General features: G+C 66.4%; 43 protein-coding genes (1 of these 43 only partly in view). 20 read left to right on the top strand and 23 right to left on the bottom strand.

The window, feature by feature from the left end; genetic code table 11:
* Positions 1-85: 85 nt before the first annotated feature.
* Positions 86-1,465: an adenylosuccinate lyase gene (purB, locus tag CLU88_RS14510; protein ID WP_099657198.1), complete on the bottom strand. Its 1,380-nt coding sequence runs from the start codon at positions 1,463-1,465 to the stop codon at positions 86-88.
* A 125-nt stretch (positions 1,466-1,590) separates the two neighbouring features.
* Here purB and CLU88_RS14505 point away from each other — a divergent pair, with 125 nt between their 5' ends.
* From CLU88_RS14505 to aroQ, 6 genes are all read left to right on the top strand, one after another.
* Positions 1,591-2,208, top strand: coding sequence for a glutathione S-transferase N-terminal domain-containing protein (locus tag CLU88_RS14505; RefSeq protein ID WP_099657197.1), 618 nt, complete (start codon positions 1,591-1,593; stop codon positions 2,206-2,208).
* A 111-nt stretch (positions 2,209-2,319) separates the two neighbouring features.
* Positions 2,320-3,033: a TetR/AcrR family transcriptional regulator gene (locus tag CLU88_RS14500; protein WP_099657196.1), complete on the top strand. Its 714-nt coding sequence runs from the start codon at positions 2,320-2,322 to the stop codon at positions 3,031-3,033.
* 337 nt (positions 3,034-3,370) lie between these two features.
* Positions 3,371-3,988 (top strand): TRAP transporter small permease, encoded by a 618-nt coding sequence (locus CLU88_RS14495; RefSeq protein ID WP_099657195.1) that lies wholly within the window; start codon positions 3,371-3,373, stop codon positions 3,986-3,988.
* A 60-nt stretch (positions 3,989-4,048) separates the two neighbouring features.
* Entirely contained in the window at positions 4,049-5,329 is a 1,281-nt protein-coding gene (locus tag CLU88_RS14490; RefSeq protein WP_099657194.1) for a TRAP transporter large permease, read from the top strand.
* A 78-nt stretch (positions 5,330-5,407) separates the two neighbouring features.
* On the top strand, positions 5,408-6,412 hold the full coding sequence (locus CLU88_RS14485) for a TRAP transporter substrate-binding protein (protein ID WP_099657193.1): 1,005 nt from the start codon (positions 5,408-5,410) through the stop codon (positions 6,410-6,412).
* Positions 6,413-6,576: 164 nt separating this feature from the next.
* Positions 6,577-7,020: a type II 3-dehydroquinate dehydratase gene (aroQ, locus tag CLU88_RS14480; RefSeq protein ID WP_099657192.1), complete on the top strand. Its 444-nt coding sequence runs from the start codon at positions 6,577-6,579 to the stop codon at positions 7,018-7,020.
* Between the two features lie 198 nt (positions 7,021-7,218).
* Here the strand turns inward: aroQ and CLU88_RS14475 are convergent, their stop codons facing one another.
* The 14 genes from CLU88_RS14475 to CLU88_RS14410 all read right to left on the bottom strand — a co-directional run bounded on the left by CLU88_RS14475 (position 7,219) and on the right by CLU88_RS14410 (position 23,352).
* The gene (locus tag CLU88_RS14475; protein ID WP_099658893.1) at positions 7,219-7,692 is read right to left on the bottom strand and encodes a nuclear transport factor 2 family protein; all 474 of its coding nucleotides are present in this window, start codon (positions 7,690-7,692) and stop codon (positions 7,219-7,221) included.
* 23 nt (positions 7,693-7,715) lie between these two features.
* Entirely contained in the window at positions 7,716-8,522 is an 807-nt protein-coding gene (locus CLU88_RS14470; protein ID WP_099657191.1) for an SDR family oxidoreductase, read from the bottom strand.
* Entirely contained in the window at positions 8,519-9,064 is a 546-nt protein-coding gene (locus CLU88_RS14465) for a DUF3833 domain-containing protein (RefSeq protein WP_099657190.1), read from the bottom strand. Before CLU88_RS14465 ends, CLU88_RS14470 begins: the two co-directional genes overlap by 4 nt.
* Before the next feature lie 76 nt (positions 9,065-9,140).
* The gene (locus CLU88_RS14460; protein ID WP_099657189.1) at positions 9,141-10,418 is read right to left on the bottom strand and encodes an MFS transporter; all 1,278 of its coding nucleotides are present in this window, start codon (positions 10,416-10,418) and stop codon (positions 9,141-9,143) included.
* Entirely contained in the window at positions 10,415-10,966 is a 552-nt protein-coding gene (locus tag CLU88_RS14455) for a chalcone isomerase family protein (protein WP_099657188.1), read from the bottom strand. The genes CLU88_RS14460 and CLU88_RS14455 overlap by 4 nt, the downstream gene beginning before the upstream one ends.
* Positions 10,967-10,993: 27 nt before the next feature.
* The gene (locus tag CLU88_RS14450) at positions 10,994-12,226 is read right to left on the bottom strand and encodes a cyclopropane-fatty-acyl-phospholipid synthase family protein (RefSeq protein ID WP_099657187.1); all 1,233 of its coding nucleotides are present in this window, start codon (positions 12,224-12,226) and stop codon (positions 10,994-10,996) included.
* A gap of 42 nt (positions 12,227-12,268) precedes the next feature.
* A complete protein-coding gene (locus CLU88_RS14445) occupies positions 12,269-13,072 on the bottom strand; it encodes a DUF1365 domain-containing protein (protein ID WP_099657186.1) in 804 nt (267 codons plus the stop codon).
* Positions 13,069-14,388 (bottom strand): NAD(P)/FAD-dependent oxidoreductase, encoded by a 1,320-nt coding sequence (locus CLU88_RS14440; protein WP_099657185.1) that lies wholly within the window; start codon positions 14,386-14,388, stop codon positions 13,069-13,071. Before CLU88_RS14440 ends, CLU88_RS14445 begins: the two co-directional genes overlap by 4 nt.
* A 245-nt stretch (positions 14,389-14,633) precedes the next feature.
* Positions 14,634-15,251 (bottom strand): glutathione peroxidase, encoded by a 618-nt coding sequence (locus CLU88_RS14435; RefSeq protein WP_099657184.1) that lies wholly within the window; start codon positions 15,249-15,251, stop codon positions 14,634-14,636.
* Between the two features lie 307 nt (positions 15,252-15,558).
* Positions 15,559-16,770, bottom strand: a complete 1,212-nt coding sequence (locus CLU88_RS14430) for an HD-GYP domain-containing protein (protein ID WP_099657183.1) — start codon at positions 16,768-16,770, stop codon at positions 15,559-15,561.
* 77 nt (positions 16,771-16,847) lie between these two features.
* On the bottom strand, positions 16,848-19,946 hold the full coding sequence (locus tag CLU88_RS14425) for an efflux RND transporter permease subunit (RefSeq protein ID WP_099657182.1): 3,099 nt from the start codon (positions 19,944-19,946) through the stop codon (positions 16,848-16,850).
* Between the two features lie 11 nt (positions 19,947-19,957).
* The gene (locus CLU88_RS14420) at positions 19,958-21,127 is read right to left on the bottom strand and encodes an efflux RND transporter periplasmic adaptor subunit (RefSeq protein WP_099657181.1); all 1,170 of its coding nucleotides are present in this window, start codon (positions 21,125-21,127) and stop codon (positions 19,958-19,960) included.
* 51 nt (positions 21,128-21,178) lie between these two features.
* Complete coding sequence (locus tag CLU88_RS14415; protein WP_099658892.1) at positions 21,179-22,582, bottom strand: efflux transporter outer membrane subunit; 1,404 nt, start codon at positions 22,580-22,582, stop codon at positions 21,179-21,181.
* Positions 22,583-22,632: 50 nt separating this feature from the next.
* Entirely contained in the window at positions 22,633-23,352 is a 720-nt protein-coding gene (locus tag CLU88_RS14410; RefSeq protein ID WP_099657180.1) for a CerR family C-terminal domain-containing protein, read from the bottom strand.
* Between the two features lie 195 nt (positions 23,353-23,547).
* Here CLU88_RS14410 and CLU88_RS23290 point away from each other — a divergent pair, with 195 nt between their 5' ends.
* Positions 23,548-25,338 carry a methyl-accepting chemotaxis protein gene (locus CLU88_RS23290; RefSeq protein WP_099657179.1) on the top strand — a complete coding sequence of 597 codons (1,791 nt, stop codon included), beginning with the start codon at positions 23,548-23,550 and terminating at the stop codon, positions 25,336-25,338.
* 161 nt (positions 25,339-25,499) lie between these two features.
* Here CLU88_RS23290 and glnE read toward each other — a convergent pair whose 3' ends face one another.
* Positions 25,500-28,259 carry a bifunctional [glutamate--ammonia ligase]-adenylyl-L-tyrosine phosphorylase/[glutamate--ammonia-ligase] adenylyltransferase gene (gene glnE, locus CLU88_RS14400; protein WP_099657178.1) on the bottom strand — a complete coding sequence of 920 codons (2,760 nt, stop codon included), beginning with the start codon at positions 28,257-28,259 and terminating at the stop codon, positions 25,500-25,502.
* 282 nt (positions 28,260-28,541) lie between these two features.
* Here glnE and CLU88_RS14395 point away from each other — a divergent pair, with 282 nt between their 5' ends.
* Genes CLU88_RS14395 through CLU88_RS14380 form a run of 4 tightly spaced genes read left to right on the top strand, consistent with a single transcriptional unit; the run spans position 28,542 to position 36,218 of the window.
* Positions 28,542-32,717, top strand: a complete 4,176-nt coding sequence (locus CLU88_RS14395; protein WP_099657177.1) for a YhdP family protein — start codon at positions 28,542-28,544, stop codon at positions 32,715-32,717.
* Positions 32,717-33,535 (top strand): carbon-nitrogen hydrolase family protein, encoded by an 819-nt coding sequence (locus tag CLU88_RS14390; protein WP_121727707.1) that lies wholly within the window; start codon positions 32,717-32,719, stop codon positions 33,533-33,535. The genes CLU88_RS14395 and CLU88_RS14390 overlap by 1 nt, the downstream gene beginning before the upstream one ends.
* A gap of 5 nt (positions 33,536-33,540) precedes the next feature.
* Positions 33,541-35,583 (top strand): ATP-binding protein, encoded by a 2,043-nt coding sequence (locus CLU88_RS14385; RefSeq protein ID WP_199173532.1) that lies wholly within the window; start codon positions 33,541-33,543, stop codon positions 35,581-35,583.
* Between the two features lie 5 nt (positions 35,584-35,588).
* The gene (locus tag CLU88_RS14380) at positions 35,589-36,218 is read left to right on the top strand and encodes a response regulator transcription factor (protein WP_099657175.1); all 630 of its coding nucleotides are present in this window, start codon (positions 35,589-35,591) and stop codon (positions 36,216-36,218) included.
* A 13-nt stretch (positions 36,219-36,231) separates the two neighbouring features.
* Here the strand turns inward: CLU88_RS14380 and CLU88_RS14375 are convergent, their stop codons facing one another.
* Entirely contained in the window at positions 36,232-36,876 is a 645-nt protein-coding gene (locus tag CLU88_RS14375; RefSeq protein WP_099657174.1) for an OmpA family protein, read from the bottom strand.
* 154 nt (positions 36,877-37,030) lie between these two features.
* Positions 37,031-37,195 carry a hypothetical protein gene (locus tag CLU88_RS23115; protein ID WP_199173455.1) on the bottom strand — a complete coding sequence of 55 codons (165 nt, stop codon included), beginning with the start codon at positions 37,193-37,195 and terminating at the stop codon, positions 37,031-37,033.
* On the opposite strand from CLU88_RS23115, the gene CLU88_RS14370 reads away from it, so the two are divergent.
* Together CLU88_RS14370 and CLU88_RS14365 are read left to right on the top strand one after the other, a co-directional pair.
* Positions 37,128-38,351, top strand: a complete 1,224-nt coding sequence (locus CLU88_RS14370; protein WP_099658890.1) for a murein transglycosylase A — start codon at positions 37,128-37,130, stop codon at positions 38,349-38,351. The genes CLU88_RS23115 and CLU88_RS14370 overlap by 68 nt on opposite strands.
* Before the next feature lie 175 nt (positions 38,352-38,526).
* Complete coding sequence (locus CLU88_RS14365) at positions 38,527-40,482, top strand: phosphatase PAP2 family protein (RefSeq protein ID WP_099657173.1); 1,956 nt, start codon at positions 38,527-38,529, stop codon at positions 40,480-40,482.
* Positions 40,483-41,172: 690 nt separating this feature from the next.
* Here the strand turns inward: CLU88_RS14365 and CLU88_RS14360 are convergent.
* The 3 genes from CLU88_RS14360 to CLU88_RS14350 all read right to left on the bottom strand — a co-directional run bounded on the left by CLU88_RS14360 (position 41,173) and on the right by CLU88_RS14350 (position 44,189).
* Positions 41,173-41,619 (bottom strand): hypothetical protein, encoded by a 447-nt coding sequence (locus CLU88_RS14360; protein WP_099657172.1) that lies wholly within the window; start codon positions 41,617-41,619, stop codon positions 41,173-41,175.
* A 138-nt stretch (positions 41,620-41,757) separates the two neighbouring features.
* Positions 41,758-43,509, bottom strand: coding sequence for an MFS transporter (locus CLU88_RS14355; protein ID WP_099657171.1), 1,752 nt, complete (start codon positions 43,507-43,509; stop codon positions 41,758-41,760).
* A gap of 191 nt (positions 43,510-43,700) precedes the next feature.
* On the bottom strand, positions 43,701-44,189 hold the full coding sequence (locus CLU88_RS14350) for an Lrp/AsnC family transcriptional regulator (protein ID WP_099657170.1): 489 nt from the start codon (positions 44,187-44,189) through the stop codon (positions 43,701-43,703).
* Between the two features lie 168 nt (positions 44,190-44,357).
* Here CLU88_RS14350 and CLU88_RS14345 point away from each other — a divergent pair, with 168 nt between their 5' ends.
* The 5 genes from CLU88_RS14345 (at position 44,358) to CLU88_RS14325 (ending at position 53,932) form a co-directional block, all read left to right on the top strand.
* Positions 44,358-47,954: an indolepyruvate ferredoxin oxidoreductase family protein gene (locus tag CLU88_RS14345; RefSeq protein ID WP_099657169.1), complete on the top strand. Its 3,597-nt coding sequence runs from the start codon at positions 44,358-44,360 to the stop codon at positions 47,952-47,954.
* A gap of 269 nt (positions 47,955-48,223) precedes the next feature.
* A complete protein-coding gene (yajC, locus tag CLU88_RS14340) occupies positions 48,224-48,559 on the top strand; it encodes a preprotein translocase subunit YajC (protein WP_099657168.1) in 336 nt (111 codons plus the stop codon).
* A 109-nt stretch (positions 48,560-48,668) separates the two neighbouring features.
* Positions 48,669-50,555 carry a protein translocase subunit SecD gene (gene secD, locus CLU88_RS14335; protein ID WP_099657167.1) on the top strand — a complete coding sequence of 629 codons (1,887 nt, stop codon included), beginning with the start codon at positions 48,669-48,671 and terminating at the stop codon, positions 50,553-50,555.
* A 12-nt stretch (positions 50,556-50,567) separates the two neighbouring features.
* Entirely contained in the window at positions 50,568-51,521 is a 954-nt protein-coding gene (secF, locus tag CLU88_RS14330; protein ID WP_099657166.1) for a protein translocase subunit SecF, read from the top strand.
* Positions 51,522-51,538: 17 nt separating this feature from the next.
* A complete protein-coding gene (locus CLU88_RS14325) occupies positions 51,539-53,932 on the top strand; it encodes a DUF1631 family protein (protein WP_099657165.1) in 2,394 nt (797 codons plus the stop codon).
* A gap of 83 nt (positions 53,933-54,015) precedes the next feature.
* Here the strand turns inward: CLU88_RS14325 and dprA are convergent, their stop codons facing one another.
* Positions 54,016-55,176: a DNA-processing protein DprA gene (gene dprA / locus CLU88_RS14320; RefSeq protein WP_099657164.1), complete on the bottom strand. Its 1,161-nt coding sequence runs from the start codon at positions 55,174-55,176 to the stop codon at positions 54,016-54,018.
* 97 nt (positions 55,177-55,273) lie between these two features.
* On the bottom strand, positions 55,274-56,476 hold the full coding sequence (locus CLU88_RS14315; RefSeq protein ID WP_099657163.1) for a LysM peptidoglycan-binding domain-containing protein: 1,203 nt from the start codon (positions 56,474-56,476) through the stop codon (positions 55,274-55,276).
* Positions 56,477-56,675: 199 nt separating this feature from the next.
* On the opposite strand from CLU88_RS14315, the gene def reads away from it, so the two are divergent.
* Entirely contained in the window at positions 56,676-57,185 is a 510-nt protein-coding gene (gene def / locus CLU88_RS14310; protein ID WP_099657162.1) for a peptide deformylase, read from the top strand.
* Positions 57,182-57,671, top strand: partial view of a hypothetical protein gene (locus CLU88_RS14305; RefSeq protein ID WP_099657161.1) — the 5' portion only. Its footprint extends 77 nt past the window's final position; 490 of the gene's 567 nt are visible here — the first part of the coding sequence; the start codon lies at positions 57,182-57,184; its stop codon lies off the right edge, out of view. Before def ends, CLU88_RS14305 begins: the two co-directional genes overlap by 4 nt.

Genomic DNA, 57,671 nt, shown 5'->3' with positions numbered 1-57,671 from the left:
AGCTGCCAGCGCAAGTATTCACTTGCTTTGGCAGCTCTAGAGGTTTTAAAAGCCCGTGCTATCAGCGCAGGCCGCTATCATTTTTTTATACGCGGCGGGCCAGCTCTGCCGCCTTGCCCACGTAGCTGCCGGGCGTCATGGCCAGCAGGCGGTCTTTTTCGGCCTGGGGGATTTCCAGCGACTGGATCAGGCCGTGCAGGGCCTCGGCCGTCACGGTCTTGCCGCGCGTCACTTCCTTGAGCTTTTCGTAGGCGCCTTGCACGCCAAAACGGCGCATCACCGTCTGGATGGGCTCGGCCAGTACTTCCCACGAGGCGTCCAAGTCGGCGGCCAGGGCTTCCTCGTTGATTTCGAGCTTGTTCAGGCCAGTGAGCAGCGAGGTGTACGCCAGCGCCGCGTAGCCCAGTGCCACGCCGATGTTGCGCAGCACGGTGCTGTCGGTCAGGTCGCGCTGCCAACGGCTGATGGGCAGCTTCTCGGCCAGGTGCTTGAGCAGCGCGTTGGCCAGGCCCAGGTTGCCTTCGGCGTTTTCAAAGTCGATGGGGTTGACCTTGTGCGGCATGGTGCTCGAACCAATCTCGCCAGCTTTGAGGCGCTGCTTGAAGTAGCCCAGGCTCACATAGCCCCAGATGTCGCGCGAGAGGTCGATCAGGATGGTGTTGGCGCGGGCTACGGCATCGAACAGCTCGGCCATGTAGTCGTGCGGCTCGATCTGGATCGAGTAAGGCTGGAAGGTCAGGCCCAGGCCCAGGGGCTCGGGCGTTTCGATGACCTTCTTGCTGAAGGCTTCCCAGTCAAACTCAGGCCAGGCGGACAGGTGGGCGTTGTAGTTGCCCACGGCACCGTTCATCTTGCCCATGATCTTGACGGCGGCGATCTTGTCGCAGGCCGTCTGCAGGCGCATCACCACGTTGGCCATTTCCTTGCCCACGGTGGTGGGGCTGGCGGTCTGGCCGTGGGTGCGGCTGAGCATGGGCACATCGGCAAAGGCGTGCGACATTTCGCGCAGCTTGAGCATGATGCGGTCCAGGCCCGGCAGGATCACCTGGTCGCGGCCCGAGCGCAGTTGCAGCGCGTGGCTGGTGTTGTTGATGTCTTCGCTGGTGCAGGCGAAGTGCACGAATTCAGCGGCCTTTTCCAGCTCGGGGCGGGCTTCGAACTTGCTCTTGATCCAGTATTCCACGGCCTTCACGTCGTGGTTGGTGGTCTTCTCGATTTCCTTGATGGCGGCGGAATCGGCCTCGGAGAAGTTTTTCACCAAGCTGAGCAAGTAAGCGCGTGCTCCGGTAGTGAGGGGCTTGAATTCTGCAAAACCTGCATCAGACAGGGCGATGAACCACGCCACCTCGACCTGCACCCGGCGGTGCATGTAGCCGTGCTCGCTCATGATGGGGCGCAGCGCGGCAAGTTTGGGGGCGTAACGGCCGTCAAGCGGCGAGAGGGCGGTGATGGTGGACAGGCTCATGGCGCGCCATTGTAGGTGGATGGGCGGCGCAACGGCTGTCAGGCACGGGTGGGCGGGTGCCGATAGAATCGCCTGCCCAGCCAGCGTGCGCCGTTTGCGTGCGGGCATTCACTTCCTGCTGACCCATGAAACTGATCGGATCCACCACCAGCCCCTATGTGCGCAAAGTACGTATCGTGCTGGCCGAAAAAAAGCTCGACTACCAGTTCGTGCAGGACAACGTCTGGGGGGATGACACCACGGTGACCGCCTCCAACCCGCTGGGCAAGGTGCCCTGCCTGGTGATGGAGGGTGGCGAGGCCGTGTTTGATTCGCGGGTGATCGTGGAATACCTGGACACCCTCTCGCCCGTGGGCAAGCTCATCCCGGCCCAAGGCCGTGAGCGGGCCGAGGTCAAGACCTGGGAAGCCCTGGCCGACGGCGCCATGGACGCCGCCATCCTCGCCCGCATGGAATCCACCTGGGTGCACCGCCCGGATGACCAACGCTGCCAGGCCTGGACTGATCGGCAAATGGGCAAGGTGAATGCCGCGCTCAAGGCCATGAGCCAGGGCCTGGGCGACAAGCCGTATTGCAGCGGTATCCACCTGAGCCTGTCCGACATCGCTGTGGGCTGCGCCCTGGGCTGGCTGGAGTTCCGCTACCCAGAGCTGGCCTGGCGCGCCGAGTACCCCAACCTGGGCAAGCTGCTGGACAAGCTGATGCAGCGCCCCAGTTTTGCGGACACCAAGCCTGCCGTCTGAGACGGCTGCGGCAAAGGCCCGCAGCACGGCGCACCTGCCGCTGTGCAGGGGCTGATCCCCGGGTATCCAAGGAGGGGCGGCTGGCAGATATTGCCGTATGCTATATCTGCTATGAACGAACTGGTTAGAACCTCCCCTGCCGACGGGCCCACGTCTGCGCCTGTCCCCCGACGCAGGGCTGCGCGCGGAGCCTCGGTCGCAGAGCGCGGACGCGTCAACGACCCAGACCGCACGATGGCCAACATCCTGGAGGTGGCCACCTCCGAGTTTGCCGACAAGGGGCTGGCCGGAGCGCGCATCGACGAGATCGCTGAGCTGACCCACACCAGCAAGCGCATGATTTACTACTATTTTGGTAGCAAAGAGGGCTTGTACCTTGCGGTGCTGGAAGAGGCCTATCGCCGCATCCGCCAGATTGAGACCAGCCTGCGCCTGGAAGACATGGAGCCCGAAGCCGCGCTGCGGGCCCTGGTGGGCTTCACATTCGACTACCAGCTGGGCAACCCCGAGTTCATCCGTCTGGTGATGAACGAGAACATGCACCGGGGCGAATTCATTCGCCGCTCCGCCACCATCCAGGAGCTGAACGTGCCCGCCATCAATGCCGTGCAGGCGGTGTACGAACGGGGTGTGGCCACCGGGGTGTTTCGCCCCCACATGGACCCGATTGACCTGCACATGTCCATCTCGGCCCTGTGCTTCTTCAACGTGGCCAACCGCCACACCTTCAGCGCCATCTTCAAGCGCTCGCTGGACGAGCCCAGCGCCTTGGCCCAGCGGCGCGACTCCATCATCGACATGGTCGTGCGCTTCGTGCGCTGCTGACCCTTGCGGGGGCCGTTGCGTTCACGGCCCGTCCCTTCTCTGCCCCTTCGGTACCGCTACACCCCGGCCCTGCGCACGCCACGAGGAGGCTGTCGGACTTGGAAATCGTCGGCTGCAAATCGGCCGCAGCGGTCCATTTTTTACCGTCTTTTTGCCCCATAGCCGGGCTATGGGGCTGCAAATCCGGCAAAAACTGTCCTCGCTGGGGCCGATTTTCGCTTTCGACTCTCCAAGCCCGACAGCCTCCTAGGTCCCAAGGGTTTGCACCGATGATTAAAACTAACCAGTTCGTACAAAATTATCCAGACAAGCGATAACGTTTTGACTGGAGACAAGGATGTTCGAATTTGCTGACCGCGTGTTGCGCGGCTACACCCGGGCGCTGGACATGCTCGGGGGCTTGTTCCTCGCCGTCATGGTGGTGCTCGTCTTCGGCAACGTGGTGTTGCGTTACGCCTTCAATTCGGGGCTGACCATATCCGAAGAAGTCTCGCGCTGGCTCTTCGTGTGGCTGACTTTTATGGGCGCTGTGGTGGCCTTGCGCGAACACGGGCACCTGGGCACCGATGCCCTGGTGTCGCGCTTGCCCCGCACGGGCAAGAAGATCTGCCTGGTGCTGGCCCAGGTGTCCATGCTGTATGTGTCTTGGTTGCTGCTCAAAGGCAGCTGGGTGCAGGCTGAAATCAATTGGGACACCGAGGCCCCCGTTACAGGCGCGTCGGTGGGCATCTTCTACGCCAGCGGCGTGATGCTGGGCGTGTCCTCCATGGCCATCTTGCTGCGCGATTTGCTGCGCACCCTGTTTGCCAGCACCTCAGACCAGGAGCTGGTCATGGTGCAAGAGAGCGAGGAAGTGGCGGCGCTGGAGCAGCGCAACCTGGGCGATGTGGCCCCGCATTTCTCGCACGGCCCCGTCGTGGCCAAAGACGACTCAACCCCAGCGAACAAGCCCTGACGGCCCCTGCCTGCTGGCTCGCCCGTTGATCCCTATCCCACTCTCACCCACCGCCGCGCCATGACCGTTGCTATCTTCCTCGGCTCCTTGCTCGTCGCCATGGCGATCGGCATTCCCATCGCCTACTCACTCCTCATCAGCGGTATCGCGCTGATGTGGCACCTGGATTTGTTTGACGCCCAGATCCTGGCGCAGAACGTCATCAACGGCGCGGACTCGTTCCCGCTGCTGGCGGTGCCCTTCTTCATGTTGGCGGGCGAGATCATGAACGTGGGCGGCTTGTCCAAGCGCATCGTCAAGCTGGCGCTGGCCGTGGTGGGCCATGTGCCCGGTGGCCTGGGCTACGTTGCCATCATGGCGGCGGTGATTTTGGCGGCGGTGTCGGGCTCTGCCGTGGCCGACGCTGCTGCGCTGGCCTCGCTGCTGTTGCCCATGATGGTGGCGGCTGGGCACGACAAGGCGCGCTCCGCGGGGCTGATCGCCTCGGCAGGCATCATCGCCCCCGTCATTCCACCGTCCATCGGTTTCGTCATTTTTGGTGTGGCCGCCAACGTGTCCATCAGCAAGCTGTTCCTGGCAGGCATCGTGCCCGGCATCTTGCTGGGCGTGGCGTTGGCCATCACCTGGTGGTGGTTGGTGCGCCGCGAAAAAGTGGCCCCGCCCCCCCGCGCCAGCCGGGCAGAGCTGCTCAAGGCCTTGCGCGAAGCCGTGTGGGCTCTGGGGCTGCCCATCATCATCCTGGTGGGCCTGCGCATGGGCGTGTTCACGCCCACCGAGGCCGCTGTGGTCGCCGCCGTGTACGCCCTCTTCGTGGCCATGGTGGTGTACCGCGAACTGAGCTTTGGGCAACTGGCAGAAATCTTTCAAGCCGCCGCACGCACCAGCGCCGTGGTGATGTTCCTGGTGGCTGCGGCCATGGTGTCGGCCTGGCTCATCACGGTGGCCGACTTGCCCAGCAAGATCATTGGCATGCTCGAGCCCTTCATGGGCAACCAGACCCTGCTGCTGGTGGCCATCATGGTGCTGGTGATGATTGTGGGCACCGCGATGGACATGACGCCCACCATCCTCATCATGACCCCCGTGCTCATGCCCGTGGTCAAAGCGGCTGGCATCGACCCGGTGTACTTCGGCGTGCTGTTCATCATCAACAACGCCATCGGGCTCATCACGCCGCCTGTGGGCACGGTGCTCAACGTGGTGGCGGGCGTGGGGCGCATCTCCATGACGGACGTCACGCGCGGCGTCATGCCCTTCATGCTGGCGCAATTCATCGTCATGTTCCTGCTGGTGGCCTTCCCATCCATCGTGATGGTGCCGCTGCGCCTGCTGGGGGGCTGAGTCCCTCGGGCTCGCCCGCACTGCGCCCTGTCTTTCGTTTTCGGCCTCGCTTCATCCATTACTACCAAGGAGCCTCCCATGACCCTCTTGAAAACCCTGCTGGCCACGGCGCTGGTGGCCGCCTCGCTGATCTCCGGCGCGCACGCCCAAGACCGCACCATCAAGTTCGCCTTCCAGAACCAGAAGGACCACCCCCAAGCCCAGGGCGCGCAAAAGTTTGCCGACCTGGTGGCGGCCAAGAGCGGCGGCAAGATCCAGGTCAAGCTGTTCCCCGGTGGCACGCTCGGCGGTGACCTGCAGACCGTGTCGGCCCTGCAGGGCGGCACCGTGGAGATGACGGTGCTCAACGCCGGCATCCTGTCGGCGCAGACCAAGGAATTCGGCATTTACGACTTCCCCTTCTTGTTCGCCTCGCCGCAAGAAGCCGATGCCGTGACCGACGGCCCCTTTGGCAAGAAGCTGCTCGAAAAGCTCAAGGCCAAGAACCTGGTGGGCCTGGGCTACTGGGAGCTGGGCTTTCGCAACGTCACCAACAGCAAAAAGCCCATCACCAAGGCGGAAGACCTGGTGGGCCTGAAGGTTCGCGTGATCCAGTCGCCCATCTACATCGACATGTTCAACGCCCTGGGCGCTAACGCCGTGCCCATGCCCTTCCCAGAGCTGTACACCGCGCTGGAGCAAAAGGCCGTGGACGGGCAGGAGAACCCCGTCACCACCATCCTGTCGTCCAAGCTCAACGAAGTGCAAAAGCACCTGGCCATCACCCGCCACATGTACAACCCGCAGGCCGTCATCGTCAGCAAGAAGTTCTGGGATGGCCTCTCGCCCGCAGAGCAAAAGCTGATCAACGACGCGATGGCCGAGGCCACCACCTTCCAGCGCGGTGTCTCGCGCGTGCAGTCAGACGTGGCGCTGGACCAGCTCAAGAAGTCGGGCATGCAGGTCACCGAATTCTCGGCCGCCGAGCTGGACAAGCTGCGCGCCAAGGTCAAGCCCGTGGTGGAAAAGCACAGCGAAAAAGTGGGTGCCGAGACGGTGAAAGAGGTGTACGACACCCTGGCCAAACTGCGCGCCGCCAAATAAGCCGTGCGCACACGGGCCTGCCGCAGCCTCCCTGCGGCAGGCCTGGGTCCGTCACCGACACCAGAGACAGCGCGCACAGCGGTCTCTGGTGTTGTCGTTTCTTCTGCGGTTGCGCCGACAATGCCGCTTCTCACCCATTCCCCCACACCCTGATTCACACCGCCATGAGCATTCTTCTTTTGAACGGCCCCAACCTGAACCTGCTGGGCACGCGCGAACCGCAGATCTACGGCGCAGACACCCTGGCCGATGTTGAGCGCCACTTTGTGGCCGAAGCCGCCCAACTGGGCACCACGGCCACTTGCTTCCAAAGCAACCACGAGGGCCACCTCATCGACCGCATCCACGCTGCGCGCCTGGACGGCACACGCGGCATCGTCATCAACCCCGGTGGCCTCACCCACACCAGCGTGGCCCTGCGCGATGCGCTGGCCGGTGTCGCCCTGCCGGTGGTGGAGGTGCACATCAGCAACGTGCACAAGCGCGAGGAGTTCCGCCACCACTCCTACATCTCGGGCATTGCCGACGGCGTGATCGCGGGCCTGGGCATCCAGGGCTATGAGATGGCGCTGCACTACCTGGTGCGCAAGCTCGCCAAAGCCGCTTAGAGCGGCTAACAAAACCCTTCTGGCGTCGTTGCCGCATCTTGTCGTACTACTTGTACTGCCTGCGACGCGGCGCCTAGCCAGAACCGCTGCGCTGGGTTTTGTTATCCGCTCTTAATCGCGTTGAGTCCCTCCCCCAGTCAATGGAGGGAGTCGGCATCCTTGAACTTGAAAAGTCCGTTCAGGCTCGTACCGGACCCGTCATTGGCTGTTCGCCCGCCGCTTGAGCCAGCGCATCAAACCGCCCACCACGGGCAGCTTTTCGTACAGCTCCTCGGCGGCATCCCAATAGTCGCGGTGCAGGGTGATGCGCCCTGCATCGTCCAGCACCAGATGGGATGCGCCGTGCACGGTCTGCGTCACGCCCTTGTCAAAGCTCTTGAAGGCGAACAGGAAATCCCAGGTCAAAAAGCACTGCTGGCCCTGCACCACGCGGCCGGTCACGACAAAGCGCGGCTGCTGCAGCGCCACGAACATGTGCCCGAAGATGTGCTGAATGGCCGGCACCCCTTGCACGTTGTTGAACGGGTCTTTGAACCGCGCGTCGACCGCATAGAAGCTGTCCATGCGCGCGATGTCGGCGGGGGACAGCGTCTCAAAGAAGGCGATCACACGGGTGACCGCCTCCTCGGTGGAGGGGGCTGCGGCAGGGTTTGGAGATGCAGGGGTGGGCATGGTGTCTTTCACAAACCAGTCAATCACAAACCGGTAAAACGGCGCACCGCCGGAAAGTACCACCGGTAGGGCAACAGCCGCAGCAGCTTCATCACGCGGGTGAAGCGCTTGGGGAAGTGGATGTCGAACTCGCCCCGCTCCCAGCCACGTACGATGGCCGCCGCGGCCGCCTCGGATGTGATGAGGGCGGGCATGGTGAAGTCGTTGCCCGCCGTGAGCGGCGTGGCCACAAAGCCGGGGTTGATCACGCTCACGCCCATGCCCAGGGCGTGCAGGTCCAGGTACAGCGCCTCGGCCAGGTTGATGAGCGCGGCCTTGGTGGGCCCGTAGGCCAGGCTCTTGGGCAGGCCGCGAAAGCCCGCCACGCTGCTGATCACGCTCAAGTGCCCCGGCCGCCCGGCCTGGGCCGATGCCAGCATGGCAGGCAGCACCCCGGCCAGCACGCGCAGGGCGCCGGTGTAGTTCACTTCCTCATGGCGCAGGGCCTCGGTCAGGTCGAACTCGGTGGCGCGCATGTCGCGGTAGTGGCCCGCGCAGTAGCACACCAGGTCCAGCGCCCCGGTGGCCAGCACCTGCCGGGCCGCCGCTTGCACCTGCGCTGCATCGGCCGTGTCCAGCGGCACGGCTTGGCTGCCGGGGTGTGCGGCCACAAAGTCCTGCAGGGCCTGCGCGTTGCGGGCCGACACGATGACTTGCGCCCCGCGCGCATGCAGCAGCGCCGCCGTAGCGCGCCCAATGCCGCTGGAGGCGCCCACCAGCCACACACGCCGCCCCCGCCAGTGGGGGATGGGGGGGTTCAGGCTCGCGGGCCAGTGCAACAGGGCGCTCATGGCGTGCGCTTGGTGAACGACAGCGTGATCTCGCCCAGCCGCACGCCCAGTTTGCTCATGGTGGCGCGGTTGAGCATCACGCGGTCGTCGATCAGGTACATCCAGTCGTCCAGGTCCACGTGGTAGACGGTGCCATCCACCGGCAGGGCCAGCGTGTAGTTCCAGCGAAAGGCGTTGCCCTGCGTCTGCCCGTTGGCCGTGCCCACCACGTCGTCGGCGGTGCCGGTGTAGCGGCCGTCGGCATGCTTGGTCAGCCGCCAGATGCGCCGCTGCGTGGTGCCGTCCGAATAGGTGAAGGCCTCGTCCAGCACGCCTTCGTTGCCCGTCCAGCGGCACTCCATCACCACGGTGAAGCGCTTGGCGATTTGCCCGCTGCGGCCCTGGAAGATGCCGTAGGCGTCGATGGTGCCGTTGAAATACTGCGCCAGGTCGAGCACGGGCTTCTCGCTGGCATACCCCGCCAGATTCTGGCTGGCACAGCCCGTGAGGGCGGCCAGCGGCGTGGCGGCGGCAGCGGCCAAAAGGGTGCGGCGTGGAATCATGGTGAGGGTGCCTCGGGTTGCGGTGTGGGGGCTCGGGTTCAGACAGCGGCCGGTGGAATCAAGGGGCAGGCGCGGATTAATGGGCAGGCGCGGTGCGGCGCACCACCAGCTGGTACAGCGCAGCCGCTGCGGCCAGCTTCAGCACGCAGGGCAGCACGGCATACGCCAGGCCCAGCATCTGCAGGCCTGATTCGCTGCGGGTGCCGGGGGTGTAGCCCAGCGCGCCCAGCAGGGGCAGGGCCAGCCCAGCGGCCAGGGCCAGGTTGAGCTTGGTGGCAAAGTTCCACCAGCCAAAGTAGGCGCCCTCGTGCTGGCCGCTGTCGCCCTCCTGGGCAATCACGCCCGCCAGCAGTGCGCTGGGCAGTGCCAGGTCGGTGCCCAGCGCCACGCCCGAGAGGGCGCACACCGCCACAAACGCCAGCGCATCACCGGCGCCCAGGGCGGCCGTCCAGGCAAACACGGCCACGGCCAGCAGCATGCCCGCCAGCCAGGTGCGCGCCAGGCCAAAGCGCTCCACGGCCCGCAGCCACAGCGGGATCGACAGCGCGGCGCACACAAAGTACGCACCCAAAAACAGCGGCTCTTGCGCCGCCGGGGCTTGCAGCCGGTCTTGTACGAAGAACAGCACCAGCGTGGCCGGTATGGCGCTGGCAATGCCGTTGAGCATGAACACCGCCAGCAGCCGCCTGAAGGCGGGCCGCCCCCAGGGGCGCCACAGGCTGGTGGATGGGGGTGGGTGGTACACACCGGGCACCGCCTGCACGCTGGCCGGGCGCGGGGCCAGCGCCCAGGCCCACCAGCCCAGGGCCAAGGCTGCGGCAAACACGCCCAGCATGGCGGGCAGGCCTGCCAGCGCGGGCAGCAGTGATGCCAGCACCACGCCCACCAGGGCTGCGCCTTCGCGCCAGGCCACGATGCGGCCGCGTTGCAGCTCATCGCCCCCCAGCCGCGCCCCCCACGACTGGTGGGCAATGCTGAGTTGGCTGTAGGCCAGGTAGGTGATGAGCAGGCACACCAGCGCCCAGCCCTGCAGTGCGTGTGCGCCCTTGACCTGCGGAAAGAACAGCGCCGCCAGCCCCAGCGCCAGCAGCACGGCAGAGCCTGCACCCACGGCCAGCACGGCACGGGCCGAGCGGCCGAACAGCCGGTCGCTCCAGCGGCCCAGCAGCGGGTCGGTGGCGGCGTCCAACAAGCGCGCGGCCAGCAGCAGGGCGCCCAGCGTGGCCAGCGGCATGCCAAAGCTGCGGGCGTAGTGGTTGGGCAGCAGCACATACAGCGGCAGCGCGACAAAGGCCAGGGGCAAGCCGAGCAGACCATAGGCCAGGCCTTGGCTGGGGCGCAGCGGGTGCGTCATGGGCGGGCCTGCGTGCGTGCGGCCAGCAGCGCCTGGCGCAGTGCGGGCTCAGACGTGTTGGGCGAGAGCCAGATGCCGAAGAACAGGCGGGCAAATTCAGGGTCGGCCACCTCGCCCACCACACGCGGCCCCAGGCGGAAGGTGGCGCCGTTGCCCGGCTGGTAGATGCCGGTGAGGGTGTCACCCGGTTTCACGTCGGGCAGTGCGGCCTGCAGCGCGGTTTGCCAGCGCTCGGCCTGCTCGGGGCCGAACGGGGCCACGCGCCGCATCTCGTCGATGGAGCGCTTGGCAATCGCCTGGGCCGTGAAGTTGCGCTGGTAGGTCAGTGCCAGCGCCAACGGCTGGTCGGCATAGCGCTCGGGTGCAAAGCCGGGGCTCACCCACAGCCGGGCTTGGTACACCTCCAGCCCAAAAAAGCGCATGGTGCCCTGGCCTGCCAGCACGGTGCCGGGCAGGGGCGTGGCGTCACTGCCCTGCGCGCTAGCAGGGTTGATGTAAAAAATGGCTGTAGCGCACGCCAATAAAGCGCAGGCAGCTATCTTTTTCATAGTGATTGACCCTGCGGCAAAGTGCGTTCAGGCCACGCTGTCGTTCACCAGCGTGTACTGCACGAGGTCGATGTTCTGCATGGCGAACGCGGCTTCGCAGTAGGCCAGGTAGAACTCCCAGATGTGCATGAAGCGCTCGTCAAAGCCCAGCTTCAGGATGTCGGTGCGCTGCGCCATAAAGCGTTCGCGCCAGCGCTTGAGGGTTTCGGCGTAGTCCTGGCCGAAGGCAAACTCGTCCACCACGCGCAGGCCTGCAGCCTCGGCCTCGCGGCGGAACTCGCGCGGGCAGGGCAGGCAGCCGCCGGGGAAGATGTACTGCTGGATGAAATCGGTGGAGCTGATGTAGCGCTTGAACAGCCCGTCGTCGATCACGATGCTCTGGATGCAGGCCTTGCCGTCGGGCTTGAGCAGGCGTTTGATGGAGGCGAAGTACGTGGGCCAATATTCGCGCCCCACGGCTTCCACCATTTCGATGGAGCAGATGGCGTCGTACGGGCCGTCGTGGATGTCGCGGTAGTCCTGCAGGCGCAGGTCGGCCTGGCCCGCTACGCCGTGCTGCGCCATGCGCTTTTGGGCGAAGGCGAGTTGCTCGGTGGACAGCGTCACGCCCGTCAGCGTGGCGCCAAATTCGGTGGTGGCCATCTCAGCCAGCGCGCCCCAGCCGCAGCCAATCTCCAGCACCCGGTCGCCCGCCTGCACGCCCGCCATGCGAAGCGCGCGGCGCACCTTGGCGTGCTGGGCGGTGCGCATGTCACCGCCTGCATCGCCTTCAAACCAGGCGGACGAGTAGTTCATCGTGTCGTCCAGCCACAGCTCATAAAACGCGTTGCCCAGGTCGTAGTGGGCGTGGATGTTCTTCTGGCTGTTGACCTTGGTGTTGCGGTTGAGCAGGTGCTTGACGCGGTACAGCAGCCGCCCGGCCCAGGTGCCATAGATCACGCCTTCGACCTGCTGGCGGTTGGCGATGAAGAGCTTGAGCAGGTCGGTGAGGTGGGGCGTGGTCCAGTCGCCCGCGATGTAGCTTTCGGCAAAGCCGATGTCGCCGGACTTCAGAGCCGCGCTGCACACGTTCCAGTTCTTGAAGGCAATGGCCGCCGAGGGGCCGCCGCCTTGGCCAAAGTGCCGCTGCGTGCCGTCGGGCAGTTGCACCGTGAGGTGGCCGTGCTGCAGGCGCTGCAGCAATTGCAGGGCGGTGCGCGCGGCAGCGGGCGTGCCAGCGGGCAAGGCCAGGGCAGAACGGGGTGCGGTGGTGGAGTTCATGGTGGTGGTCTCGCAGGTCGGTGCAGTAGGCCGGTCAGCAGGTCAACGGGTCACGATCGAGGCAGGTGCCTCAGGCTTGCGGTGAAAGCGCACGCGCTTGAGCCACAGCTGCAGCGCATGCCAGTGGATACGGGCGATGATGGCCAACGTCATGGCCGGGTAGCCCCACAGCGCCTGGCGCAGGGTGTGGGCCGTGGCGGGTTGCAGGGTGCCGCTCACGCTGGTCTGGATGAGCGGGCCGCTGGCGTCGTCGTAATCAATGCGCACCACGGTGCGGCCTGCGTCCTGCGCGCCGGGCGCGGTGCGCATGAAGCGAAAGCGGTAGCCGCCAGCCACCTCGCAAAACGGTGACACATGGAACACCTTGCGCGCCTGCTGCTCCACGCCGTACCGCGGGGCATCGAGCAAATAGCAGTGGCGCTCGCCAAAGGTGTTGTTCACCTCCACCACGATGGCGCGCAGGCTGCCGTCGCTGCGGTGGCAGTACCAAAAGCTCACGGGCTTGAAGGTGTAGCCCAGCACGCGCGGGTAGGTGTGCAGCCACACCTCGCCCGTGGCGTCGGCGATGCCTTCGGCCTGCAGCAGGCCGTCCAGCCACGCCAGGGCGCCGCCTTGCTCGGCACTGCGGCCGTCGCCGTGGTCGACGTCATGGAAGCTGATGGCGCCGCGCCGGTTCACTGCCAAGGCGCACTCCCGCTCACCTTGCGCCAGTGTGCGCATGGGCAGCATCAGGAAGAACGTGCCGTAGGCAAACGCATGCCTGCGCGGGCGCAGCCGGGTGTGGCGCACCTGGCCAAAGCCCAGCAGGGGCTCGGCCTTGGTGGTGGCGTGGGGCTCGGTGGTCATGCGGCCAGCCTTTGGGGTGCTTGCAGCAGCGGCGCCAGTTGGCGCGCCACGGCCAGGCCAGACTTGAGGCCGTCTTCGTGGAAGCCGTAGCCCGTCCAAGCGCCGCAGAACCAGGTGTTGTGCTGGCCTTGCAGCGCGGGCACCTGCTGCTGCGCGGCGATGGCGGCCAGGTCGAACACAGGGTGGGCGTATTCGTACTCGCCCACGATCTGGCGCGGGTTGATGCTGCGCACCGGGTTGAGCGACACCACCACCGGCTGCGCAAAGGGCACGGGCTGCAGCTGGTTGATGAGGTAGTGCAGGCACACGCTGGTGCTTTCACGATTGGTATCACGACCTGTCTGCTGCGCACGCTCGTAGTTCCAGGCGGCCCAGGCGGCGCGGCGCTGCGGCAGCACGGTGGTGTCGGTGTGCAGCACGGCGCGGTTGGGCTGGTAGCGGATGGCGCCGAGCACCGCGCGCTCTTGCGGCGTGGGCGCGGCCAGCAGGGCCAGGGATTGGTCGGAGTGCGTGGCCAGCACCACATGGTCGAAGTGCTCGGTGCCCTGGTCGGTGACCACGCGCACGCCCGCAGTGTCGCGCTCGATGCGGCGCACGGGGGTGTTCAGGCGCTGGTCGGGCACACCGGCCAGAATCTTGTCCACATAGTTGCGTGCACCGCCGCTCACCGTCCACCACTGCGGGCGGTTGGCCACCTGGATGAGGCCGTGGTTGTGGCAAAAGCGGATCATCGTCGCCACCGGGAATTGCAGCATCTGGTCCGTCGGGCAGCTCCAGATGCAGCCCAGCATGGGCAAAAAGTACCAGTCGCGGAAGGCATCGCCAAAGCGGTGTTCTTTGAGGAAGTCGCCCAGCGGCTGCATGAGCGCCTGCTCGGCATGGGCCTCGGCGATGCGGGTGCACAGCTTGTTAAAGCGCAGCAGGTCGGCCAGCATGCCCCAAAAGCGCGGGTTGAGCAGGTTGCCGCGCTGGGCAAACACGGTCGAGAGGTTGGTGCCGCTCCACTCCAGCACCTGGCCCCCACGCGCACCGGGCACCTGCACCGAGAACGACATGTCTGACTTGGCCGTGGCCACGCCCAGCTCGGCCAGCAGCGCGATCAGATTCGGATAGGTGCGTTCGTTGAAGACCAGAAAGCCCGTGTCCACGCCGTGCGTGACGGGCTGGCCCGCCGCATTGGGCAAGGTCACGTCCACGGTGTGGGTGTGGCCGCCAAAGTAGCTGCCGGCTTCAAACAGGGTGACTTGCGCTTGGTGGCGCAACTGGTGCGCCACCGAAAGGCCGGCAATGCCGGAGCCGATGATGGCGACTTTCATGGTCGACCCCCTCTGGTCGACTCAGCGAATAAAAAAGTTGCGAAGCGTCCCGAAACGAATAAGAGAGGGAGGGAGGAGAAGCGCTCCAGGAGGTCAGTCGGAACCAAGGGACCCGAAAGGCTTCGCAACGTTAAACCGTTCGAGCGCTCACCGCGCTCTTGCCATGGATAGAGTGGGGACTCGTTCCAGAAGTTCCAGAGCATATCGCGCATTTTTTTTAAAGAAAAGTAAAGAAAAATTGCCATTCAGCGGGGGGCTGGGGCCGCCAACTGTTGCTCAATGGCACTGATCAGGCCTTTGCTGTCGGGTGCGGTCATGCTGGAGTAGTTGTCCACCAGCTTGCCGTCGCGCCCGAGCAGGTATTTGTGGAAGTTCCACTTCGGTGCCGTGCCCGACAGTTGCGCCAGCTGGCGGTACAGCGGCGATGCGTCCGCCCCCTTCACGCTGCTCTTGGCGAACATCGGAAACTTCACGCCGAAGGTGTTTTCGCAAAAGTCGGCGATCTCTTTGTTGCTGGCCTTTTCCTGCGCGAAGTCGTTGGACGGAAAGCCCAGCACCACCAGCCCCTGGTCCTTGTAGCGGCTGTACAGCGCCTCCAGACCCTTGTATTGCCCCGTAAATCCGCAGTAGCTGGCCGTGTTCACCACCAGCACCACCTTGCCCGCGTACTGGCACAGGGACTGGGGCTTCTCGTCTTGCAGGCGCAAATAGGTGTGTTGCAGCGTGGCGGGGCAGGCGCTGCCCGGGCTGCTGGCAGGGGCATCGGCCGCATGCGCGGGCCGGGGGATGGCAAGGGTCCAGCCTGTGGCGCAGGCGATGGCCAGCGGGGCCAGGATGAAACGGCGGGCAAAGGCTGCAGGCATCGGGCGCTCCCAGGTGGTTTGCTGGCAATTTAACCACTTAATCATATTTTGTCCACATCAGTTTTAATTTGAACTGATTGGTATACGTGGCGCGCACGCCATTGGATTCAGGAAATCTGTAAGAGGGTGTGAGCGAGGCCCCGGCGCTGTGCGGTGGGCATAAAAAGACGCGCTAGCGCAATAGGAATAGGCGCTAGCAGCTATGAAAAAAAGAGCAAAATGCCCTGTGCGGCATCGCCCGTGGGGCGATCCGCTGGCGCCTGCGGTGGCGTGCAGTGAGCGCCGTGGGGCGCTGCGGTGTGGGGGTTTACACCAGCGGCAGCAGCCGCTCCAGCGAGAGCTTTACCCGCACATCCTTGTGGGCCACAGCGCCGGTGATCTTCCACTGGGCCAGCGAGGTGTCGCGCGGGATGAGTTCGCCCGTGGGCATGCCCAGGCGGTTGGTGACCACGGCCACGCGCGGGGTGGTGGCGCTCACGCCGCGGCGCAGCACCACGCCCACCTCCTGGCTGGCCAGGCGCACAAAGGCGCCGGGCGGGTACACGCCCAGGCCTTTGACCAGGGCGCCCCCGGCCTCGTCCACTTTGTTTTCCTCGTCGTAGTAGCTGGCCTGCATGGCGGCCGTGACGGGCATGGGCGAGCGGGCTGCGCGGGGGGAGATGCGGGCACCAAACACGTCGGCGCGCTGGATGAGGCGGGCCATTTGCTGGCCCTCGGTCTTTTCGTTGAACGGGCCGGGCTTGCGGTGGTGGTGGTGGCGCACGGCCTCCAGCCACACGGCATCGCGCACACCCAGCTCGGCCAGCAGGTCGGCCGAGCGGTTGGCGTGGTCTTCCACGGCGGCAATCTGGCGTGCGGTGAGCGGCTGGGTTTGCTGGGCCAGCTGGTCTTGCAGCTCGGTCATGGCGATGTTCATGCTCAGGCCCGCAGCGCCCAGCTGGCGCACCTTGGCCGGGGGCCAACGGAGCATTTCGCGGCCCACCACCATGCAGATGCAGCTGACCAGCATGGCGTGGGTGCTGCTGTACATGCGGGTTTCCTGGGCCGACAAGAAGATCAGCGCCAGCAGCGTGGCGTCGGGGGCCTGCTCGCAGCGACGCGACAGGTCCTCGTGCAGCTGCAAAAACCGCTCGCGGAAATCAAACGCCTTGGGCGCGCGCAGCACCTGCGTCATGCGCAACTGCAGCTCCGACCAGTCCAGCGGGCCGCGCTCTTCGCGGTTGCGGGCGGGGGGCGGTGCGGCGGCGGGGCCGCTCATCTTCACGGCGGCCAACTCGCCCAGGGAGGTCTCCGACATCAGCATCTGCTGCAGCCGGCCTACGTAGGCGCGGTAGCTCTCGCCCGATTCGTCCACGTCCACGCACAGCTGGATGCCCCGCCCCGTGATTTCAGACAACTCGCTGGCGTTGCGCACCACAAAGCCCTTTTGGGCCAGCAGCGCGCCATTGGCCGCACGCAGTGCGAACGGCAGCGGTTCACCGAGCGGGACCGATTCGAAATTGATGGCGACGAGGTTCATAGGCTGGGGCCATTATCCAGACAACGGACCCCGCCAAAAGCTGGCAAACCCCCGGGCTTGCCCGGTAGTTCGCGGTTTCACTGCGTGGACTGGGCTGTGGGAGCGTCGCTGCGCCCTCCTCCGCTCAGCCGCCGCCACAGCCGCCCGATCTTCAGCCCCAGGTCATCTACCCCCGTGAACACCGCCGGAATGACCAGCAGGCTCAGGAAGGTCGAGGTGATGAGCCCGCCAATCACCGCCACCGCCATGGGCGAGCGGAAGCTTCCGTCAGCCGCGCCCAGCCCCAGCGCAATGGGCATCATGCCCGCGCCCATGGCCAGCGTGGTCATGATGATGGGGCGCGCGCGCTTGTGGCAGGCGTCGATCAGCGCTTCAAAGCGGGTCATGCCGTGCTCGCGCCGCGCCAGGATGGCGTATTCCACCAGCAAGATGGAGTTCTTGGTGGCAATGCCCATGAGCATGATCAGCCCGATGAGCGAGGGCATCGAGAAGCTCTTTTGCGCAATCAGCAGGCCCACAAACGCCCCGCCCAACGACAGCGGCAGCGCCACCAGGATGGTGGCCGGGTGCAGGAAGTCCTTGAACAGCAGCACCAGCACGATGTAGATGCACAGCACGCCCGTGAGCATGGCCAGGCCAAAGCTGGCAAACAGCTCGCCCATCATCTCGGCGTCGCCAATGGTGATCTGGCGCACGCCGGGTGGCAGGTTGGTGATGGACGGCAGCGCGGCCACGGCCTGCGTCACATCGCCCAGCGGCTGGCCCGAGAGTTCAATCTCGAAGTTCACGTTGCGGGCGCGGTCGTAGCGGTCCACCACGGCGGGGCCGCCGCTGAACTCCAGTGTGGCCACCTGCCCCAGCAGCACCGGGCCCTTGGCGCCGGGCACGGGCAGGCGCTCCAGCACCGACAGGTCCTTGCGCGCATCGTCTTGCAGCTTGACGACGATGGGCACCTGGCGCGAGGCCAGGTTGAGCTTGGGCAGTGCCGTGTCGTAGTCGCCTACGGTGGCAATGCGCAGGGTCTCGGCAATGGCGCTGCTGGTCACGCCCAGGTCGGCGGCGCGGGCAAAGTCGGGGCGCACGGCGATTTCCGAGCGCACCAGGCTGGCAGTGGACGAGATGCTGCCCAGGCCAGGAATGGTGCGCAGGTCTTTCTCCACCGCCAGCGCGGCGGTTTGCAGCGCCTGCGGGTCGTCGCCCGTGAGCACCAGCACGTATTTTTCGCCCGAGCCGCCCAGGCCCACCTTGGTGCGCACCCCGGGCAGGCTCTCCAGCGCTGTGCGGATGTCGGCCTCAATGCCCTGCTTGCGCGGGCGATCGCCGCGCGCATTCAGCGTGATGGTCAGCGTGGCCTTGCGGGTTTCGGCGTTGCCGCCGCCCGCAAACGGGTCCGAGCCCGCCGTGCCGCCGCCGATGGTGGTGTAGACGCTCTTCACATGCGCCACCCCGGCCACGCGCTCTCGGGCGTCTTCGGCCACAGCGCGGGTCTGGGCCAGCGTGGCGCCAGGGGGCAGTTCCAGGTACACCTGGGTTTGCGAGTTGTCGTCGGGTGGGATGAAGCCCGTGGGCAGCAGCGGGATGAGCGCGAGCGACCCGGCAAAGAAGGCAATCGTGGCGACAAAGGTGATCCAGCGGTGCTTGATGCACCAGGCCGCCCAGCGCAGGTACACGCCCATCCAGCGCGGGTCGCGGTGCTCGCCCACGATGGGCTTGAGGATGTACGCCGCCATCATGGGCGTGAGCACCCGCGCCACCACCAGGCTGGCAAACACGGCGAGCGATGCCGTCCAGCCAAACTGCTTGAAGAACTTGCCCGCAATGCCGCTCATGAACGCGGTGGGCAAAAACACTGCAATCAGCGTGAAGGTGGTGGCCACCACGGCCAGGCCGATCTCGTCGGCCGCCTCCATCGCCGCCTGGTAGGGCGTCTTGCCCATGCGCAGGTGGCGCACGATGTTCTCGACCTCGACGATGGCGTCGTCCACCAAAATGCCCACCACCAGCGACAGCGCCAGCAGCGAGATCACGTTGATCGAAAAGCCCAGCCACTGCATGCCGATGAACGCCGGGATGACCGACAGCGGCAGTGCCACGGCCGAGACAAAGGTGGCGCGCCAGTCGCGCAGGAACAGCCACACCACCACCACGGCCAGCAGCGCGCCTTCGTAAAGCAGGTGCATCGATCCGTCGTATTCCTCCTGCACCGGGTCCACAAAGTTGAAGGCCTCGGTGATCTCCAGATCGGGGTGCGCGGCCCGCAGCTCGGCCAGTGCCACCTGTACAGCGGCGCCCACTTCCACTTCGCTGGCGCCCTTGCTGCGCGAGACCTCAAACCCCACCACCGGCTTGCCGTTGAGCAGCGCCATGGCGCGGGGCTCGGCAATGGTGTCGGTCACGCTGGCCACCTGGTCCAGCCGCACATGGCGGCCGTCAGACAAAGCCAGGGTCAGGCCCGCCAGCTCTTGCGCCGTCTGCACCGTGGCCAGCGTGCGCACGGGTTGTTCACTGCCGCCCAGGTCGGTGCGGCCACCGGCGCTTTCGGTTTGCACCAGGCGCAGCTGGCGCGACACATCGGCCGCCGTGGCGCCCAGCGCCTGCAGCTTGAGCGGGTCCAGCGCCACATGCACTTGGCGGTCCACCCCGCCCACGCGGCTGACGGCGCCCACACCGCGCACCGTGAGCAGCTTCTTGGCAATGTCGTTGTCCACAAACCACGACAGCGCCTCGTCGTCCATGCGCGGCGAGGCCACGGTGAACGCCAGCACGGCCTGTGCGGCCAGGTCCATCTTGGTGACGATGGGGTCGCGCACATCGCCGGGCAGGTCGGCCCGCACGCGGGCCACGGCCGAGCGCACGTCGTCTAGCGCCTCTTGCGTGGGCTTTTCCAGGCGGAACTCGGCCGTGATGGTGGCGCCACCGTCCTGCACCTTGGTGTAGATGTGCTTGAGGCCCTGCAGCGTGGCGATGCTGTTTTCGACCTTGCGGGCCACATCGTTTTCCAGCTGCGTGGGCGAGGCGCCGGGCAGGCTCACCGTCACCGAGATGGTGGGCAGGTCCATGTCCGGAAAGTTCTGCACCTTCATGGCGTTGAATGCGATCAGGCCGCCGAAGGTCAGCAGCACAAACAGCATCAGCGCCGGTATCGGGTTCTTGATCGACCAGGTAGAGACATTCATGCAAATGCTCCTTATTTAGTAGCTGCTTGCGCTTGTGTATTGGGCGCTAGAGCCTGTTTTTGCTTGGAATCTGCGGTGTCGTCGGCCACGCGCACCACATCGCCATCGTTCAAAAAGCCTGCGCCCCGCACGGCCACGGCGGCGCCCGCGTCCAGCCCGGTGGTGATTTCCACCCGGTCGGCCACACGGCGGCCGGGCTGCACCTTGCGCTGCTGCGCACGCTGCTGGCCGTCCACCACAAACACGTAGAAGAAGCCATCGCGCACCACAACGGCCTCTTGCGGCACGGTGAGGGCGCTGCCCTCGCCCAGCGCAAAGTCGCCGCGCGCAAACATCCCGGCGCGAATGTCGGGGTTGGCGGGCAAGTCCACGTAGACCAGGGCGTTGCGTGTTTGCGTGTCCACGGTGGGGGCCACCATGCGCACCGTGCCCTCCACCGCCGCGCCGCTGGCCGCCGTGACCTGCACCTTGGCGCCCGTGCGGATGCGCGCCAGCTCGGCCTGCGTGACCTCGGCGCGCCACTCCAGCCGGCCCTTGCGCACCATGCGGAACAGCTCGGTGCCTGACGCCAGCACCGCACCCACGGTGGCAGTGCGGGCCGAGATGACACCGCTGTCGGGCGCCAGCACCTGGGTGAATTTCAGCCGCAGCTGCTGCGCGTTGAGCTGTGCGCGGGCCGCCTCCACGCGGGCCTTGGCGGTCTGCTCGGCGGTGGTGTATTGCTGGATCTGTTGCTGGCTCAAGGCGCCCGAGGCTTGCAGGCCCCGCGCGCGTTCGGCGTTGGCGGCGGCTTCGGCGGCGTTGGCCTCGGCTTCTAGCACGCTGGCGCGGGCCTGGGCCACATCGGCCTGCACCGTGTCGGCCGCAAAGGTGGCCAGCACTTGGCCGGCCTTGACCACGTCGCCCACGTTCACGTTCACGGCGGTCAGGCGCAGGCCGTTGCTTTCAGCGCCCACGCTGGCTTCTTGCCAGGCAGCCACGTTGCCGTTGGCCGACAGGCGCTGGGTCACGCTGGTGCGCTGGGGCTGGGCGGTGGTCACCGTGAGGGCGGGGCGGGGTTGTGCCGCGGCAGGCTTGTCGGCCGCGCGCGAGGCGTCGGTGTGCAGCAGGGCCGCGCCGCCGGTCAGCACGCACAGGGCCGTCAGGGCCAGGGCGACGGGAGAGAGTTTGAATGCGGGCATGGAGATCGTCCGTTTCTTCAAAAAAAGGGTGAAGCGCTGGGGCTTTGGTGCTCAGAGCGCCGTAGCGGTGGGGGTTGCCTGGGCTGTGGGGTGGGCGGCGTCAAAGCCACCCCCGGCCGCGCGGTACAGCGCCACCCAGGCCGATTGGCGCTCGTGCTGCAGGGCCATCAGCGTGGTCTGGGCGGCCAGCAGCGTGCGGCGGGCGTCTTCCAGCTCCACGAGGCTGGCCAGGCCGCCACGCCAGCGGGCCTCGGTGGCGTCGAACGAGGTGCGGTAGCCCTGCACGGCGGCGCGGGCGCTGTCGGCACGCTCGGCCGTGCTTTGCAGGCGCACCAGGGCTTGCTCTACCTCGCTCACGGCCTGGCGCACGCGGCCCTGGTACACCGCCACGGCTTCGTCGTAGCGGGCGCGGGCGGCGTCCACCTGGGCCGCGCGGCGGCCACCGTCGAGCAGCGGCAGGCTCAGCGCCAGCGGGCCGAAGGACCAGGTGCTGAGATCGGTGGTGGTGCCCCCCGCGCGGCTCCAGGCGGTGCCCACGGTGCCGGTGAGCGACAGGCGCGGCCAGCGCTGGGCCTGGGCGCTGCCCACCTCGGCACTGGCTGCGGCCACTTCGCGCTCGGCGTTGTACACATCGGGCCGCTGCGACAGCACCTGCACCGGCAGGGCCGCAATGGTGAAGCGGGCTTCGTCAAAGCCAGGCACGGGGGCGGTGGTGACCTGGTTGCGCAGCGCGGGCTCGGGCTCGCCGGTCAGCGCCACCAGGGCTTTGAAGTCCACATCGCATTGCATGCGCTGCTGGGCTGCGCGGGCCGTGGCCTCGGCCGCGCTGGCGCTGGCCAGGGCAGCGGTGGCGGGCGCGGTAAAGCCTGCGCGCTGGCTGTCTTGCGTCAGGCGCGCGGTGGCGGCGCGCGACTGGGCGTCGCGCTCGGCCACATCCAGCTGCTGCAGGCAGGTGCGCAGGCTGCTCACTTGCAGCGCCACCTCTGCGGCCACACTCACGCGGGCCTCGTGCCACAGGGCCTGGGCACCGGCCAGGCGTTCGGTGGCGGCATCGCGCGTGGCCTGGTTGGCGCCGAACAGGTCGATCTCCCACCCCGCTTGCAACCCGGCCTGGGCGCTGGTGGCGGGCGTGGTCACCGGGGCCGTCACGCCCCGGCTGGCGCTGGCCTGCGCATCCAGCGTGGGCAGCAGGGCGGCGCGGGCGGTGGTCTGTGTGGCGCGGGCTTGTTCGACCCGGCTGCGCGCCTGCGCGAGGCTGGGGCTGATGCGCTGGGCCGATGTGATCAGCGCCACCAGCACCGGGTCGTGGGTGCGGGCCCACCAGTCAGTGAGGTGTTGCAACTGCCCGTCGTGCGGCAGCGGGGCCTGCCAGGTGGTGGGCGTGGCGGGTGCCACGGCCTGTGGCGGGCGCGTGGTGGTGCAGGCTGTCAGGGGCGCGGCCAGTGTCACGACCATGGGCAGCGCCAGCCACAGCCGATGGGCTGTGCGGCGGGTTGCGGAATGCGTCACAGGGAGTCTCCTTCAGGGGTAGGGGCGCGGCGGGTGGAAGCACGGCGGTTGGAGGAAGTCGCAGCCATCGCGGCGGTGCGCCGCCGCTGGGCCTCGCCGGCCACCAGGTGGTGGGCCATGTCGATGAGTCGGTGGGTGGTGGCGGTCAGGCCCTCGGGGCTGTCGGCCAGGCTGGGGCAAACCTGCTGGATCAGGTCACGGTGGGCGTAATACTGCATGGGCAGCGCCCCAATCGACAGCGCCAGCCGGTGCACATCCTCGTCAGGCTCGGCCGCGCCCACGGCGGCGCACAGCACCTGCACCATCGCGGCGTGCATGGGCTTGATCTCGCACTCCAGCTCTTGCTGCCACAGCCCGGTGGGGTCGAGCATTTCGCGAAAGTGCAGCCGCATGCTCAGCTCAATGCGGCTGCCCTGGTGCAGGGGCTGCATGAAGCCGGTGATGAACTGCTCCAAAAACAAGTCCAGCGATTGGCCATCGGGCCCGGCGCTGGCCTGCAGCGGCCCGCCAAAGGATTCGTTGTAGGCCGCGGTGTACAGCCCCTTCTTGTCGCCAAAGTAGTAGCTGATCAACGCGGTGTTGACCGACGCCGCTTCGGCAATCTGGCGGATGGAGGTCTTGGCAAAGCCTTGCTCTGCAAACAGGCGCAGTGCGGCATCCAGCAGGCGTGCGCGGGAATCTGCTGCGTCAGGGGTCGAGGGAGGGGTGGCAACCATGGCGCGGGATTACACCATGTTTTAATCAATCGATTAATTAACTTTTTGTTGCGGAACGTTGCGCTGGTGTTTCAGCCCTGCGGTGCGGCGTGGTGTTGCAGATGTCGGACAACCTGCCACGCAACAGGGTTCTTTCTGGCAGACTGCTTTGCTTTAAATTAGTTACATAGCGGCCAGGGGCCATGAGGAGACAACATGCGCAATCTCGGGGTCAAGACCGGCCTGCTGGCCGTGATGGGCGTTTTCACCTTGGCCCTGCTGCTGGCCGTTGCGGTGGGCTGGCGCGGCACCCAGGCGGGTGCCCAGGCGGCAGACAACCAGGAGCGCTTCTCGGATGCCATGCTCACCCTCAAGCAGGCTGAAATCCGCATGTGGGACAACCGGGTGGCGCTGGCCGTGGCGCACCGCAACCTGCTGCGTGGCGATGCCCCCGCCAGCGTCAAAGGCCAGACGGATCGCGCCGAAAAAGCCATGGCCGATGCCGACAAAATCCTGACCTCGGTGGTGCAAACGCTGCCCCCAGGCCTGCAAGAGCAGCGCGCGCTGGCCGACTCCATGCTCACCAAGTTCCGCGCTTACACCGTGCTCGTCAACCGGGGCGGGGCCGGGCTGGTGGGCGGCAATGAGGCCGAGTACAGCGGCAAAGACATCGTGACGGAGCGCAACAAGCTGCTGGCCGAGATGGAAGAGCTGATGCAGCAGCTCTTCAAAGCCGCCAAGGACCGCAGCGCCGAGCAGCATGACGAATCCGAGCGCCTGCTGGCGTGGTCGCGCACCCTGGCTGTGGCCTTGCTGGTGCTGGCTGCGGCGCTGGTGTTGGGTTGCTGGCTGTTCATCAACCGTCGCGTGGTGGCGCCGCTGCAGCAAGTGGGCGAGTTGATGGACCGTGTGGCCCAGGGCGATTTGACAACGCGCATCGACACCCAGTCCACCAACGAAATTGGTCGGCTGCTGCGCTCGGTCAGCACCATGCAGGCGGGGCTGGCCAGCATGGTCACCCAGGTGCGCCAGGGCGTGGAAGAAATCAACACCGGCGCGCGCGAGATTGCCCTGGGCAACTCGGACCTGAGCGGCCGCACCGAGCAGCAGGCCGCCTCGCTGGAAGAAACGGCTGCCAGCATGGAAGAGCTGTCGTCCACCGTGAAGCAAAACGCCGACAACGCCCGCCAGGCCAACCAGCTGGCCAGCGGCAGCATGGACGTGGCCCAGCGCGGCGGTGCGGTGGTGGACGAGGTGGTAGCGACGATGAAGGCCATCGCGGACAGCTCCACCAAGATGTCGGACATCGTGAATGTGATCGACTCCATCGCCTTCCAGACCAACATCCTGGCGCTGAACGCAGCGGTGGAAGCGGCCCGCGCAGGCGAGCAAGGCCGGGGCTTTGCCGTGGTGGCCAGCGAGGTGCGTGCACTGGCGCAGCGCTCTGCGGCTGCGGCCAAAGAGATCAAGGAATTGATCTCCGACTCGGTCGGCAAGGTGGGCGCTGGCTCTGCCCAGGTCGAGCGTGCTGGGGCCACCATGCAAGACATCGTGGCCTCTGTGCGCCGCGTGACGGACATCATGGGCGAAATCTCGGCGGCGTCGATCGAGCAGTCCTCGGGCATCGACCAGGTCAACCTGGCCGTGTCGCAAATGGACCAGGCCACGCAGCAAAACGCCGCGCTGGTCGAGCAGGCTTCGGCCGCCGCCACCTCGCTGGAAGACCAGGCCCAGCGCCTGAATGCCGCTGTGGCGCAGTTCAAGGTGGATATGGCAGGCCAGCCCGCAGCGGCCCCCCGGCCGGTGCACCGCCCCAGCGTGGCGGCTGCGCCCCGGCCCGCCCTCAGCCCCCGGCCTGCCGCCAGCCCCAAGGCTGCGGCCAAAGCCGCTGTGCCCGCCCCCCCGAAGCCTGCAGCACCTGCGCTGGGCCGCACGCCCGGCAAGCCTGCCGCCCCCAACTCCGCCGCCAAGGCGGGGGGCGACGATGGGGATTGGGAATCCTTCTGACCGCTGTGAAGGAGCGCGATGGGGGATGGAGTGTGGTGAATTACTCCTGATTTGATAGCTGCTAGCGCTCATCCATCAAGCGCTAGGCATCGATTTGATTGAAAGCCCTGCGCCGCTGGCAGAGTGGGGCCCGCGCAGCCCTCTCCACCCAGCGCGGGGCTTCAGTGCGCAGCCCCAAACACCGCCTGCCACAGCGCCAGCACCGCATCGCGCTCGGCCTGCAGCGCGGGGGGCGCCACCTGCGTAGGGGCTTCGTCCAGCCGTGCCCGGTGTTGCACGCGGCGCAGTTCGCGGTAGGCGTTGGCGGCGGCGTGGCCTACCCCTGCGGGCAACAGGCCCACTTGCTCGGCGCGCTCGAGCAGGGCGATATTGCCCAGGTTGGCGCGCAGCTCAGGGTGCGCACAGGACTGCGACAGCACCAGGTACTGCACGGCAAACTCGGCATCGACCATGCCGCCGGGGCTGTGCTTGACCTCGAACATGCCATTCGGCACCGGGTGGGCTGAGCGCACGCGCTCGCGCATGGTGACGATTTCGCCTTGGAGTGCGCTGGCGTCGCGCTCCGAGGTGATGACGGCCTCGCGCACGGCGTCAAAACGCGCTTGCAGTGCGGCGCTGCCCAGCACAAAGCGGGCGCGCGTCATGGCCTGGTGTTCCCAGGTCCAGGCGGTGTTGCTGCCGCGCTGCTGCTGGTACTTGGCATAGGCTTCAAAGCTGGTCACCAGCAGGCCCGAGTTGCCGTTGGGCCGCAGCGCGGTGTCGATCTCGTACAGGTCGCCCTCGCCGGTTTTGACGGTGAGCCAGTTGATGAGCTTGCGCACGAACGCGGCGTACACCTCGGGGGCGCGCTCGTCGTCGTCGTCGAACACGAAGACGATGTCCAGGTCGCTGCCGTAGCCCAGCTCTTTGCCGCCCAGTTTGCCGTAGCCGATGATGCCGAACTGGGGCTCGTCGCGGTGGCGGTTTTTCAGGCGGCTCCAGCACCACTGGGTGGTGATGCGTAGCATGCTGTCGGCCAGGGCGCTCAGGTCGTCGGCCACTTGCTCGACGGTGATGCGCCCGCCCACGTCGCGCGCCAGGGTGCGGAAGGTTTCGGCGTGCTGGGCGCGGCGCAGCAGGTTAAGCAGGGTTTCGTCGTCGTCTTCGCCGGTGGATTGCAGCGACTTGAGCCGCTGCGCCAGCTCGCGCTCAAAGTCGGCCACCACAAAGCGCTCGGCCATCAGCACATCGCCCACCAGCTCGTCGATCACGCCGGGGTGCTGCAGCAGGTAGCGGGCAGGCCACTTGGCGGCGCCCAGCAGGGCCAGCAGTTGCTCGTGCACGGGCGGGCGTTCCAGTAGCAGCGCCAGGTAGCTTTCGCGGCGCATCAGGGGTTCGAGCCAGTTGGTCAGGCGCGAGGCGGCTTCCAGGGTGCAGCGGCCCTCGTTCAGCCACTGGGCGGTGCGCTGCACGATGCGGAACAGGCGGGCACGCGCCTCGTCGCGCAGGTTGGCCACGCGGGCGTTGTTGCGCCATTCGGCCACGCGCTCGCGAAAGCCCTCGGGCAGTTGCTCCAGCAGGCTTTCCAGCTCGGGGGGCGGGGGGGCAGAGGCCTTGGGGCCGCCGCAGCTGCCGCCGCTGCATTGCTTCTTTTCATTGCCACCCAGCAGGGTGTCGAACTCTTGCGCCACCAGCTCGCGGTGGGCGTCCAGCTCGTGCAGGAAGGCGCAGCAGTCGCGGTAGCCCATGGTGCTGGCAATCCAGGCCAGGTCGTCGTCGCGCGTGGGCAGCACGTGGGTTTGCTGGTCGTCCAGGTACTGGATGCGGTGCTCCACCTTGCGCAGGAACACATAGGCGCGGGCCATGGCGTCGGCCGTTTCCTGGGGCATCAGCCCGGACTGGGCCAGGCGCTGCAGCGCGTCCAGCGTGGGGCGGCGGCGCAGCTCGGGGAACTGCCCGCCGCGCACCACCTGCAGCAGCTGCACGGTGAATTCGATCTCACGGATGCCGCCGCGCGAGAGCTTGACGTCGTTGGCCCGCTCGGGGTGGCCCGCGCTGCGCTTGGCCGCGTGGTCGCGGATCTGGCGGTGCAGCGAGCGCAGGGCGTCGAACACGCTGTAGTCCAGGTAGCGGCGGAACACAAAGGGCAGCACCACATTGCGCAGCGCCTGCACTTCGGTGCTGCCAATGCAGCCGGTGGGGGCGACCACCCGGCTCTTGAGCCAGGCAAAGCGTTCCCACTCGCGGCCCTGCACCTGCAAATACTCTTCCAGTGCGGCCAGCGAGATGGCGGCCGGGCCCGAGTTGCCGTTGGGCCGCAAAGCCAGGTCCACGCGGAAGACAAAGCCGTGCTCGGTGGTGTCGCCCACCAGGCTGTAGATGGCCTTGACGGCGCGGGCAAAGTACTCGTGGTTGGAGATGCGGCCCCGGCCGTCAGGCATGCCGGCGGTGTCGCCGTCGTGCTCATACACGTAGATCAGGTCAATGTCGCTCGACACGTTCAGCTCGCGCGCGCCCAGCTTGCCCATGCCAATGATCCACAGCTGCACGGCTTGGCCTTGGGGGCCTTGGGGTGCGCCGTGGCGGCTGTCCAGCTCTTCGCGGGCGTGGCGGCAGGCGTGGTCCAGTGCCAGCTCGGCCAGCTCGGTCACGGCGCGGGTCACTTCGGCCAGTGTGGCGCGCTGCTCGCAGTCCAGGCGAATCAGCCGCTCCATCACCAGTTGGCGCACCATGCGCAGGGCGCTGGCCATGTCGGTGCCGCGTGCGCGCAGGGCGGCCAGGGTTTGCTCCATCAGCGCCCGGGTGGGCGCGCCGGGGGGCAGCAGGGGCAGGTCTTGCTCGTAGCGGCGGTGCAACCTCTGGAAGAAGCGCGAATGCTCGGCCAGCCCTTCGCTGGGTGCGATGGTGTTGCAGGGGGAGGATTCGGAGGGAAGGTTCTGCATGGCGGGCACAGCAATCGAGAGGGATGGCGATGGAATCTATTTCTATTGGATACAAAGCGCCGGGCCATCCGGGGCGCCGGGGCATTTACCCCTTTGCGGCCAAGGGGGTTGGGGCTTGCTGCACTGCGCGCTGGTCGCAATGCCCTGCCTTGTGGGGCGCCGCGGTGGCCTGCCCGCGGCAGGGCTGGGCGTAACAGTCCACAACACCCCGATAAAAGCCGCTGGCGCCAGGAACCGGGGCCCTGGGGGCGGGTCATAATTCCGCCCACTTTCACCCGAAACATGACCGAACCGACCCCTCGCCCTTCCCGTTTGCTCAAGATCGTGGCCGGGTTTGCGCGGTGGTCGTTGGGGTTGCTGGTGGCCTTCTGGCTGTTGCTGGCGGTGGCCTGGGGTGCCCTTCATGGCTGGATTGTGCCGCGAATCGGTGAGTTTCGCCCCCAGATCGAGGCGCGCGCCTCGCAGGCATTGGGTGTGGCGGTTCGCATTGGCGACATATCGGCCCGCTCGGAAGGCCTGATCCCTTCGATTGAACTGATGGACGTGGCCCTGCTCGACGGCGAAGACCGCGCCGCCTTGCGCTTGCCCCGGGTGGTGGTGTCGCTGTCGCCCCGGTCGTTGCTGCACTGGGGGTTTGAGCAGCTGTACATCGCCTCGCCCGACCTGGACATTCGCCGCGCCCCCGATGGCCGCATCTTTGTGGCCGGGCTGCCCGTGGCGCAAGGCACGGGCGACAGCAACGCGGCCACCGACTGGCTGTTCTCGCAGGGCGAGGTGGTGATCCGCGAAGGTACCCTGCGCTGGAACGACGAGCTGCGCGGCGCCCCTGAGCTGGCCTTGAGCAAGGTGGACCTGGTGCTGCGCAACGGCAACTGGCGCCACAGCCTGCGCATTGACGCCACGCCCCCCGAGGCCTGGGGTGACCGGTTTACGCTGGTGGGCCTGTTCCGTGCACCGCTCTTGCGGGTGCGCGACAGCAACTGGCAGCACTGGAACGGGCAGCTGTTTGCCAACTTCTCGCGGGTCGATGTCTCGCGCCTGCGCCACCATGCCGATGTGGGCGTAGAGGTGGCGCGGGGCCATGGGGCGCTGCGGGCCTGGGCCGACATCCAGCGCGGCCAGATTGTGGGCGGCACGGCCGACCTGGCGCTGGCCGACGTGCATGCCACCCTGGGCCCCGATTTGCAGGCGCTGGAGTTGCCCTCCATCGAGGGGCGCCTGGGCGGGCGCCGCCTGCAGGGCGGTTTTGAATTTTCGACCCAGGCGCTGCAGTTTGTGGCCGACGACGGGCTGAACTGGCCCGGTGGCAACCTCAAGCTGCAGTACACCGAGGCCACGGGCAAAGCCCCGGCGCAAGGCGAGTTTCGCGCGGACAAGCTGGACCTGGCCGCGCTGGCCCAGATTGCCAGCCGCCTGCCACTGGGTGCCACGGCCCATGAGGCCATCGCCACCTACGCGCCCAAGGGCATGGTGCAAGAAGTGCAGGCCAACTGGAAGGGCCCGCTCGATGCGCTGCAGCAGTACCAGGTGCGCGGCCGGGTGCAGGGGCTGACGCTGGCGGGCGGCACCCCCACCGAGGCCACCCGCACGCCCGGCCTGCGCGGCGCCGATGTGGACTTTGACCTGACCCAGACCGGGGGCAAGGCGACGCTGTCCATCGCCTCGGGGGCCTTGGTGCTGCCCCGCGTGTTTGAAGACCCGGTGGTGCCTTTGGATGAGTTCACCGCCAATGTGCGCTGGCAGCTGGAGGGTGAGCGCATTGCCGTGCAGGCCAACGACATCCGCTTTGCCAACGCCGATGCCCAGGGCCAGGCCCGCATGTCCTGGCACACCAGCGACCCGGCCCGCGTGGCGCATGCCTCGCGCTTCCCTGGGGTGCTGGATTTGTCGGGTGCGCTCACGCGCGCCGACGGCACCCGCGTGCACCGCTATCTGCCGCTGAGCATTCCGCCAGATTCCCGCTACTATGTGCAGCAGGCCGTGGTGGCCGGTGTGGCCAGCCATGTGGACTTCAAGGTCAAGGGCGATTTGCACGACATGCCCTTCAACGACCCCAAGCTGGGCGACTTCCGCATCGCTGCCAAGGTCAAGGACGTGACCTATGCCTACGTGCCGCCCAGCCTGTTGCCGAACGACACCCTGCGCTGGCCCCCCCTCACGCAATTGGCGGGCGAGCTGATTTTTGAGCGCTCGTCCATGCAGGTGCGGGGCGCATCGGGCACCTTCATGGGCTTGCCGCAGACACGCCTGCTCAAGGTGGAAGCGCAGATTCCCAACTTGGCACACACGGTGGTGGGCGTCAATGCCGAGGCGCGTGGGCCCTTGCCAGAAATGCTGGGGCTGATGGTGACATCGCCCCTGGCGCGCATGACGGGCAACGCCCTGGCGCAGGCCAGCGGCACCGGCAATGCCGACCTGCAACTGCGCCTGAGCCTGCCTATCAGCGACATTGCGCAGTCCAAAGTACAGGGCAGCGTGACCTTGTCGGGCAACGAGGTGCGCATCACCCCCGACACCCCCGTCATGAGCCGAGCCCGTGGCGTGGTGCAGTTCTCTGAAACCGGCTTTGCCTTGAGCGGCATGCAGGCACGTGCCTTGGGTGGCGATGTGCGGCTGGAAGGCGGCATGCGCGCACTGCCCCCTGGTGCGCCCCCGACCGAGGCGGCCATCCAACTGCGCGCGCAGGGTGTGGCCACGGCCCAGGGGTTGCAGCAAACGCCATCGCTGGGCTTTGTAGCGCAACTGGCGCGCAACGCCACTGGCAGCGCACCCTACAGCCTGGCCCTGTCGTTTCGCCGGGGGGTGCCAGAGCTGCAGGTCAACACCACCTTGCAAGGCATGGCCCTGGACTTGCCTGCGCCCCTGGGCAAAACGGCCGAGGCCCAGCAGCCGCTGCGCTACGAGCAAATGGTGGCGCGCGAGTCGTTGGTCAGCACCCCGGCGGGCGCTCCCCAGCCGCCGCTGCGCGACCAGATCGCCCTGGACCTGGGTGGGGTGGGCACCGCCACCTACCTGCGCGATGTGAGCGGCGCCCAGCCCCGGGTGCTGCGCGGCGCAATTGGCGTGGGCCTGCTCGCTGGCGAATCGGCGCCGCAACCGACCGAAGGGGTGGGTGCCAACATCCGCCTGGGCAAGGTGGACGTGGACGCGTGGGAGCGCTTGTTCACCCAATCCACTGGCGTGGCCGGGGCCGCCCGGCCTGGGCCCGTGCCCGTCATGGGCCCAGGGCCTGCGGCCAACCCGGCCATGGACTACCTGCCCAATGTGCTGGCCCTGCGCGCCAGCGAGCTGACGGCCGAGGGCCGCACCCTGCACAACCTGGTGGCTGGTGGCCTGCGCGAAGGCAACCTGTGGCGCGCCAACCTGGACGCGGCCGAACTCAATGGCTACCTGGAGTTTCGCCAGCCCACCTCGGGCGACATGGGCAGCGGCCGCCTGTTTGCCCGCCTGTCGCGCCTGAGCATGCCGCAAAGCGAGGCCACCCAGGTGGAGGCGCTGCTGGACGAGCAGCCCGGCGCCCTGCCCGCCGTGGACGTGGTGGTGGACGACTTTGAACTGCGTGGGCGCAAGCTGGGGCGCATCGAGATCGAGGCGCAAAACCGCACTGGCGACGCTGCCCAGCGCGAGTGGCGCCTGAACAAGTTCAATATCAGCACCCCTGAGGCCAGCCTGACGGCCAGCGGCAACTGGGCGGTGCTCAACCACGCCAGAGCCGCTGCAGCGGCCCCCCGCGCGCCAGACCGCCGCACGGTGCTCAACTTCAAGCTGGACATCCGCGACTCAGGCGACCTGCTGGGGCGCTTCGGCATGGTCAACGTGATCAAGCGTGGCAAGGGCCGCATGGAGGGCCAGGTGGGCTGGATTGGCGCGCCTTTCAGCCCCGACTACCGGACCATGGCCGGGCAGGTCAACCTCAACATCGAGGCCGGGCAGTTTCTGAAGGCCGACCCGGGCCTGGCCAAGCTGCTCAGTGTGCTCAGCCTGCAGTCGCTGCCGCGCCGCCTCACGCTCGACTTCCGCGATGTGTTCAGCGAAGGCTTTGCCTTTGACTTTGTGCGCGGCGACATGCACATTGAGCAAGGCGTGGCCTCGACCAACAACCTGCAGATGAAGGGCGTGAACGCCGCCGTGCTGATGGAAGGCAGTGCCGACATCGACAAGGAAACGCAGGACCTGCGCGTGGTGGTGGTGCCCGAGATCAACGCCATGACGGCATCGCTGGTGGCCACAGCCATCAACCCCGTGATTGGTCTGGGCAGCTTCCTGGCGCAGGTGTTTTTGCGCGGCCCGCTGATCGAGGCGGCCACGCAGGAGTTTCGCGTGGACGGCGCCTGGAGCGATCCGCGCGTGGTGCGCGTGCCTCGCCGTGGCCGCGAAGGGGTGGGCAGCACCGGCCACAGCACGCCCGCCCCGCAAGTGGCATCGCCTGAACCGACCCACACCGGAGACCCCTCATGATGAAAGTCGCAGCCATCCAGATGGTGTCTTGCCCCCGCCCGCAGGACAACCTCGCCACCGCCCGCAGCTTGCTGGAGCAGGCCGCGCAAGCGGGTGCCGAATTGGCGGTGCTGCCCGAGTACTTTTGCATCATGGGCCTGCGCGACACCGACAAGCTGGCCCACCAGGAGGTGCCGGGCCAGGGCCCGATCCAGGACTTTCTGGCGCGCACCGCGCGCGAGCTGGGGCTGTGGATTGTGGGTGGCACCCTGCCCCTGCGCACCACCGACCCCGAGCGCGTGCGCAACACCACGCTGGTGTTTGCACCCGACGGTGCGTGCGTGGCGCGCTACGACAAGATCCACCTCTTCTGGTTTGACAACGGGCGTGAGCAGTTCCACGAGGGCCGGGTGATCGAGCCCGGAGACAACGCCCCGGTGCAGTTTGACTTGCCCGCCCGCGACGGCCACCGCTGGCGCGTGGGCCTGTCGGTGTGCTACGACCTGCGCTTTCCGGAGCTGTTCCGCGCCCATGCCAGCGCCGGGGCCGATCTGCTGCTGGTGCCCAGCGCCTTCACCCACGTCACGGGCCAGGCCCACTGGGAGGTGCTGCTGCGTGCCCGCGCCATCGAAAACCTGGCCTATGTGGTGGCGCCCGCCCAGGGCGGCGTGCACGAGAACGGCCGCCACACCTGGGGCCAAAGCCTGGTGGCAGACCCCTGGGGCCAGGTGCTGGCGCAGCAAGCCCAGGGCCCCGGCGTGGTGCTGGCCGAGCTGGACCCTGCTCGGCTGCGCAGCGTGCGCCAGCAGTTGCCCGCCCTTGCGCACCGCATCCTGTGAGCATCATCCCCCGCGCCATTTGGCGACGCTGGCGCAGCGCCTGGCGCCGCTGGTCGCTGTGGACAGCACTCATCGCCCTGGTGGTGTCGATGCTGGTCACCATGGTGTGGCTGGCGGGCCGCTACGAGGCCAGCCAGGTGCAGTCGCACCTGGAGCGCGATGCCGCCGACGCGGTGTCGGACATCCGCGCCGCGCTCACCCGCAACCTGCAAAGCCTGCAAGCCCTGAACTCTGGCGACCCGGGCCTGCTGGCCTGGGAGGTGGAGGCCTCTGACCTGCTGCGCAACCAGCGCGAACTGGTGCGCCTGGAGTGGCGCGACAGTGCCATGCGCCTGCGCACCCATGTGCAAAGCCCTTACCGTGCCGTGCTGTGGGACCGGGGGCTGCGCGACCACAACAACTCCGAAGCCAACCAGGCCTGCGGCACGGCGCGCCGCCTGAGCAGCCCCGCCTACTCAGGCAGTTACTACCAGCCCCATGTCGATGGGCTGGGCTCAGAGCTGATGGAGCTGTGCCTGCCGCTGAGCACGGGCGGGCGTGCCTCGGGCTACTTGATCGCCACCTATGCGCTGCAGTCGGTGCTGGCCGACATGGTGGGCGCCAGCCTCACGCGCAGCCAGGAGGCCTCGTTCACCGAGCCCGACGGCACCCGCCTGGCCGTGCTGGGCGCCTCGCGCCGGGGCTCGCGCATGTTCACCGCGCAGCAGCTGCTGGACTTGCCCGGCACCACGCTGGTGCTGCGCATGGACACCTGGCACACCGCGCCCAGCGTGTTCCCCAACGTGCTCACGGCGCTGGTCACGGCCATGTCGATTGCGCTGGTCACGGTGATGTGGGTGCTGGTGCGCGACAACCGCCGCCGTCTGCGCGCCGAGCGCGACTTGGGCGACGCATTGGCGTTTCGCAAGGCCATGGAAGACTCGCTGGTCACAGGGCTGCGCGCGCGCGACCTGCAGGGGCGCATCACCTATGTGAACCCCGCGTTTTGCGAGATGGTGGGCTTCACGGCGCAAGAGTTGATGGGCCACAGCACCTCGGCCCCCGCCTCCGCCTTGTATTGGCCGCCCGAGCGGGTGGAGGAGTACCGCCAGCGCCAGGCCATCCGCTTTGCGGGCAACACTCCCCCGCGCGAAGGGTTTGAGTCCGAGTTCATGCGCAAGGACGGCACCCGGTTTCCGGTGCTCATCATCGAGGCCCCGCTCATCAACGCGCAGGGTCTGCACACTGGCTGGATGAGCGCGTTTTTGGACATCAGCGAGCAGCGGCGCGTGGAAGAGCTCTCGCGCGCCTCGCAAGAGCGCCTGCAGGCTACCGCCCGCCTGGCCACGGTGGGCGAGATGGCCTCGCTGCTCAGCCACGAGCTGAACCAGCCCCTGGCCGCCATCTCCAGCTATGCCACGGGCTCGCTGAACCTGCTGGAGCCACCGTCAGCCACTGACCCCCAGCCCAGCGCTGAGAGCCTGCAGGACGTGCGCATGGCCATGCGCCAGATCGCCCGCCAAGCCGAGCGCGCGGGCCGCGTCATCAAAAGCGTGCATGACTTTGTGCGCCGCCGCGACCAGGCCCGCGAGGCCGTGCCTGCGCAGCAGTTGGTGGACGCCATCTTGCCGCTGGCCATCTTGCAGGCGCGCAAGCTGGGCGTGCGCGTGCACACCATGGTCGAGCCTGGCCTGCCCCCCGCGCTGTGTGACCGCACCATGGTCGAACAGGTGCTGCTCAACCTGGCCCGCAACGCCATGCAGGCCATGGACGACCCGACCATCCACACGCGTGTGCTGGACATCCGCGTCAAGAGGGCGGCGTCGAACAGGCACAACGTCTGGCTGGAGTTTTCAGTCACCGACTGCGGCAGCGGCATCCCAGACGAGGTGGCGCAAAAGCTGTTCACCCCCTTCTTCACCACCCGCACCGAAGGCATGGGCCTGGGCCTGAGCCTGTGCCGCACGGTGGTGGAGCAGCATGGCGGCTATCTGGGGTTTGCGCCCCACGAGCCCCGTGGTACGGTATTCACCTTCACCTTGCCCGCCCACCAACCTTCCAAGAGCTGATCCTGATGGAACCCGTATCCAACGCGACTGTGTACATCGTGGACGACGACGCTGGCGTGCGCGAAGCGCTAGCCTGGCTGCTGCGCTCGCGCCGCCTGCCCAGTGAATCGTTTGAAAGCGCCGAAGCGTTCGACGCCATGCTGCAGACCCGCTCGCCCCAGCGCCAGCCCTGCTGCCTGCTGCTGGATGTGCGCATGCCTGGCCTGAGTGGACTGGCGCTGTTTGACCTGCTGGCAGCGCGCGGCGACCTGCAGACCATGCCCGTCATCTTCCTGACCGGCCATGCCGATGTGCCCACGGCGGTGGACGCCGTCAAGCGCGGCGCCTTTGACTTTTGCGAAAAGCCGTTTTCTGACAACGCGCTGGTGGACCGCATCGAACAGGCCCTGGCCCAGTCGGGCGAGCAACTGGCCCAGCTGCGTGAGCGCAGCGACTTGCAGGTGCGCCTGAAGGACCTGACCGAGCGCGAGCGCGACGTGATGGACCTGGTGGTGGCAGGCCTGCCCAACAAGCTGATCGCCGACCAGCTCGACATCAGCGTGCGCACGGTGGAAGTGCACCGCTCACGCGTGTTCGACAAGATGCAGGTCAAGTCGGCCGTGGAGCTGGCCAACCTGCTGCGCTCCGGCCACTGAGCGCAGCGCCGCTTCAGCGGGGGCGCTCACCCACAAAGATTTCTACCCGCCGGTTGCGGGCGCGCCCGTCGGCCGTGTCGTTGCTGGCAATGGGGTGGCGCTCGCCCACGCCATCGATGGCAATGCGGCGCCCGTCCACGCCGCGCGCCACCAGGTAGCTGCGGGTGCTGGCCGCGCGGTCCACCGACAAGGGGTTGTTCACCGCATCGCTGCCCGTGCTGTCGGTGTGGCCCACGATGCGCACGTCCGAGTAGGGGTTGTTGCGCAGCCCGGCAGCAAACTGGTCAAGCACCGGCGCAAAGTTGGGCTGGATGTCAGAGCGGCCCACCGCAAACGAAATATCGCTTGGAATGTTCAGCATCAGCTGGTTGTCGGCCGTCTGCGTCACGGCAATGCCGGTGCCTTGGGTGGCTTGCTCCATCTCGCGCTTTTGGCGCTCCATGTTCTGCGACCAGATGTAGGTGCCCAGGGCCCCGACCCCCGCACCCACCACGGCGCCCGTGCCTGCGTTGCCGCCGGTGGCCGATCCAATCACCGCCCCGGCCAGTGCACCAATGCCCGCGCCCGTGGCCGTTCGGCGCTGGGTGTCGTCCATGCTGGCGCAACCTGTGGCCAAGATGACGGCGGCACTGACGCCCAGAAGAATGTGTTTGCGCATGTGTGTACTCCTTGAACACCGAGGCAGCGCCCTGCCAGCGCTGCGCGCGGGCCGGGGCCGTCGGCTGCTGCGATGGTCAGGCCACAGCCGGGCTTGCGCCATCGGCCTGCGAGCCAAGGGGGTGTAGGACAGCGCCTTGCCCCCGCGCAGCCCGTCAGGGGCGTGAGGAGGGCGAGGAAGGTGGCGGTGGCCCGCCCTGGTCGTCTGGGGGCGGCGGCGGCTTGAGCTCGCCGCCCTTGCGGCCGGAAAACATCGTCCACCACACAATCGCAACCAACACCACCAGCGCCAGCAGCGCTTCAAGCAAAATCAGCCCCATGAAATTGACACTCCTGCGCCTGGTTGCAACGGCGCTGATTGTAGGAACGCTCGTCGCCTGCTCCACCCCGCCCGCCCCATCCCCTTCGTACCCTGGGGGCATGCCTGCGCCCCGGCCGACCGGGCCTTATGCCGTGCCCGGCGACACCGGCCCGCTGCCCCCGCCCCTGGCCCAGCCCAAAAGCCGCTGGACACCCGTGCGCTGGGCCGAGCTGCCTGGCTTTGCCGACGACGCCCTGCACGAAGCCTGGAACGCCTGGATCAAGAGCTGTGAGCGCCCCGTGGCCCCCTTCACCGCCCTGTGCAGCGAGGTGCGCCAGCTCAGCATTGCCACCGGCGAAGAGCAGCGCGCCTGGATGGTGGCCCGCCTGCAGCCCTACCGCGTGGAAGCCACCGACGGCAACCCCGACGGCCTGCTCACCGCCTATTACGAACCCCTGATGGACGCCGCCCGCCAAAGCGGCAACGGCTTCAACGTGCCCATCTACCGCACGCCCGCAGGCTTTGGCGCCCGCAAGCCCTGGTACACCCGCCAGCAGATCGAAACCCTGCCCGAAGCCCAGGCCGCCCTGCAAGGCCGCGCCATCGCCTGGCTGCGCGACCCGGTCGAATCCATGGTGCTGCACATCCAGGGCTCGGGCCGCCTGCGTATCACCGAAGCCGATGGCTCGACCACGATGCTGCGGGTGGCCTACGCGGGCACCAACGACCAGCCCTACGGCAGCATTGGCCGCTGGCTGCTCGACCAGGGCTACACCCGCGATGCCACTTGGCCCGGCATCCGCGCCTGGCTGGCCGCCAACCCGCAGCGCACCAACGAGCTGATGTGGACCAACCCGCGCTACGTCTTCTTCAAGGAAGAACCCCTGGTGGGCATGGACGCAGGCTTTGGTCCCAAGGGCGCGCAGGGTGTGCCCCTCACGCCCGGCCGCTCCATCGCGGTGGACCGCCAGAGCATCCCCTACGGCACGCCCGTGTGGCTGGCCTCCAGCGGCCCGCAGGTGCAGCTCAGCCGTCTGGTGCTGGCGCAAGACACCGGCAGCGCCATCCTGGGCGCGGTGCGGGCGGATTACTTCACGGGCTGGGGCCCTGAGGCCGGCGACATCGCCGGGCGGCTCAAGCAGAACCTGCGGCTGTGGGTGCTGTGGCCTAAGTAAATATTGAATCTTTTTGGCTGCTAGCGCCCGTCAATTAAGCGCTAGCAGCTATTAAATGCATAGTGCATTGGCGGCCCACGCGCAGGAACATGTGCAGGGGCGGGCGCGGTGTCACGCAGCATTCACAGGCCGTGCCTAGCATCCAGCGCTTTACGTTTTGCCGCTCGGATCGCCCATGCCCTTCGCCCGTTTTCTCCCCGCACCCTCCCAGTCTGGTGCGCGCTTGCGCCTGACCTCCATCGCCGCGCTGCTGGCCTTGTCTGCCTGTGGGGGTGGCGGGGGCGATGAGTCTGTGGCCCCGGCCATGCCGCAGGCGTTGGGCGTGACCGACACGGCGCCCGTGCCCAGCGTGACAGCTTTTGTGGACGCTGCCGCCACCAACCAGCGCGGCGATGCGCGCTATGCAACGCTGCAAACCAACGCGGGCGTGCGTTTGCTCTCCGGCTTTTTGGAGGTGTGGGAGCCCAGCACCCGCCTGGTCGATGCGGGGCAGACCGCACCGGCTGTGGAGGGGTTCCCGGCGGTCGTGGCCTCCACCTGGAGCGGCATCCCTGGCGACGCCACGGATGGCAAGGTCAAGAACGCAGCGGTGCACAAAGAGAACATCGACTTTGTGGTGCGCACAACCGTGGCGCGCACGGCCGCCCAGTCATTGGCCGCCTACATGGACGACCGCCGTGGCAAGAACTACAGCGTGACCGACGGCATGGGCCCGCTCACCGACGCGTGGCGCAAAGCCGCCCGCCAGACCACCACCATCACGGGTGTGCCTGCCGATGCGACCACCGTGAAGTACGAGGACGGCGGCAACAACACCGGCGTCTCGGGCGACACCAACCCCGAATTTGGCCGCGTGATTGCCTTTGTGGAAAGCATGGGGGCCAACGCCTCCACCGAACCGGCCAAACGCTTTTACAAGTACGCCCGCCCCTGGCGCTGGAGCGCGGACGTGAAAGTGGAGCCCACGCTGCTGCCCGCGCGCAGCAGCACTGCGGCCACCGATGGCGGCTACACCAGCGGCCACAGCGCCGAGGCGGTGCGCAACGCCGTGGCCATGGCCTACCTGGTGCCCGAGCGCTTCCATGAAATGCTCGCACGCGGGCTGGAGCTGGGCGAAAACCGCATCCTCGCCGGCATGCACTCGCCGCTGGATGTGATCAGCGGGCGCCTTCTGGGGCAGGCCTCGGCCTTGGGCAACATTGCGGCGGCCTCCAAAGACACGCGCACCGCCGCCTACAACCAGGCCCACCAGACCTTGATGGCCGCTGTGGGGGCCACCACGCCCGCGCAGTTCGCGGCCTTTGCCCGCAGCCAGGGCACGGACAAGGACCGCTTTGCCGATTACGCGGCCAACCAGCTCCATTACCAGCGCCGTCTGGTGTTCGGCTTAACGCCCATCGGCAGCACCACGCTGCCTGCAGTGGTGCCCAAGGGGGCGGAAGTGCTGCTGGAAACGCGCCTGCCCTACCTGAGCGACGCGCAGCGCCGTGTGGTGCTCAAAACCACCGCACTGCCCTCGGGCTACCCCGTGATGGACGACGCCGAAGGCTTTGGCCGCCTCAACCTGTTTGCCGCAGGCAGTGGTTACGGTGCGTTCGCGGGCGACGTGGAGGTGGCCATGGACGCCGCCTTGGGCGGCTTTCACGCCCTGGACGTGTGGCGCAACGACATCAGCGGCGCAGGCAAGCTGACCAAGCGCGGCAGCGGCACCTTGGCCCTGGCGGGTGCCAGCACCTACACCGGTGGCACCGAAATCGCTGCAGGCACCGTGCGTGCCGACGCTGCCAAGGCCCTGGGCCAAGGCGCTGTGTATGTGGCAGGCGGCACGCTGCTCACCAACACCATGGGCGCCGTGGAGTTGCCCGGCGGCCTGACCCAAACCGCCACCGGCACCCTGGCCCTGCAACTGGGCGCGGCCGATGCAGGCACCCTCAGCACCGCAGGCGTGGCCACCCTGGCTGGCCCGCTGGCGGTCACCTTCCGCCCCGGTTTCACGCCCAAGGCGGGCGACACGCTGACGCTGCTGCGCGCCAAGCGTGTGCAGGGCACGTTCAGTGCCATCACCGTGGCGGGCTTCAAGGCGACGGCGGTGTACAACGGGGACAGCGTGCAGTTGGTGTTGAGCAACTGAGGGATGCAACGCGTCGGGGGGCTTGGGGCTCCCTGGGCCTGCGGGTTGGAGGGGGCTGGCCCTTGCGCTGTTGGCGTCCTGATGGCCGCCTGCCTGCGCAGGTGTGATGAGGTGTTTTTTAGGTGTTTTGTGGCTGTAGCGCTTATGGAGCTAGCGCGGGAAGCTATGAAATTGAGAGTGATTTGCGGATGACTCCAGTACGTTTGAGCTGAGCTTGTCGACGCGGGGGCGCTACCTCCTCCCCGTCCGTTCGGGCTGAGCCCGTCGAAGCCTGGGCGCCACCTCCACCCGTTTGGGCTGAGCTTGTCGAAGCCGGGGCTCGCTTGCTGATCTGACGGCGTGCCTGTGCCAAGGGCGGGTGCCGGGATGTGCCCCCGGCGGGGCACCTTCTTTTCTTGCGTCGCCAAGAAAAGAAGGCAAAAGAAGGCGACCCCAAGTCTGCGACCCCTTCGCATAGCGAAGGGGCAACCTGCGTCGGGGCCGTTGCGGGGTGCGCTGCGAAACTCACTGCGCTGCGTAGCAGCTTCGTTCAGACAGCCGCAGCGAGTCAGATGACGAAGCATGGGCGCACTTGCGCCCATGCCACCCCGCAACCGCCCCGCCGCAGGCGCAGCCACAGGGGGTGGACAGCCAAACAGCCAACAGCCGAACAGCCGTGCGGGCCATCGCTTCGCTCGGCCTGGCGGGGGCTCAGGGGCAGGGCACCTTGGTCGCGTCGGTTTCTGTGCGTGGGGTGGCTGCAGAGGCTGCGGGTGCTGCAGCCGGTGCGACGGTCGCGGTGTGCAGTTGGTCGCCTTCGATGCGGTAGGCGTATTCGCGCGTTGTGGTGGTCATTTCCGCCCTGACCGTGCTGCCCGCCAGAGTAGTGGCGTACACCTGGGGGCGCACGACTTGGTATCGGTAGGTGGTGGTGGCTAGGCCATGGCTGGTTCGGCAGGTGGAATCGAGCTGTTCTTCCTTGAACTGGAGAGTGCAGCGGCCAGAGCGGTCTTCGAGCTTTTGGCCGTCCACCGTGTGCAGCACGATGGCGGTGGCTCGCCAGCAGCCGAGCAGGGCGGGGTCTGGGGTGGCGGCCTGGGCGCAGGGCGCGATACAGAGCACAGCGAGCAGCCAGCGGGAATATGCGATGCGGTTCATGGGCCGTGATTGTCCACGGGGTTGTGCGCCTGTGCTGTTCAGTCTGCACACGGCGGCCACATGCATTAGTTTGCTATTGAATGCATAGCTGCCAGCGCTTGTTCTATAAGCGCTGGAGGCGAAAATTGCCTAAAAATACTACCGTTCCACTGTCCACCGCGTCACCTTCGGCGGTGCATCGCCGGTATGAAAGGCCAGCTTGCGCTCGCGCAGCGCCACGTCCGATGCCGTGACGCGGTCGAAGCGGCGCAGGTGCTCGGTCCACGACTCGTCTTCGATGCGCTCCACATACCGCGTCGGGTTGCTGATGTCGTGCAGCAGTTGCCAGTCCAGCGCGCCCTGGCGCAGGCGGCTGCGGCGGCTTTCCTGCATCACGGCGCGGAACTCGGGGGCGCGCGGCGGGTGGATGAAGTATTCGATGGTGACGACCACATGCCCTGCCTCGGGCGGCGTGGGGGCGGTAGGGGCCTTGAAGGCGCGTGAGGGGCTCAGGTCTTCCTCGATGGAGCGGTCGGCGGCCAGGTGCTGCACCACGGCCATCACGATGCCACCGCTCACGGCGGCAATCCCTAAGCTGGTGTGCACATCGGTGAGCGAGGCCACCTGGCCCCACAGGGCGGCGCCTGCGGCGGTGGCACCCATGATGCTCATTTGGTAGATGGACATGCCGCGCGCCCGCACCCAGTTGGGCAGGGCCAGCTGGGCCGACACGCTCAGGGTGTTGGCGGTGGTGATCCAGGCCATGCCGCCCAGCACCATGGCGGGCACGGCCACGTAGACATTGGGGGCCCAGGCCATGGCGCCGGTGGCGGCGGCCTGCAGCAGCGTGCCACGCAGCACCAGCACATCGCGCGGCATGGCCTGGCGCAGGCGGGGCAGGAACATGGCGGCCACGATGGCGCCCGCGCCCATGCTGGCCAGCAGCAGCGTGAAGGTGCCTGCGCCGCCGCCCTCCAGCCCCTTGGCCACCAGCGGCAGCAGGGCCATGAGGGCCGTGGCGTGCAAGAAGAAGACGGAGATGCGCCACAGCACGGCGCGCATGCGGGGCGATTGGCGCACAAACTGCACGCCCACGCGCATGGCGCTGGGCAGGCGCTCACGCCCCAGCGGGCTGGGCACGTGCTCGCGCTTCCAGCGCATGATGACCAGGCCCGAGAGCACCGACAGCACGGCGTTGAGCACAAACACCCAGGCGCTGCCCGCGCTGGCGATGATGGCGCCCGCCAGCAGTGGGCCCATGATGCGCGAGGCGTTCATGGCCACGCCGTTCAGAGCCAGGGCTGCAGGCAGCTGCGGGCGGCTGACCAGCTCGGGCACGATGGCGGCAAACACCGGCCAGCGCATGGCCAGCCCAATGCCGTTGGCAAAGGTGAGGGCCAGCAGCAGCGGGGCCGACATGCCTCCCGAGACGATGGCAAAGGCCAGCACCACGGCCACGGCGGCCACCCAGAACTGCGTGGCCATGAAGTAGCGGCGCCGGTCCAGGATGTCGGCCAGTGCGCCACTGGGCAGGCCCAGCAAGAACACGGGCAGGGTGGAGGCGGACTGCACCAGCGCCACCAGCACGGGCGAGGTGGTGAGCGTGGTCATCAGCCAGGCGGCCGCCACGTCGTTCATCCACATGCAGGTGTTGGCCGCCACCCAGGTCAGCCACAGCATGCGGAACACGGGCACCGACAGCGGGGCAAAGGGCGAGAGCGAGGCGTCGGAGTGGACGGCCCCGGCGGCAGCGCTTTGGTCCAGGCTGTGCTGGGCCGACTCTTCGGTGCCCTGGGCGAGGGCGGCACGCTCGGCGGCGCTCAGTGTGGGGGGGGGGGCCGGGGTGGGGGCATCGCCTGCGGCGGTGGGCGTGGGGCCGCTGGGGCTGTCGTGGTGGGGCTGGGGTGGCATGTGCGCTGATTGTGCGATGTCTGACCTCATTGTGCCCAGCGCAGGCGTGGCGACCCGGCTTGTGCCATGGGCTTGGGGGATCGGTAAATTCAAAGAAAAAAGGGCTCTGGCGCTTATCTATAAAGCGCTGAAAGCTATCAAAATAAGAGCAATATCGGGCTTGACCCAGCCCGGGGCAAGCCTGGGCTGGCTCAGCGGGGCTTGGGCTGCGTCAGGTGCGCCAGCGGCAGCGCGCCGCTGGCCTTGACCTCGCCCAGCGAGAAGCTGGTGTGCATGTCTTTCACGTTGGGCAGGTTCAGCAGCACATCGCGCGCAAACTGCGAAAAGCTGTCCAGGTCGCGCGCCACCACCTGAAGCTCAAAGGTGCCGGTGCCGCTGATGTAGTGGCAGGCCACCACCTCGGGGATCTGGCGGATGGCTTCTTCCATGGCGCGGGTGAGGTTGCCGGTGCTGCGGTCGGCATCCAGCCGCACAAAGGCCAGCACGCCCAGGCCGATCTTGTGGCGGTCGATCTCGGCGCGGTAGCCCTTGATGAAACCGGCCTCTTCCAGCGCCCGCACGCGCCGCCAGCACGGTGCGGCAGAAAGGCCCACGCGCTGGGCGAGTTCGGCATTGGTCAAGCGGGCGTCGGCCTGCAATTCTTGCAAGATGGCGAGGTCGTATTTGTCTAAATTGTTCATTTTTGTGTAATTTTAAGAAAGATCCTTTCTGAATCAAGGGTAAACACGGCATAAAAACGAAAGCACATATCCGGCGCGCCTGCCTAAACTGCCTGCAAACCATCTATTTCGACGCCCGCTGCTGCCCACAAGGTGGTGGCAGGGCCGCCATCCCCCACGGAGACAGCCATGAACGCCCCCTTGCCCGAATCGATCCGCAAAGCCCTAGAGACGGTCACTCTAGAAGACAAATACACCTTAGGTGAGGGGCGTGCCTTCATGAGCGGCGTGCAAGCCCTGGTGCGCCTGCCCATGTTGCAGCGCCAGCGCGATGCGGCGGCGGGGCTCAATACCGCCGGTTTCATCAGCGGCTACCGGGGTAGCCCGCTGGGCACGTACGACCAGGCCCTGTGGGCCGCCAAGAAGCACCTGGCCGAGAACCACATCGTCTTCCAACCCGGTGTGAACGAAGAGCTGGGCGCCACGGCGGTGTGGGGCACGCAGCAGCTCGACCTGTACCCGCAGAGCAAAAAGTACGACGGCGTGTTCGGCATCTGGTACGGCAAGGGCCCGGGCGTGGACCGCTGCTCGGACGTGTTCAAGCACGCCAACATGGCGGGCACCGCCAAGCACGGCGGCGTGATTGCGATTGCAGGCGACGACCACATCAGCAAGAGCAGCACGGCCGCGCACCAGAGCGACCACATCTTCAAGGCCTGCGGCACGCCCGTGTTCTTCCCTAGCAGCGTGCAAGAGATTTTGGACATGGGCCTGCATGCGTTTGCCATGAGCCGCTTCTCGGGGGTGTGGTCGGGCATGAAGACCATCCAGGAGGTAGTGGAGTCGTCCAGCAGCATCCACATCGACCCCGACCGCGTGAAGATCATCCTGCCTGAAGACTTCGCGATGCCGCCGGGCGGCCTGCACATCCGCTGGCCTGATGCGCCGCTGGAGCAGGAAGCGCGCCTGATGGACTACAAGTGGTACGCGGCCCTGGCGTACATCCGCGCCAACAAGCTCAACTACAACGTGATCGAAGGCAAGCAAGACCGCTTCGGCATCATCGCCAGTGGCAAGGCCTACAACGACACGCGCCAGGCGCTGGTGGACCTGGGCCTGGACGATGACACCTGCCGCAGCCTCGGCATCCGCGTGCACAAGGTCAATGTGGTGTGGCCGCTCGAAGCCACCATCACCCGCGACTTTGCCCAGGGCCTGCAAGAGATTCTGGTGGTGGAGGAAAAGCGCCAAGTCATCGAGTACCAGATCAAGGAAGAGCTGTACAACTGGCGCGCCGATGTGCGGCCCAATGTGCTGGGCAAGTTTGACGAGGTGGAAGGCGACACGGAATCGCAGGGACCCTTGTGGGGTCGGGGCGGCGAGTGGAGCATGCCCAACCCCAGCCAGAACTGGCTGCTGCGCCCCAAGGCAGACCTCACGCCCGCCATCATCGCCAAGGCGATTGCCAAGCGCTTGAAGAAGCTGGGCGTGCCTTCAGACATCGTGGCCCGCATGGAAGCGCGCCTGGCCATCATCGAGGCCAGCGAACGCGCCATGACGGAGTTGAAGGTGGACACCGGCGAGCGCGCACCGTGGTTCTGCAGCGGCTGCCCGCACAACACCAGCACCCGCGTGCCCGAAGGCTCCCGCGCAGTGGCCGGCATTGGCTGCCACTACATGGTCAACTGGATGCCCGACCGCCGCACCAGCACCTTCACGCAGATGGGCGGTGAGGGCGTGACCTGGGTGGGCCAGCAGCCTTTCTCCACCGACGCGCACATCTTTGCCAACCTGGGCGACGGCACCTACTTCCACAGCGGCCTGCTGGCCATTCGCCAGAGCATTGCGGCGGGGGTGAACATCACCTACAAGGTGCTCTACAACGATGCCGTGGCCATGACCGGGGGTCAGACCGTGGGCGAGCGGCCCGAGGGGCACTCGGTGCTGCAGATCATGAACAGCCTGAAGGCCGAGGGTGTTGCCAAGCTCGTCATCGTGACGGACGAGCCGCACAAATACGACGGCGTGGCCCTCGCTGACGGCGTGACGGTGCACCACCGCGACGAGCTGGACACCATCCAGCGCCAGTTCCGCGAGATCAAGGGCTGCACCACCATCATTTACGACCAGACCTGCGCCACGGAAAAGCGCCGCCGCCGCAAGCGCGGCAAGCTGGCCACGCCCGACAAGACCGTGGTCATCAACGACCTGGTGTGCGAGGGCTGCGGTGACTGCTCGACGAAGTCGAACTGCCTCTCGGTGGAGCCCGTGGAGACTGAGTTCGGCCGCAAGCGCCGCATCAACCAGAGCACTTGCAACAAGGATTACTCCTGCGTCAACGGCTTTTGCCCGAGCTTTGTGACGGTGGAAGGCGGCCAGCTCAAGAAGCCCAAGAAGGAAAAGAAGGGCGACCTGTCGGCACTGCCCAACATCCCAGAACCCGTGCTGCCCGTGGCCGAAACCGCCTGGGGCATTGTGGTGGGCGGCGTGGGGGGCACAGGGGTCATCACCATCGGCTCGCTGCTGGGCATGGCCGCGCACCTCGATGGCAAGGGCGTGATCACCCAGGACGCCGGTGGCCTGGCCCAAAAGGGTGGCGCTACCTGGAGCCACATCCAGATCGCCAACCGGCCTGACGCCATCTACACCACCAAGGTCGATACCGCCAAGGCCGACCTGGTGATTGGCTGCGACTCCATCGTGGCCGCGCACAAGTACACGTTGGCCGTGATGCAGCCGGGCCGCACCTTTGTGGCGCTCAACACGCACGGCACGCCCACGGCGGCGTTTGTGAACAACCCGGACTGGCAGTTCCCCGGCGGCAACTGCGATGCCGCCATTGCCGCTGCCGTGGGCGCGGGCGGTGTGGGCAGCTTTGACGCCGAGCAGGTGGCCACCCAATTGCTAGGCGACAGCATCTACACCAACCCGCTCATGCTGGGCTACGCCTGGCAAAAGGGCCGCGTGCCGCTCACCTACGCATCACTGATGCGCGCCATGGAATTGAACGGCGTGCAGGTGGACAACAACAAGGCCGCCTTTGAATGGGGCCGCCGCTGCGCGCACGATCTGGCGGCGGTGCAGGCTTTGTTTCAGGCCGCGCAGGTGATCCAGTTCGTCAAGAAGCCCGCGCTGGCCGAGATGGTGGCCAAGCGCATTGAGTTCCTCACCGGCTACCAGAATGCCGCCTACGCCGCTGACTACCAAGTCTTTGTGCAAAAGGTGCAGGCAGCGGAATCGAAGCTGGGCAGCACCACCCGACTGACCGAGGCGGTGGCCCGTTACCTCTTCAAGCTCATGGCCTACAAGGACGAGTACGAAGTGGCCCGCCTGCACACCGACAAGGCGTTCACGGACAAGATTGCGGCCCAGTTTGAAGGCGACTACAAGCTGGTGCACCACCTGGCCCCGCCGATGCTGGCGAAGAAGAACGCCAAGGGCGAGTTGCTCAAGCAAAGCTACGGCCCCTGGATGCGCAAAGCCTTTGGCCTGCTGGCCCGCATGAAAGGCCTGCGCGGCACGGCGCTCGACATTTTCGGCAACACCGAAGAGCGCCGCACCGAGCGCGCCCTCATCGTGGAATACCGCGCCTGCATCGACGAGCTGCTGGAGCGCCTGAGCAGCGACAACCTGGCCCTGGCCGTGGAGATTGCCCGCATCCCTGAAGAGATCCGTGGCTACGGCCATGTGAAGGAGCGCCACCTGCAGGCCGCACGCCCCAAGTGGAGCGGCCTGATGGCCCAGTGGCGCACCCCTGGGGCCCCGGCCCAACGCCAAGCCGCCTGAGGCGGGCGGCCACCGTGCCGTCGGGTCGGTGGGGTGGCAGGTTTGGGTGCTATTAAATTAATAGCTTCTAGTGCTTATCTATCAAGCGCTAGAAGCTATTTTTGTTGGAATTGCGCGCAGCGCTGGCACCCGCCAACTCCCCCAGGCGCATCTGGTCTTGGGCTTGGGCGGGGTGCCGCATACAATGCCCGGTTACCCCATGGCGGGCGCCCTGGCGCTGGCCGTGTGGAATTTCTACCGTTTTGACCATCCGCTGTGGAGTCCCTGCCGTGTTTATTTCTTCTGCTTTTGCCCAGACCGCTCCTGCCGCCGCTGCAGGTGGTGGCGACCTGATGTCTTCGCTGACCGGCATGCTGCCTTTGGTGCTGATGTTCGTGGTGTTGTACTTCGTCATGATCCGTCCCCAGATGAAGCGCCAAAAAGAGCACCGCGCCATGATTGATGCCATCGCCAAGGGCGACGAAGTGGCCACATCGGGCGGCATCATCGGCAAGGTCACACGCCTGTCCGAAGGCTTCCTGCACATCGAAATCGCCAACAACGTGGAAGTGCAGATCCAGCGCAGCGCCGTGGTGCAAGTGCTGCCCAAGGGCACGGTGAAGTAAAGAACCTGAAGTCAGGGCGTGGCAGCGGTTGTCGCTGCCAGCCTTCGTCAGGGGCAGCGGCCACGGCGCCGCCCGCCCCGATAGCTTTCCGTGAGGTAAGAGCGCGATCATGAACCGATATCCGGTCTGGAAGTGGGCGATCCTGGTGATCGTGCTGCTGGTGGGTGCCTTGTACAGCCTGCCCAATTTCTTTGGTGAAACGCCTGCGGTGCAGGTCTCTGCGGTCAAGAGCGGCGTCAAAATTGACGCCGACGTGGCGCAGCGGGTGGAGCAGGCCCTGGCGGCTGCCAGCCTGACGGCCGAGCGCGTGGCGGTGGAAGGCACTTCGGTGCGTGCCCGCTTTGACTCGCTGGAAACCCAGCTCAAGGCCAAGGACGCCATCCAGAAGGCCCTGGTGCCCGATGCGAACGACCCGAGCTTTGTGGTGGCGTTGAACCAGGTCTCGCGCACTCCTGCCTGGCTCAGCGCCATCCGCGCCCGCCCTATGTTCCTGGGGCTGGACTTGCGGGGCGGTGTGCACTTCATGCTGCAGGTGGATATGCAAGCGGCCCTCACCAAGAAGGCCGAGGCGTACGCTGGTGACATCCGCACCGCGCTGCGCGAAAAGAACGTGCGCCACAACGGCATTTCGCGCGATGGCCAGAACGTCGACATCAAGGTGGCCGACGAGGCCACGCAGACCACGGTGCGCAACCTCATCAGCGACCAGTTTGCCGACCTGCAGGTGGTGAGCCAGCCCGATGGCGATGGCTTGCGCCTGCGCGCCAGCATCAAGCCCGAGGCGGCACGCAAGGTGCAAGAGCAGGCCGTCAAGCAGAACATCGTCACGCTGCACAACCGGATCAACGAACTGGGCGTGACCGAGCCCGTGATCCAGCAGCAAGGCCAGGACCGCATCGTGGTGCAACTGGCTGGCGTGCAGGACACCGCACAGGCCAAAGACATTCTGGGCCGCACCGCTACGCTGGAAGTGCGCATGGTCGAAGAAAGCACCGAAGCCCGCGCTGCCGAGCAAGGCCGTGGCCCCGTGCCCTTTGGCACCGAGCGCTACCCTGAGCGCAGCGGCCAGTCCGTGATCGTGAAAAAGCAGGTCATCCTGACCGGCGAAAACCTGACCGACGCCCAGCCTGGCTTTGACGGCCAGACGCAAGAGCCCACCGTGAACCTGACGCTGGACGCCAAGGGCTCGCGCATTTTCCGCGACATCACGCGCGAGAACATTGGCAAGCGCATGGCCATCGTGCTGTTTGAAAAGGGCAAGGGCGAAGTGGTGACTGCGCCTGTGATCCGCTCTGAAATCGGTGGCGGCCGCGTGCAGATTTCGGGCCGCATGACGACGGCCGAGGCCAACAACACCGCGCTGCTGCTGCGCGCTGGCTCGCTGGCTGCGCCGATGGAAATCATTGAGGAATACACCATCGGCCCCACGCTGGGCGCTGACAACATCGAGCGTGGTATCCACAGCGTGGTGTGGGGCCTGGCCGCCATTGCCGCGTTCATGTGTGTGTACTACCTGCTGTTTGGCGTGATCTCCAGCATTGCGCTGGCGGTGAATGTGATGCTGCTGGTGGCCATCTTGTCCATGCTGCAGGCCACGCTCACGCTGCCTGGCATTGCCGCCATGGCGCTGGCCATCGGTGTGGCCATCGACTCGAACGTGCTGATCAACGAGCGCGTGCGCGAAGAGCTGCGCGCCGGGGTGGCACCGCAGGCGGCCATCCACACCGGTTATGACCGGGCGTGGGCCACAATTTTGGACTCGAACGTGACCACGCTGATCGCGGGCTTGGCCTTGCTGGCCTTTGGCTCGGGCCCTGTGCGCGGGTTTGCGGTGGTGCACTGCATCGGTATTTTGACCAGTATGTTCTCGGCGGTGTTCTTCTCGCGCGGTCTGGTGAACCTGTGGTACGGCCGCCAGAAGAAGCTCAAGAGCGTTTCCATCGGCCAGGTCTGGAAGCCTGAGGCCAGCGGCACTTCTGTGGCCAAGACGAACTAAGGGGCAGCGGCCATGGAATTTTTCCGAATCAAAAAAGACATCCCTTTCATGAAGCACGCGTTGGTTTTCAACGCGATCTCCTTCATCACTTTTGCGCTGGCGGTGTTCTTCCTGTTCTCCCGCGGGTTGCACCTGTCGGTGGAGTTCACGGGCGGCACCGTGATGGAAGTGGCCTACAGCCAGCCCGCTGAGCTGGCCAAGGTGCGCGACACCGTGTCGGGCCTGGGTTATACCGACGTGCAGGTGCAGAGCTTTGGCACACCCCGCGACGTGCTGATTCGCCTGCCTGTGCAAAAGGGCGTGACATCCGCGCAGCAAAGCGAGCAGGTGCTGCAAGCGCTGAAGGCTGGTGATGCCAATGTGGTGCTGCGCCGCACCGAGTTTGTGGGCCCGCAGGTGGGCGATGAGCTGGTGCACGGTGGCCTCATGGCGCTGGGCATGGTGGTGCTGGGCATCGTGATCTACCTGGCGTTCCGCTTTGAGTGGAAGTTCGGCGTGGCAGCCATCATCGCCAACTTGCACGACGTGGTGATCATCCTGGGCTTCTTCGCGTTCTTCCAGTGGGAGTTCTCGCTGTCGGTGCTGGCCGCCGTGCTGGCGGTGCTGGGCTACTCGGTCAACGAGTCGGTCGTGATTTTTGACCGTATCCGCGAAGCCTTCCGCAAGTACCGCAAGATGACGACGCACGAGGTGATTGACCACGCGATCACCAGCACGATGAGCCGTACCATCATCACCCACGCTTCGACCGAGGCAATGGTGCTGTCGATGCTGTTCTTTGGCGGCCCGAGCTTGCACTACTTTGCCATGGCGTTGACTATCGGTATCTTGTTTGGTATCTACTCCTCGGTGTTTGTGGCGGCTGCCATTGCCATGTGGCTGGGTGTCAAGCGCGAAGATCTGGTGTCGGGTCCACGCAAAGAGGCCGGTGATCCCAATGACCCCAATGCCGGAGCCGCCGTCTGACCCGGTAATATTGACGCATGCAGACAAACGACTCTCTCGTAGCGCAACGCCGCCTGGCGCGCCAGGCGCGCCAGCGTTTCGTTGAGGGGTTGTGCACCAGTCTGCCGGACCTGGACAAGACAGTGACCGAGTTCCTGTCGGCGCTTATGGCGCAAACAGGCACCCAGCGTGAAATGCAGACCCGGCGCGACGCCTGGCTGCTGTACCAGCAACACCACACGGCCTGGCTGGAGCGCACGGCCAAGACCTGGCGCGATGCGCTGGCCCCCCACTCCAGCAGCAGCCAGGGGCAGGCCGTACTGGGCAGCCAGTTCGAGCTGCTCAGCGACGATGTGGTGGAGAACAAGATCGTGGCCGCCCGCATGGCCATCACGGTGGCTGAGCAGGTGAGCCAGCAGTTTGACTCCTTGCGCCAGCGCACCCAGGTGCTGGAGGGCCAGGACATGGACAGCACCGACATCCTGCGGGTTGAGACGGTGTGCCTGAAGCTGGTGGAGCAATGGGTGGATGCGGGCTTGCCCCGCACCGATTTGCTCACGGTGGTTGACCCGCTGCAGCGCGAGCTGGCCAAGCAGGTCCAAAAGCACTACCAGGCCGTCAACGTGTTTTATGTGGAGCAAGGCGTGGCCATGCCCACGGACATGCGGGGGCGCGTGCGCCGCACCGCTTCGGGTGGCGTGGGCGGGGGGGCTGAATCCTCCGGGGCGGGCGGTTTGGCCTCCCAGGCGCTGGCCCAGTCGCGTGATGCCATGGCGGGCATGCAAGGTGCGCCGAGCGGGCGATGGGGTGGCCCGGCATCTGGCCGGGGCGAGCCTTTGCAACAGCGCCCCATGATGCCCCCCCAGCAAGGGCAGTACATGGCGCCCCACCCGGGCATGGTGGGCGGAGGCTACGGCGCCGCCACGGGCATGACGCCGTTGATCCGTGCCCGCCAGCGTGCGCAAGGGGTGATGGGCCAGTTGCGCAAGCTATTGACCCAGCCAGCGACCGGTTTTGACATGGTCAAGGCTCCACCAGCCTCCGCTGCCTTGGCACACGCCTTGTCTGCGCAGCGGGTTCAGGCAGACACGTATTACAGCGGCGTAGCCACTCTCATGGAAGATTACAGTCCCGCTGCCGTGGTGCAGGTGGCTGGTGCCGTGCGCGAACGCTCGGTCGAGCTCAAGAAAAAAGCCGTCACCCCGGGCGAAAAGGCCATCATTGAGGTGGTGGCGCTGATGTTCCAGAGCATCCTGGCCGAAGACCGCATTCCACCCGCCGTGCGGGTGTGGTTTGCGCGCTTGCAGGTGCCGGTGTTGCGGGTGGCCCTGGCAGAGCCCGAGTTTTTCAGCAACCTGGACCACCCTGCACGGCAACTGATTGACCGCATGGGCGCTTGCGTCATGGGCTTTGACGCCACGGCCATCAACGGCAGCGCGTTGGAGGCAGAAATCCGCCGGGTGGTGCAGGTGATTGAGCAGTACCCCGAGACCGGGCGCCGTGTGTTCCAGCTGGTGTACGAAGAGTTTGAGAAATTCCTCTCCAAGTTCCTGACCGAAAAGCAGGCCACGTCGCGCCTGGTGAGCGTGGCCCAGCAGGTGGAGCAGCGTGAGACGCTGGCCATCCAATACACCATCGAACTGCGGACCATGCTGCGCGACATGCCGGTGCGCGATGAGATCCGTGAATTCCTCTTCAAGACCTGGGCCGAGGTGCTGGCCTTGTCTGCGGTGCGCGATGGTGCGCAGCATGCGGACACGGTGATGTTCAAGCAGACCGCAGCCGATCTGGTGTGGGCCGCCAGCGCCAAGCCCAATCGCACCGACCGCTCGCTGGTGATCCAGCAACTGCCGGGTCTGCTGCAGCGCCTGCGCCAAGGGCTGACGCTGATTGGTGTGACAGGGGCTGAGCAGGATGCGGGCATCAAGGTGCTGACGGACACCCTGGCCGAAGCATTTTTGTCCAAGACGGCGAGCATTCCGCAAGCGCACATCGAGGCCATGTCCAAGCGCTTGGCCAATTTGGAAGACTTCATCAACGATGCCACGCTGGGCGACATGCCGCTCAATTCCGAAAGCATCGAAATGATGCTGGGCATCGACGCATCCTCGATCTTCGTGATTGCCGACAATGGCGCCCCGGTGGACGATGCCATGGTGGCCTGGGCCCAGGACCTCAAACCCGGTACCTGGTACACGCTGGACCACAACGGGTCTTCGGCCCAGGTGCAGTATGCGTGGCAGAGCAAGCGCAAGCAGTTGCATCTGTTTGCTGCCGTCGATGGCAGCAGCTACCTGATCCAGCTGCACCGGCTGGCGGCCTATCTGCAGACCGGCCTGCTGGTGGCGCAGGACGAAGAGGGGCTCACCATGCGTGCCACCCGCGACGCCCTGGCCAAGCTGGACGCCAACCCTGAGCGCCTGCTTGACTGAGCCAGCCAGCCAGCCTGCGTGCACGCAGCTGGCAGTGAGTGCCCTGTCACACCGCACAGGCTTCTGCCTGCTTTGAGCGGCGCCTAGCCGCGCCCCATGCGCTGAAACAATGCGCCGGGCAGCCGGGCGATGGCACCGTCCAACTCCAATTCCAGCAGCTGCACTTGCAGGCTGGCCGTGTCTAGGCCTGTGCGGCTGACCAGCGCATCCAGCCCGACCGGGTCGTAGCCCATGGCCTGCAGCAGCGGGCTTTCGGCGGCTACTGGCGGTGCCTCGCCAGCCACCGCTTCGGGTGAGCGCGGGGCTGCAGACCATCGGCACTCTTCCAGAACATCTTGGGCCGACTCGACCAGCTTGGCGCCTTGCTTGATCAGTGCGTGGCAGCCCCGCGATTGGGGTGCGTGGATGGAGCCCGGAATAGCGAACACTTCCCGGCCTTGCTCGGATGCCATGCGGGCCGTGATCAGCGAGCCTGAGGCCAATGCGGCCTCGACCACCAGGGTGCCTTGCGATAGGCCGGAAATGATGCGATTGCGCTTGGGGAAGTTGCCTGCCAAGGGCGGGGTGCCCAGCGGGTATTCGCTGACCAGCAGGCCGTGCCGGGCAATGCGGTGGGCCAGTGCCAGATGTTTGCTGGGGTAGACGCGGTCCAGTCCTGTGCCCACGATGGCGATGGTGGCGGCCTGCTCTGAGCCATCGCCCGGCACTACATCGGCCAAGGCCCCTTCATGCGCGGCGGCATCTACGCCCAGTGCCAGGCCAGACACGATGGTCAGCCCCGCCGCGCGCAGTGCTTTGGCAAATTGGTAGGCGTTGTCTGCCCCCTGTGCCGTGGGGTTGCGGCTGCCCACCACGGCCAGGCATTGACCCTCGCTGAAGGGGGTGCCTTGCACCAGGGCTTGGGCGCCCATCACGTACAGCATCAGGGGCGGGTCCTCGGTGTCCAGCATTCTCTGGGGAAAGCGCCGGTCCCCCAGGGTGATGATGTCCCGGGCCACGCCTTCGGGGGTGTCGGTCGCTTGCAGCCACTGCCAGGTCTTCTCCAGCAAATCCGGCCACTCGGCGGGCGGCGTGCTCAGTGCTTGGGCCTGGCGCGGCGTTACCCACTGGCCCAGGACTGCTTCAGGTTGGGCAAAGATGCCCGCAGGCAGGCCAAAGGCCGCCAGCAGCTTGCGCGCAGCCTGGTTGCCAATGCCTTTGGTGGTGGCAAGCCGTAGCCATGCGCCCAGTTCGTCCCGGTCCATAGTTGGCCAATGAGGGTTGGAAGGTTTGTATGGGGGCGATGCAAAACGGGGCCCGAAGGCCCCGTTGCAGCGTGATCGATCGCAGGCTGGGCTGCGTTTACTGTGGGTTGACCAGTCGGTCGCCCACTTGCACGCCAGTGCGCACTTCCAGCAGCAGTGCGTACGAAACCTTGTCAAAGGTCAAGAACACCATGGCCAAGCCGTTGTGTTCGCTGGGCAGCTTGATCATTGGCTTGCCGTCGCCGGTCACGTCCTTGACGAGGTCGCCTTTGGTCAGCAAGGTCAGCACATGCCCTGGCTCAATGCCTTGGGTGGAGCCCATGTTGATGGCCACGACCTGGTTTTGCCCAGCCACCGCCACGTTGGAGGAGCCATAAATGGACACCACGCGGGCGTTCACGTTGGTTTGTGGCTCGTGGGGAATGTAGTTCTTGAAGTTACGGCCGGGCTCAGGAAGCATGCGGTCGCCTGCGCGAATCTCTTCCTTGGTGGCCGTGATGTCCACGGTGGCTGGCACCAACTCTTGCTTGACCTTGCCCTTGCCGTCGCTGACTTCTTCCACGGTTTCGCTGCGGGCCAGTTCGGCATTGCCTAGGTAGCGCGCTTCGTAGCCCAGGATTTCACCCGACACGGGGTCCTTCAGTGCCACGGCATCGCGGAACACGCGGAAGCTGCGGGGGTTGCCCGCCTTGGTGCTCAACTGGGCATTGGCGCTGCCGCGTGCGTACACACGATCGCCTGCGGCCATCAGTACGCGCTGGTCGGTCGTAGCCACCAGTCGGGGCGCTTGCTCAATGGTGGCGGCATCGGCCACCAGGGGCTCGACCAGGAAGGGCGCAATCAGGTGCGATTGGAGGGTGGGCAGGGCCAGGCTGGCCAGGCTGTCGGTGCGTGTGCGGGGCGACAGGCGCACGGTGTCGGAGCCGCCCACGGGCTGGGTGCGCAGGCGCGCATAGCCGTCGGACTTGTCCAGGTACAGCGCTTGTCCGGGGAAGATCAGGTGGGGATTGGGCAGGGCCTTGAGGTTCATGCCCCACAGCTCAGGCCAGCGCCATGGGCTCTTGAGGTACATCTTGGAGATGTCCCACAGCGTATCGCCGCGCTTGACGACGTAGGTGTCAGGGGCGTTGGGGGCCAACTCGGAGATCGGGATGCCCTTCTCTGACACCTGTTGCGCGGTGCTGCGCTGGGCATCGGAAATCGGGTACTTTTGTGCCAAGGCGGGCGTGCATGCCAAAGCTGCGGCAATGACTGTCAGCGCACCCAAGGCTGTTCGCTGCGCGCTGGAGAAAGTCATCATGTTTTTCCTTTTTTGATGCATTGAGAAACGCCCCCTCACTGACGCCCGGCCACCCATATCAGGCGAGTGGCCAAGCAGAACCATTACAAATCATCTCAGATTCTCTGCTCAAGCCCTTGATTCGGCAACGAATATTGGCCTGCTGGGCAGCGCCTTTGCTCAAAAGTGGCGAAAATAGCGACACTTATTACCTGGTTTCATGGCAATTCTTCCTATTCTCTGTTACCCCGATCCACGCCTGCACAAGGTGGCCAAGCCTGTTGCTGCGGTGGACGAGCGCATCCAAACCCTGGTGGCCGATATGCTGGCCACCATGTACGACGCCCACGGCATTGGCCTGGCCGCTACGCAAATTGACGTGCATGAGCGCGTGGTGGTGATCGACGTCTCTGAAGAGCGCGATCAGCCGCTGGTGCTCATCAACCCTGAAATCACCTGGGCCAGCCCTGAAAAGCAAGTGGGCGATGAAGGCTGCCTGTCTGTGCCGGGTATTTACGACGGTGTCGAGCGTTCTAGCAGCGTGCATGTCAAAGCCTTGAATGAAAAAGGCCAGACGCACACCGTGCAAGCCGATGGCCTTCTCGCTGTGTGTATTCAGCACGAGATGGACCATTTGCTGGGCAAGGTGTTTGTGGAATATCTCTCTCCCCTCAAACGCAATCGCATCAAGACCAAAATGGTCAAACAGCAGCGAGGTAATCGCGAGTGAATACCCAGGTGCCCAGCATCCATGTGGGGGTGCGGGCACTGCGCGCGCGCATGGTTTTGTGTGCGCAGCGGTGGGCATCCGCGGTTGCGCTGTGTGGACTGGGCGTTGCCTGTGCCTTGCTGGTGGGCTGCGCCAGCCCGGCCAAAGAACCCCTGGGTGCCTCGCGCCAAGAGGTGGCCCAGCGGCTGGGCCAACCCACGGCGGTGTACCCCCGGGCCGAGGGCGGGGAGCGTTGGCAGTACTCCGAGCTGCCCGCTGGCGTTCAGGTCTACAACCTGGACTTTGATGCCGCTGGCCGCTTGGTGGCCAACGCTGCGGCGCTCACCCAGCAGTGGCTGGAGCAGATTCCCATCGGGCAATGGACTGTGGCCGATGTGCGCTACTGGCTGGGCACCCCGCAGCGCGTAGACCGGGTCGCCCGCTTTGACGGGGAGGTCTGGGTCTACCGCTTCACCCAGTTGTCCGACCCCCGCTTCGCCTACATCC

This window comes from Acidovorax sp. 56 (genome assembly GCF_002749705.1).
Lineage (GTDB): Bacteria > Pseudomonadota > Gammaproteobacteria > Burkholderiales > Burkholderiaceae_C > Acidovorax.
The sequence above is the reverse complement of the archived record's forward strand: the minus strand, read 5'-3'. Positions and strand labels throughout refer to the sequence as shown.

Excerpts from the sequence above, each read along its gene's own strand:
- CLU88_RS14435 (WP_099657184.1), bottom strand. The coding sequence starts at position 15,251 with ATGCCTGCAGCCTTTGCCCGCCGTTTCATCCTGGCCCCGCTGGCCATC.
- CLU88_RS14470 (WP_099657191.1), bottom strand. The coding sequence starts at position 8,522 with ATGAGCGCCCTGTTGCACTGGCCCGCGAGCCTGAACCCCCCCATCCCC.
- CLU88_RS14315 (WP_099657163.1), bottom strand. The coding sequence starts at position 56,476 with ATGATGACTTTCTCCAGCGCGCAGCGAACAGCCTTGGGTGCGCTGACA.
- CLU88_RS14355 (WP_099657171.1), bottom strand. The coding sequence starts at position 43,509 with ATGCCACCCCAGCCCCACCACGACAGCCCCAGCGGCCCCACGCCCACC.
- CLU88_RS23115 (WP_199173455.1), bottom strand. The coding sequence starts at position 37,195 with ATGGGGCTGATTTTGCTTGAAGCGCTGCTGGCGCTGGTGGTGTTGGTT.
- CLU88_RS14410 (WP_099657180.1), bottom strand. The coding sequence starts at position 23,352 with ATGGTTGCCACCCCTCCCTCGACCCCTGACGCAGCAGATTCCCGCGCA.
- CLU88_RS14425 (WP_099657182.1), bottom strand. The coding sequence starts at position 19,946 with ATGAATGTCTCTACCTGGTCGATCAAGAACCCGATACCGGCGCTGATG.
- def (WP_099657162.1), top strand. The coding sequence starts at position 56,676 with ATGGCAATTCTTCCTATTCTCTGTTACCCCGATCCACGCCTGCACAAG.
- CLU88_RS14365 (WP_099657173.1), top strand. The coding sequence starts at position 38,527 with ATGCCCTTCGCCCGTTTTCTCCCCGCACCCTCCCAGTCTGGTGCGCGC.
- CLU88_RS14445 (WP_099657186.1), bottom strand. The coding sequence starts at position 13,072 with ATGACCACCGAGCCCCACGCCACCACCAAGGCCGAGCCCCTGCTGGGC.
- CLU88_RS14485 (WP_099657193.1), top strand. The coding sequence starts at position 5,408 with ATGACCCTCTTGAAAACCCTGCTGGCCACGGCGCTGGTGGCCGCCTCG.
- dprA (WP_099657164.1), bottom strand. The coding sequence starts at position 55,176 with ATGGACCGGGACGAACTGGGCGCATGGCTACGGCTTGCCACCACCAAA.
- CLU88_RS14490 (WP_099657194.1), top strand. The coding sequence starts at position 4,049 with ATGACCGTTGCTATCTTCCTCGGCTCCTTGCTCGTCGCCATGGCGATC.
- CLU88_RS14500 (WP_099657196.1), top strand. The coding sequence starts at position 2,320 with ATGAACGAACTGGTTAGAACCTCCCCTGCCGACGGGCCCACGTCTGCG.
- CLU88_RS14475 (WP_099658893.1), bottom strand. The coding sequence starts at position 7,692 with ATGCCCACCCCTGCATCTCCAAACCCTGCCGCAGCCCCCTCCACCGAG.
- aroQ (WP_099657192.1), top strand. The coding sequence starts at position 6,577 with ATGAGCATTCTTCTTTTGAACGGCCCCAACCTGAACCTGCTGGGCACG.
- CLU88_RS14375 (WP_099657174.1), bottom strand. The coding sequence starts at position 36,876 with ATGCGCAAACACATTCTTCTGGGCGTCAGTGCCGCCGTCATCTTGGCC.
- CLU88_RS14325 (WP_099657165.1), top strand. The coding sequence starts at position 51,539 with ATGCAGACAAACGACTCTCTCGTAGCGCAACGCCGCCTGGCGCGCCAG.
- CLU88_RS14415 (WP_099658892.1), bottom strand. The coding sequence starts at position 22,582 with ATGGTCGTGACACTGGCCGCGCCCCTGACAGCCTGCACCACCACGCGC.
- glnE (WP_099657178.1), bottom strand. The coding sequence starts at position 28,259 with ATGCAGAACCTTCCCTCCGAATCCTCCCCCTGCAACACCATCGCACCC.
- CLU88_RS14350 (WP_099657170.1), bottom strand. The coding sequence starts at position 44,189 with ATGAACAATTTAGACAAATACGACCTCGCCATCTTGCAAGAATTGCAG.
- secF (WP_099657166.1), top strand. The coding sequence starts at position 50,568 with ATGGAATTTTTCCGAATCAAAAAAGACATCCCTTTCATGAAGCACGCG.
- CLU88_RS14455 (WP_099657188.1), bottom strand. The coding sequence starts at position 10,966 with ATGAAAAAGATAGCTGCCTGCGCTTTATTGGCGTGCGCTACAGCCATT.
- CLU88_RS14345 (WP_099657169.1), top strand. The coding sequence starts at position 44,358 with ATGAACGCCCCCTTGCCCGAATCGATCCGCAAAGCCCTAGAGACGGTC.
- CLU88_RS14380 (WP_099657175.1), top strand. The coding sequence starts at position 35,589 with ATGGAACCCGTATCCAACGCGACTGTGTACATCGTGGACGACGACGCT.
- CLU88_RS14465 (WP_099657190.1), bottom strand. The coding sequence starts at position 9,064 with ATGATTCCACGCCGCACCCTTTTGGCCGCTGCCGCCGCCACGCCGCTG.
- CLU88_RS14495 (WP_099657195.1), top strand. The coding sequence starts at position 3,371 with ATGTTCGAATTTGCTGACCGCGTGTTGCGCGGCTACACCCGGGCGCTG.
- CLU88_RS14360 (WP_099657172.1), bottom strand. The coding sequence starts at position 41,619 with ATGAACCGCATCGCATATTCCCGCTGGCTGCTCGCTGTGCTCTGTATC.
- purB (WP_099657198.1), bottom strand. The coding sequence starts at position 1,465 with ATGAGCCTGTCCACCATCACCGCCCTCTCGCCGCTTGACGGCCGTTAC.
- CLU88_RS14390 (WP_121727707.1), top strand. The coding sequence starts at position 32,717 with ATGAAAGTCGCAGCCATCCAGATGGTGTCTTGCCCCCGCCCGCAGGAC.
- CLU88_RS14430 (WP_099657183.1), bottom strand. The coding sequence starts at position 16,770 with ATGAACCTCGTCGCCATCAATTTCGAATCGGTCCCGCTCGGTGAACCG.
- CLU88_RS14450 (WP_099657187.1), bottom strand. The coding sequence starts at position 12,226 with ATGAACTCCACCACCGCACCCCGTTCTGCCCTGGCCTTGCCCGCTGGC.
- CLU88_RS14395 (WP_099657177.1), top strand. The coding sequence starts at position 28,542 with ATGACCGAACCGACCCCTCGCCCTTCCCGTTTGCTCAAGATCGTGGCC.
- CLU88_RS14460 (WP_099657189.1), bottom strand. The coding sequence starts at position 10,418 with ATGACGCACCCGCTGCGCCCCAGCCAAGGCCTGGCCTATGGTCTGCTC.
- CLU88_RS23290 (WP_099657179.1), top strand. The coding sequence starts at position 23,548 with ATGCGCAATCTCGGGGTCAAGACCGGCCTGCTGGCCGTGATGGGCGTT.
- CLU88_RS14440 (WP_099657185.1), bottom strand. The coding sequence starts at position 14,388 with ATGAAAGTCGCCATCATCGGCTCCGGCATTGCCGGCCTTTCGGTGGCG.
- CLU88_RS14420 (WP_099657181.1), bottom strand. The coding sequence starts at position 21,127 with ATGCCCGCATTCAAACTCTCTCCCGTCGCCCTGGCCCTGACGGCCCTG.
- secD (WP_099657167.1), top strand. The coding sequence starts at position 48,669 with ATGAACCGATATCCGGTCTGGAAGTGGGCGATCCTGGTGATCGTGCTG.
- CLU88_RS14505 (WP_099657197.1), top strand. The coding sequence starts at position 1,591 with ATGAAACTGATCGGATCCACCACCAGCCCCTATGTGCGCAAAGTACGT.